52 protein-coding genes and 4 tRNA genes (2 of these 56 cut by a window edge) are annotated in these 57671 nt (G+C 60.3%); 38 read left to right on the top strand and 18 right to left on the bottom strand.

Going from position 1 to position 57671, the window contains the following annotated elements:
* Positions 1–1891 carry the 5' portion of a TonB-dependent siderophore receptor gene (locus ACJ8HB_RS12585; RefSeq protein WP_033636747.1) on the bottom strand. Its footprint begins 392 nt before the window's first position, so 1891 of the gene's 2283 nt are visible here — the first part of the coding sequence; the start codon lies at positions 1889–1891; its stop codon lies beyond the left edge, outside the window.
* A 284-nt stretch (positions 1892–2175) separates the two neighbouring features.
* On the opposite strand from ACJ8HB_RS12585, the gene fes reads away from it, so the two are divergent.
* The 11 genes from fes (at position 2176) to ACJ8HB_RS12530 (ending at position 16448) form a co-directional block, all read left to right on the top strand.
* Positions 2176–3549 (top strand): enterochelin esterase, encoded by a 1374-nt coding sequence (gene fes, locus ACJ8HB_RS12580; protein ID WP_072265060.1) that lies wholly within the window; start codon positions 2176–2178, stop codon positions 3547–3549.
* On the top strand, positions 3524–3730 hold the full coding sequence (locus ACJ8HB_RS12575) for an MbtH family protein (protein ID WP_033636748.1): 207 nt from the start codon (positions 3524–3526) through the stop codon (positions 3728–3730). Before fes ends, ACJ8HB_RS12575 begins: the two co-directional genes overlap by 26 nt.
* Before the next feature lie 32 nt (positions 3731–3762).
* Entirely contained in the window at positions 3763–7707 is a 3945-nt protein-coding gene (locus tag ACJ8HB_RS12570; RefSeq protein WP_047569707.1) for an enterobactin synthase subunit F, read from the top strand.
* Positions 7708–7883: 176 nt separating this feature from the next.
* Complete coding sequence (gene entS / locus ACJ8HB_RS12565; protein WP_047569705.1) at positions 7884–9140, top strand: enterobactin transporter EntS; 1257 nt, start codon at positions 7884–7886, stop codon at positions 9138–9140.
* Between the two features lie 212 nt (positions 9141–9352).
* Positions 9353–10558: an isochorismate synthase gene (locus ACJ8HB_RS12560; protein ID WP_047569703.1), complete on the top strand. Its 1206-nt coding sequence runs from the start codon at positions 9353–9355 to the stop codon at positions 10556–10558.
* Positions 10559–10565: 7 nt separating this feature from the next.
* Entirely contained in the window at positions 10566–12194 is a 1629-nt protein-coding gene (locus ACJ8HB_RS12555) for a (2,3-dihydroxybenzoyl)adenylate synthase (RefSeq protein WP_033649956.1), read from the top strand.
* Positions 12195–12197: 3 nt separating this feature from the next.
* A complete protein-coding gene (locus ACJ8HB_RS12550) occupies positions 12198–13058 on the top strand; it encodes an isochorismatase (RefSeq protein WP_047569701.1) in 861 nt (286 codons plus the stop codon).
* 105 nt (positions 13059–13163) lie between these two features.
* A complete protein-coding gene (yncE, locus tag ACJ8HB_RS12545; RefSeq protein ID WP_369916763.1) occupies positions 13164–14183 on the top strand; it encodes a 7-bladed beta-propeller protein YncE in 1020 nt (339 codons plus the stop codon).
* A 121-nt stretch (positions 14184–14304) separates the two neighbouring features.
* The gene (locus tag ACJ8HB_RS12540) at positions 14305–14922 is read left to right on the top strand and encodes a DUF2238 domain-containing protein (protein WP_047569699.1); all 618 of its coding nucleotides are present in this window, start codon (positions 14305–14307) and stop codon (positions 14920–14922) included.
* A gap of 262 nt (positions 14923–15184) precedes the next feature.
* Positions 15185–15973, top strand: coding sequence for a winged helix-turn-helix domain-containing protein (locus ACJ8HB_RS12535; protein WP_047569697.1), 789 nt, complete (start codon positions 15185–15187; stop codon positions 15971–15973).
* 34 nt (positions 15974–16007) lie between these two features.
* The gene (locus tag ACJ8HB_RS12530; protein WP_160208046.1) at positions 16008–16448 is read left to right on the top strand and encodes a hypothetical protein; all 441 of its coding nucleotides are present in this window, start codon (positions 16008–16010) and stop codon (positions 16446–16448) included.
* Between the two features lie 59 nt (positions 16449–16507).
* Here ACJ8HB_RS12530 and ACJ8HB_RS12525 read toward each other — a convergent pair whose 3' ends face one another.
* On the bottom strand, positions 16508–17263 hold the full coding sequence (locus ACJ8HB_RS12525) for a winged helix-turn-helix domain-containing protein (protein WP_047569693.1): 756 nt from the start codon (positions 17261–17263) through the stop codon (positions 16508–16510).
* 412 nt (positions 17264–17675) lie between these two features.
* Between ACJ8HB_RS12525 and ACJ8HB_RS12520 the strand changes: the two genes are divergently transcribed.
* From ACJ8HB_RS12520 to ACJ8HB_RS12475, 10 genes are all read left to right on the top strand, one after another.
* Positions 17676–18224: a fimbrial protein gene (locus ACJ8HB_RS12520; RefSeq protein ID WP_047569691.1), complete on the top strand. Its 549-nt coding sequence runs from the start codon at positions 17676–17678 to the stop codon at positions 18222–18224.
* Between the two features lie 91 nt (positions 18225–18315).
* Positions 18316–18858 (top strand): fimbrial protein, encoded by a 543-nt coding sequence (locus ACJ8HB_RS12515; protein ID WP_052133469.1) that lies wholly within the window; start codon positions 18316–18318, stop codon positions 18856–18858.
* A 46-nt stretch (positions 18859–18904) separates the two neighbouring features.
* A complete protein-coding gene (locus tag ACJ8HB_RS12510) occupies positions 18905–21448 on the top strand; it encodes an outer membrane usher protein (RefSeq protein ID WP_047569689.1) in 2544 nt (847 codons plus the stop codon).
* 14 nt (positions 21449–21462) lie between these two features.
* The gene (locus ACJ8HB_RS12505) at positions 21463–22218 is read left to right on the top strand and encodes a fimbria/pilus periplasmic chaperone (RefSeq protein WP_094859885.1); all 756 of its coding nucleotides are present in this window, start codon (positions 21463–21465) and stop codon (positions 22216–22218) included.
* 36 nt (positions 22219–22254) lie between these two features.
* On the top strand, positions 22255–22911 hold the full coding sequence (locus ACJ8HB_RS12500) for a fimbrial protein (RefSeq protein ID WP_080298845.1): 657 nt from the start codon (positions 22255–22257) through the stop codon (positions 22909–22911).
* Between the two features lie 15 nt (positions 22912–22926).
* Positions 22927–23442, top strand: coding sequence for a fimbrial protein (locus ACJ8HB_RS12495; RefSeq protein ID WP_060422748.1), 516 nt, complete (start codon positions 22927–22929; stop codon positions 23440–23442).
* Positions 23439–23930: a fimbrial protein gene (locus tag ACJ8HB_RS12490; RefSeq protein WP_047569686.1), complete on the top strand. Its 492-nt coding sequence runs from the start codon at positions 23439–23441 to the stop codon at positions 23928–23930. Before ACJ8HB_RS12495 ends, ACJ8HB_RS12490 begins: the two co-directional genes overlap by 4 nt.
* Positions 23931–24012: 82 nt before the next feature.
* A complete protein-coding gene (locus ACJ8HB_RS12485; RefSeq protein WP_141240914.1) occupies positions 24013–24828 on the top strand; it encodes an MrpH family fimbial adhesin in 816 nt (271 codons plus the stop codon).
* Positions 24829–24870: 42 nt separating this feature from the next.
* A complete protein-coding gene (locus ACJ8HB_RS12480) occupies positions 24871–25413 on the top strand; it encodes a fimbrial protein (protein ID WP_052133467.1) in 543 nt (180 codons plus the stop codon).
* A gap of 150 nt (positions 25414–25563) precedes the next feature.
* Positions 25564–26109, top strand: a complete 546-nt coding sequence (locus tag ACJ8HB_RS12475; RefSeq protein ID WP_047569681.1) for a helix-turn-helix transcriptional regulator — start codon at positions 25564–25566, stop codon at positions 26107–26109.
* Between the two features lie 789 nt (positions 26110–26898).
* On the opposite strand, the gene ACJ8HB_RS12470 is transcribed toward ACJ8HB_RS12475, so the two are convergent.
* The 6 genes from ACJ8HB_RS12470 to aspA all read right to left on the bottom strand — a co-directional run bounded on the left by ACJ8HB_RS12470 (position 26899) and on the right by aspA (position 32747).
* Positions 26899–26974: transfer RNA gene (locus tag ACJ8HB_RS12470), tRNA-Phe, on the bottom strand.
* A 160-nt stretch (positions 26975–27134) separates the two neighbouring features.
* Positions 27135–27710: a division control transcriptional repressor DicD gene (dicD, locus tag ACJ8HB_RS12465; RefSeq protein ID WP_033636761.1), complete on the bottom strand. Its 576-nt coding sequence runs from the start codon at positions 27708–27710 to the stop codon at positions 27135–27137.
* Positions 27711–27749: 39 nt separating this feature from the next.
* Entirely contained in the window at positions 27750–29474 is a 1725-nt protein-coding gene (locus tag ACJ8HB_RS12460) for a protein-disulfide reductase DsbD (RefSeq protein WP_047569679.1), read from the bottom strand.
* Positions 29450–29773, bottom strand: coding sequence for a divalent cation tolerance protein CutA (gene cutA, locus ACJ8HB_RS12455; protein ID WP_004929657.1), 324 nt, complete (start codon positions 29771–29773; stop codon positions 29450–29452). Before cutA ends, ACJ8HB_RS12460 begins: the two co-directional genes overlap by 25 nt.
* A 110-nt stretch (positions 29774–29883) precedes the next feature.
* Positions 29884–31185, bottom strand: coding sequence for an anaerobic C4-dicarboxylate transporter (locus ACJ8HB_RS12450; protein WP_041037552.1), 1302 nt, complete (start codon positions 31183–31185; stop codon positions 29884–29886).
* Positions 31186–31310: 125 nt separating this feature from the next.
* Positions 31311–32747, bottom strand: a complete 1437-nt coding sequence (gene aspA / locus ACJ8HB_RS12445) for an aspartate ammonia-lyase (RefSeq protein WP_047569676.1) — start codon at positions 32745–32747, stop codon at positions 31311–31313.
* Positions 32748–33116: 369 nt separating this feature from the next.
* Here aspA and ACJ8HB_RS12440 point away from each other — a divergent pair, with 369 nt between their 5' ends.
* The 5 genes from ACJ8HB_RS12440 (at position 33117) to ACJ8HB_RS12420 (ending at position 38147) form a co-directional block, all read left to right on the top strand.
* Positions 33117–33605, top strand: coding sequence for an FxsA family protein (locus tag ACJ8HB_RS12440; protein ID WP_033654883.1), 489 nt, complete (start codon positions 33117–33119; stop codon positions 33603–33605).
* 189 nt (positions 33606–33794) lie between these two features.
* Complete coding sequence (locus tag ACJ8HB_RS12435; protein ID WP_004929661.1) at positions 33795–34088, top strand: co-chaperone GroES; 294 nt, start codon at positions 33795–33797, stop codon at positions 34086–34088.
* 44 nt (positions 34089–34132) lie between these two features.
* Positions 34133–35779: a chaperonin GroEL gene (gene groL, locus ACJ8HB_RS12430; RefSeq protein WP_004929662.1), complete on the top strand. Its 1647-nt coding sequence runs from the start codon at positions 34133–34135 to the stop codon at positions 35777–35779.
* A gap of 225 nt (positions 35780–36004) precedes the next feature.
* Complete coding sequence (locus ACJ8HB_RS12425) at positions 36005–37624, top strand: methyl-accepting chemotaxis protein (RefSeq protein ID WP_047569674.1); 1620 nt, start codon at positions 36005–36007, stop codon at positions 37622–37624.
* 178 nt (positions 37625–37802) lie between these two features.
* Complete coding sequence (locus ACJ8HB_RS12420; protein ID WP_025305007.1) at positions 37803–38147, top strand: DUF4156 domain-containing protein; 345 nt, start codon at positions 37803–37805, stop codon at positions 38145–38147.
* A gap of 82 nt (positions 38148–38229) precedes the next feature.
* Here the strand turns inward: ACJ8HB_RS12420 and epmB are convergent, their stop codons facing one another.
* Positions 38230–39258, bottom strand: a complete 1029-nt coding sequence (epmB, locus tag ACJ8HB_RS12415; RefSeq protein ID WP_033636765.1) for an EF-P beta-lysylation protein EpmB — start codon at positions 39256–39258, stop codon at positions 38230–38232.
* Positions 39259–39300: 42 nt separating this feature from the next.
* Between epmB and efp the strand changes: the two genes are divergently transcribed.
* The 4 genes from efp (at position 39301) to sugE (ending at position 40832) form a co-directional block, all read left to right on the top strand.
* Positions 39301–39867 carry an elongation factor P gene (gene efp / locus ACJ8HB_RS12410; RefSeq protein ID WP_004929666.1) on the top strand — a complete coding sequence of 189 codons (567 nt, stop codon included), beginning with the start codon at positions 39301–39303 and terminating at the stop codon, positions 39865–39867.
* Positions 39868–39937: 70 nt separating this feature from the next.
* A complete protein-coding gene (locus ACJ8HB_RS12405) occupies positions 39938–40069 on the top strand; it encodes an entericidin A/B family lipoprotein (protein ID WP_019453400.1) in 132 nt (43 codons plus the stop codon).
* A gap of 121 nt (positions 40070–40190) precedes the next feature.
* Positions 40191–40322, top strand: a complete 132-nt coding sequence (locus ACJ8HB_RS12400; protein WP_033636766.1) for an entericidin A/B family lipoprotein — start codon at positions 40191–40193, stop codon at positions 40320–40322.
* Between the two features lie 192 nt (positions 40323–40514).
* On the top strand, positions 40515–40832 hold the full coding sequence (gene sugE / locus ACJ8HB_RS12395; protein WP_004929669.1) for a quaternary ammonium compound efflux SMR transporter SugE: 318 nt from the start codon (positions 40515–40517) through the stop codon (positions 40830–40832).
* Here sugE and blc read toward each other — a convergent pair.
* The 5 genes from blc to frdA all read right to left on the bottom strand — a co-directional run bounded on the left by blc (position 40826) and on the right by frdA (position 44746).
* Positions 40826–41359: an outer membrane lipoprotein Blc gene (gene blc / locus ACJ8HB_RS12390; RefSeq protein ID WP_047569671.1), complete on the bottom strand. Its 534-nt coding sequence runs from the start codon at positions 41357–41359 to the stop codon at positions 40826–40828. The two genes, sugE and blc, sit on opposite strands and share 7 nt — an antisense overlap.
* A gap of 84 nt (positions 41360–41443) precedes the next feature.
* A complete protein-coding gene (gene frdD, locus ACJ8HB_RS12385) occupies positions 41444–41803 on the bottom strand; it encodes a fumarate reductase subunit FrdD (protein ID WP_033636768.1) in 360 nt (119 codons plus the stop codon).
* 12 nt (positions 41804–41815) lie between these two features.
* Positions 41816–42208 (bottom strand): fumarate reductase subunit FrdC, encoded by a 393-nt coding sequence (frdC, locus tag ACJ8HB_RS12380; protein WP_047569669.1) that lies wholly within the window; start codon positions 42206–42208, stop codon positions 41816–41818.
* A gap of 14 nt (positions 42209–42222) precedes the next feature.
* Positions 42223–42957, bottom strand: a complete 735-nt coding sequence (locus ACJ8HB_RS12375) for a succinate dehydrogenase/fumarate reductase iron-sulfur subunit (RefSeq protein ID WP_004929676.1) — start codon at positions 42955–42957, stop codon at positions 42223–42225.
* A complete protein-coding gene (frdA, locus tag ACJ8HB_RS12370) occupies positions 42950–44746 on the bottom strand; it encodes a fumarate reductase (quinol) flavoprotein subunit (protein ID WP_047569667.1) in 1797 nt (598 codons plus the stop codon). Before frdA ends, ACJ8HB_RS12375 begins: the two co-directional genes overlap by 8 nt.
* Positions 44747–45131: 385 nt before the next feature.
* On the opposite strand from frdA, the gene epmA reads away from it, so the two are divergent.
* Positions 45132–46109: an elongation factor P--(R)-beta-lysine ligase gene (gene epmA, locus ACJ8HB_RS12365; RefSeq protein WP_047569665.1), complete on the top strand. Its 978-nt coding sequence runs from the start codon at positions 45132–45134 to the stop codon at positions 46107–46109.
* 67 nt (positions 46110–46176) lie between these two features.
* On the opposite strand, the gene mscM is transcribed toward epmA, so the two are convergent.
* The 3 genes from mscM to rsgA all read right to left on the bottom strand — a co-directional run bounded on the left by mscM (position 46177) and on the right by rsgA (position 51557).
* Positions 46177–49524 carry a miniconductance mechanosensitive channel MscM gene (mscM, locus tag ACJ8HB_RS12360; RefSeq protein ID WP_033648710.1) on the bottom strand — a complete coding sequence of 1116 codons (3348 nt, stop codon included), beginning with the start codon at positions 49522–49524 and terminating at the stop codon, positions 46177–46179.
* 13 nt (positions 49525–49537) lie between these two features.
* Positions 49538–50431 carry an archaetidylserine decarboxylase gene (gene asd, locus ACJ8HB_RS12355; protein WP_047569661.1) on the bottom strand — a complete coding sequence of 298 codons (894 nt, stop codon included), beginning with the start codon at positions 50429–50431 and terminating at the stop codon, positions 49538–49540.
* A 76-nt stretch (positions 50432–50507) separates the two neighbouring features.
* Positions 50508–51557, bottom strand: coding sequence for a small ribosomal subunit biogenesis GTPase RsgA (gene rsgA / locus ACJ8HB_RS12350; protein WP_047569659.1), 1050 nt, complete (start codon positions 51555–51557; stop codon positions 50508–50510).
* Positions 51558–51799: 242 nt separating this feature from the next.
* Between rsgA and orn the strand changes: the two genes are divergently transcribed.
* From orn to ACJ8HB_RS12330, 4 genes are all read left to right on the top strand, one after another.
* Positions 51800–52345 (top strand): oligoribonuclease, encoded by a 546-nt coding sequence (gene orn, locus ACJ8HB_RS12345; protein ID WP_047569657.1) that lies wholly within the window; start codon positions 51800–51802, stop codon positions 52343–52345.
* Between the two features lie 191 nt (positions 52346–52536).
* Positions 52537–52612, top strand: a tRNA-Gly gene (locus ACJ8HB_RS12340).
* A gap of 66 nt (positions 52613–52678) precedes the next feature.
* A tRNA-Gly gene (locus ACJ8HB_RS12335) sits at positions 52679–52754 on the top strand.
* Positions 52755–52808: 54 nt separating this feature from the next.
* Positions 52809–52884 (top strand) — tRNA-Gly (locus tag ACJ8HB_RS12330).
* 311 nt (positions 52885–53195) lie between these two features.
* Here the strand turns inward: ACJ8HB_RS12330 and queG are convergent.
* Complete coding sequence (gene queG, locus ACJ8HB_RS12325) at positions 53196–54335, bottom strand: tRNA epoxyqueuosine(34) reductase QueG (RefSeq protein WP_047569655.1); 1140 nt, start codon at positions 54333–54335, stop codon at positions 53196–53198.
* Here queG and nnr point away from each other — a divergent pair.
* The 3 genes in view from nnr to amiB are tightly spaced (at most 10 nt apart) and all read left to right on the top strand, a layout consistent with a single transcriptional unit that may run on beyond the window.
* The gene (gene nnr, locus ACJ8HB_RS12320) at positions 54334–55848 is read left to right on the top strand and encodes a bifunctional ADP-dependent NAD(P)H-hydrate dehydratase/NAD(P)H-hydrate epimerase (protein ID WP_047569653.1); all 1515 of its coding nucleotides are present in this window, start codon (positions 54334–54336) and stop codon (positions 55846–55848) included. The genes queG and nnr overlap by 2 nt on opposite strands.
* Before the next feature lie 10 nt (positions 55849–55858).
* Positions 55859–56329: a tRNA (adenosine(37)-N6)-threonylcarbamoyltransferase complex ATPase subunit type 1 TsaE gene (tsaE, locus tag ACJ8HB_RS12315; RefSeq protein WP_047569652.1), complete on the top strand. Its 471-nt coding sequence runs from the start codon at positions 55859–55861 to the stop codon at positions 56327–56329.
* Between the two features lie 7 nt (positions 56330–56336).
* A protein-coding gene (amiB, locus tag ACJ8HB_RS12310) for an N-acetylmuramoyl-L-alanine amidase AmiB (RefSeq protein WP_033648705.1) crosses the window boundary here: on the top strand, positions 56337–57671 show its 5' portion. 498 nt of this gene lie beyond the right edge of the window; 1335 of the gene's 1833 nt are visible here — the first part of the coding sequence; the start codon lies at positions 56337–56339; the stop codon falls past the right edge of the window.

Below are 57671 nucleotides of genomic sequence, written 5' to 3'. Positions count from 1 at the left end.
CGGTGGTCTTGTTCTTGTTCTCGATCATGTAGGTGGCGTTGTTGCTCCAGGTGACGGTCTCGCTCACCGGCACGTTCAGCGAGCCTTCCAGCCCTTGCACCACCGCTTTCGGCACGTTTTCCCACTGATAGACCGCCGTGCCGGTGCTGCTGGTGGCGATGCGAGAGTTACCCGCCTCAATCTTGTTGTGGTAATCGTTGCGGAAGTAGGTCACGCCGGCCAGCCAGCCTTCGTTATGGAATTCCAGCCCGATCTCTTTGTTGACGCTGGTCTCCGCCTTCAGATCGTCGTTGCCCAGCAGGTAGCAGCCGTTTTTGGTATCGCTGCCGGCACATCCCTGGCCTTTGCTGTACAGCAGATAGTTGCCGTTGGTCTGGAACAGCGTCGGCGCTTTGTAGGAACGCGCGATGCCCATCTTCAGCGTGAAGTAGTCGCCCAGTTCCTGTGACAGGTTCAGCGCCGGGCTCCAGTTGTTGCCGGATTCCGAATGCAGATCGTAGCGCAGGCCCGGCGTCAGCATGGTGGTGTCGGTCAGTTCAATGTTGTCTTCGGCAAACAGCGAGAAGATATGCGCGGAAGCGTAAGGGCTGCGCGTACCGGTAGTCATGCCGGGAATGGTGCCGCCCATCAGCGTTTGGCTAGTGGAGGTGCCGTCCTTCATCCGCTGCTGGGTCCACTCGGTACCCAGCGTGGCGGTCTGGGCGACGCCCAGTTCAAACGGCACGCTGACTTCGCTGTGCGCCAGGAAGTCGTCCAGCTTGGTGGTGCCGAAGCCGGTGTTTTTGGTGTCGAAGATGCCTTCGGTGCCGCCGGCCAGCCCTTCGTTCAGGCGGGTGTTGCGGGTGCGCTCAAACTGCACGTAGTTGTTGGTGCTCACGCCGTTGTCCCAGGCGCCGCGGTGGGTCAGGCCGAAGGTTTCACGGTAGATGCGGTTGGTCTCTTCGCCGTAGTTGCTCTGCACCAGGGCGTTGGTGTTGGTGTTCTGGGTATCGCCGGCGTACAGGTTGCCCTGGCGGCCGTAAGCGTACTCGAACTCCAGCGACTGCAGATGGGCGAAGTCCCAGTGCAGCAAGGCGTCGATATTTTTATCGACCACCCCTTCGCGCCCGGCCGGGACGCTGTTGGCGTAGGCGCCGACGCGTTCGGACTTATGCGATTCGTTAATGTCCCAGGCGTCGGCCTGCGTTTTGCTGTAGCCGCCGAACAGACGGAAGCTCAGGGAATCGCTCAGTGGGCCGGACAGGCTGAAGTCGGTGCGTTTGGTGGCGCCTTCCTGCTTGTGCTGCGGCACGTTGAAGTAGCCGTTCAGCGAGCCGTGCAGCGCATCGCCGGCCTTCTTGGTGATGATGTTGACCACGCCGCCCGCGGCGCCGTTGCCGTAGCGCGCCGCGGCAGGGCCGCGCAGCACTTCGATGCGCTCGATCATTTCCGGCGGCACCCAGGCGGTATCGCCGCGCGAGTCGCGCTCGCCGCGCCAGCCCTGACGCACCGAGTTGCGGCTGGAGGCCGGTTTGCCGTCGATCAGAATCAGGGTGTTTTCCGGGCCCATGCCGCGGATATCGATCTGGCGGTTGTTGCCGCGCTGGCCGCTGGTGGAGTTGCCGGTCAGGTTAACACCGGGCATGGTGCGGATCAGTTCGCTGATGTCGCGCGCCGGCGGGCGTTTCTTGATCTCATCGGCGGTGATGGTGGACACCCCAGGCGCCTGCAGGTTCTGCCGGGCGGCGGTCACGACGATGGTGTCTTCGCCGCGCGGCTTTTTATCCGCGGCGCCGCTGTTTTCTTCCGTGGTGGGGGTATCGGTCTGCTGCGCGGCGTTGGCGAACGCGGACGCGCCCAATCCCAAGCCGATAAGAGTGGCTAAAGAATAACGTGATAGCTTGCTTTTCATTTGAGTGTCCTACCTTGCTGCCATCCCTCGCCGAACGGGGGGAAGGGCGGTTGTAGTTTTTGTGTAGTCGGAAATAGAAAATCGGCTGCGGCAAGGGATGCCATTGATATATCCCCGATCCCTGTCCGTTGCGCGCAATACCAGCACGATCTCCAAGCCTTACACACTATTGCAAATGCAAATTATTATCAATAGTATTTGGCGTACAGTGCGTTCGGGCGGTGGCCGGCGATAGGGAAAAGTCGACGTTCCCGGTGCCGCCAACTACAAAATGGGTAGGCGTTGTGAATACAGAACTACAGTCAGAAAGCAGCAGATTATTGGCCAGCAGCAATGCGGGCAGTCCAGGATGGTGGTTGACGGTGGCACGGCGCGGTACGCCATGGGTAGAACCGGCGGGTAATGGCCGCTGGCGAACCACCTTTTTCTGGCGCGATCCTCAGGGATGCGAATTGACCTCCGCCTACCGCCGCGTGTGGATCAACATCAACTGCCTGACCGACCATCACCAGCCGAATCCGCCGCAAAGCCTGCAGCGTTTGGCCGGCACCGACGTGTGGTACTGGCAGACCGAGCTGAGCGGCGCCTGGCGCGGCAGCTACTGCTTTATTCCCTGCTTTGACGAGCGGCCGCCGGCGTTCAGCGGCGACGATGCGCACGCCAACATGCACAACCTGCGCCACTGGTGGCACCAGGTGTTCGCCAGCGCCACCCCCGATCTGCTCAACCCGTATCGCTCCTGGCAAAGCGCCAGCGGCCACAGCGTCTCCGGCCTGCACATGCCGGATGCGCCGCCGCAGCCGGTATGGCGTTCGTTCGACGAGTATGAGATCGCCAGCGGGCGCTGCACGCCGCCGCTGCCGGCGCGTTTGCAGCGCCATACCTGGCAGAGCGAGCGCCTGGGCAACAGCCGCGACGTTTGGATCTACACCACCGGCGACAGCAAGCCGGCCGAGCGTCCGTTGGCAATCCTGCTCGACGGTCAGTTCTGGGCGAAGCAGATGCCGGTCTGGGAGCCGCTGATGCAGCTGACCCGCGAGGGAGCGTTGCCGGAAGCGGTGTATGTGTTGATCGACATCATCGATCTGCCGCACCGGGCGCGAGAATTAACCTGCAAGGACGATTTCTGGCTGGCGGTGCAGGAAGAACTGATGCCGCAGCTGGCCGACTGGGCGCCGCACAGCGACAAACCGGCCGATACGGTGGTGGCGGGGCAAAGCTTTGGCGGCCTGGCCTCTCTGTACGCCGGGCTGCGCTGGCCGCAGCGCTTCGGCGCGGTAATTACCCAGTCCGGTTCCTACTGGTGGCCGCGGCGCGACATGCTGCAGCTGCCGAGCATCCCCGACGACGCCTGCTGGCTGATGCAGCAGGTGGAACGGCATGGCCTGGGCAACCACGGTGCGCTGAAGGTATTTATGGAAGCCGGTTCGCAGGAAAAGCTGGTGCATCGGGTCAGCGGCGAAATGGCGGCTCGCCTGAGCGACGCCGGCCATCGGGTGCACTACCGGGTGGTGGAAGGCGGGCACGACGCGCTGTGCTGGCGCAGCGGCCTGACCGACGGGCTGCAGGCGGTCTGGGCCTCCGCTTTCGCCACCGCTTATCCGGCATCGGCGACGGCACGAGGAACACATGATGGAAAGCCTGAATCCGTTCGATGATCAACAGCAGCGCAGCCTGGTGCTGCGCAACGTACAACAACAATACAGTTTGTGGCCGGATTTCCGCGCCATTCCGTCCGATTGGACGATCGTCTTCGGCCCGGCGGCGCGCACCGCGTGCACCGAGTGGCTGGAACAGCATTGGCAAGACATTCTGCCGGTCGCAGCAAGCAAGGCGTGACCGGCGCCAGGTAATCACGGGAGCAATAAGCAGTGTCACACACCCCTAACTCTCTCAGCGGCCCGGCGCTTGCGGGCGAATGGCCGCTGGTCGCGGCGCAACCCGGCATCTGGGTCGCCGATCAAATCTCCCCGCATCGCAATGCCTACGCGGTGGCCCACGCCATCGAACTCAACGGCCCCATTGCCGTGGAGCCTCTGCTGCAGGCCATCATCCAGGGCCTGGGCGAGGTGGACATGCTGCGCCTGCGTTTTGCGGAACGCGACGGCGTGCCGGTGCAATGGCTGGATGACGCGCTGGCGGTGCACGAGCCGGAACTTGTCGATCTGACGACGTCGCCGGATCCCGAAGCCGCCGCGCGCGCCCTGATGGACATCGATCTGGCGAGCGATCTGCGCGCCGGCAGCGGCGCGCCGCTGTATCGCCATGTGGTGATGCGCCTGGCGGATAACCGCTGGTTCTGGTATCAGCGCTATCACCATCTGCTGGTGGACGGTTTCAGCTTCACCGCCATCGCTCGCCGCGTGGCGGCGATTTACACCCATCTTTGCCGCGGCGACGCGCTGGAACCGACGCCTTTCACGGCGTTCAGCGACGTGGTGGCGGAATACCAGGCTTACCGGGAGGCGCCGGCCTGGCAACGCGACGCCGATTTCTGGCTCGAAAAAGCGCGGCAGTTGCCGCCGCCGGCCACGCTCTGCCCGCAGCCGCTGGCCGGGCAAACCCCCACGCCGCGCATCCATCGATTGGAACAGCGCTGCGATCCGCAGGCCTTCGCCGAACTGGTGCAGTGCGGCGCGCAGCAGAAGCTGAACGCCGCCGATATGGCGGTGGCGCTGGTGGCGCTGTGGGTATCGCGCCTGAGCGGCCAACCGAGTTTCAGCGCCGGTTTTATCTTCATGCGCCGTACCGGATCGGCCGCCCTGTGCGCCGCCGGGCCGGTGATCAACGTGCTGCCGATGGAGATGCATCTCGAGCCGCAGGCCACGCTGTATGAGGCCGCCGCCCGCATCAGCCGCGAGCTGAAAACGGTGCGCCGCCATCAGCGCTACGACGCCGAACAGGTGCAGCGCGATCTGGGGCGCATCGGCGACGGCGAACCGCTGTACGGCACGGTCTTCAACTTCAAAATGTTCGATTACCAGCTGGATTTCGCCGGTATCGAAGGCATCACTCACGATCTGGCCTCCGGGCCGGTGCGCGATCTGGAGATTGCGCTGTTTATCGACGAACACCATCAGTTGAAGGTTGAGCTGCTGGCCAACGCCGAGCGTTACGGTCGCCAGGAGCTGCAGGCGCACCTGCAGCGGCTGCCGCTGCTGCTGGCGCAGTTCGCCGCGCAGGCAACGTTGCCGATCGGCGAAGCCGATATGCTGACCGCCGACGATCATGCGCTGCTGGCGCGGGTCAACGACACGGCGCACCCGGTGCCGGCGACCACGCTGAGCCAGCTGCTGGCGCAGCAGGCGCAAACCACGCCGGACGCGCCGGCGCTGGCGGATGCGCATTTCAATTTCACCTACCGCGAAACGCGCGAGCAGGTCATGGCGCTGGCGCGCGAGCTGGTTGCGCAGGGCGTGCGGCCGGGCGACATCGTGGCGGTGGCGCTGCCGCGTTCGGTGTTCCTGTCGCTGGCGTTGATGGCGATCGTGGAAGCGGGCGCCGCCTATCTGCCGTTGGACACCGGTTATCCGGACGAGCGGCTGGCGATGATGCTAGAAGACGCCGCGCCCCGGCTGGTCATCACCAACCCGGCGCAGCAGGCGCGGTTCGCCGACAAGGGCGAAATTTTGCTGTATGACGCGCCGCTGCCGGCCGACCACGCCGCCGGGGTGGCGATCGCGGGCCCGACGCCGAACCATGCGGCCTATATCATCTTTACCTCCGGCTCCACCGGGCGCCCGAAAGGTGTGCTGGTCGGCCATCAGGCGATCGTCAACCGCTTGCTGTGGATGCAGCACCAGTATCCGCTGGGGGCGGACGACGCGGTGCTGCAGAAAACGCCGTGCAGTTTCGACGTCTCGGTATGGGAATTCTTCTGGCCGCTGATGGTTGGCGCCCGGCTGGTGATGGCGCCGCCGGAGGCGCACCGCGATCCGCAGCAGCTGCAACAGCTGATCGCGCAGCACCGCATTACCACGCTGCACTTCGTGCCGTCGATGCTGGCGGCTTTCGTTGCCGCCCTGGACGACGACGCGGCGGTGGCGAGCTGCGCCGCGCTGCGCCAGGTGTTCTGCAGCGGCGAAGCGCTGCCGGCGGAGCTGTGCCGCCTGTGGCAAAGCCGCACGGCGGCGCCGCTGCACAACCTCTACGGCCCGACCGAAGCGGCGGTGGACGTGACCTGGCATCCGGCCTACGGCGACGCGCTGGCGAAGGTGACCGGCGCCAACGTGCCGATCGGCCTGCCGGTATGGAACACCGGGCTGCGCATTCTTGACGCGCGCCTGCGGCCGGTGCCGCCGGGCGTGGCGGGCGATCTGTATCTGACCGGCGTGCAGCTGGCGCACGGCTACCTTGGCCGGCCGGATCTGACCGCCAGCCGCTTTGTCGCCGATCCGTTCGGCGAGGGCGGGCGCATGTACCGCACCGGTGACGTGGCGCGCTGGCTGCCGGACGGCGCGGTGGAATATTTGGGCCGCAGCGACGATCAGCTGAAGATCCGTGGGCAGCGGATCGAGCTGAGCGAAATCGACCACGCCTTGCTGTCGCTGCCGGGCGTGCGCCAGGCGGTGACGCACGCGCTGGTGTTGCAGGGCACGCCGGTGGACGCCGGCGGCGATGCGCGCCAGTTGGTGGGCTATCTGGTGATGCAGCCTGGCGCGAGCTGGGATGCGGAAGCCCTGCGCGCGGCGCTGGCCGACCGGCTGCCGCCGCACATGGTGCCGGTGGCGCTGGTGGAAATGAGCGATTTGCCGCTGAGCGCCAACGGCAAGCTGGATCGCAAGGCCTTGCCGCAGCCGCAGGGCGGCGAGCGCAAGGCTGGGCGGCCGCCGCAGGCCGGGCTGGAAAGCGAGATCGCGGCGGTATTTGCCCGTTTGCTGCAGCGTGAGCAGGTGTTCGCCGATGACGATTTCTTCGCGCTCGGCGGCCATTCGCTGCTGGCGATGCGGCTGGCGGCGGAGCTGCGCCGCGATCTGGGCAAGGCGGTGTCCGTCGGCCAGGTAATGGTGGCGTCGCGCGTCGAGCAGTTGGCTGTCTTGTTAGCGGAAGATCGCACGCAGGAAGAGGCCGATCGCAGCGGCTTCGACAGCGTATTGCCGCTGCGCGTCACCGAGGGGCCGACGCTGTTCTGTCTGCACCCGGCGTCCGGTTTCTCTTGGCAGTTCAGCGTATTGCCGCGCTATCTCGATCAGCACTGGTCGCTGGTCGGTATCCAGTCGCCGCGGCCGGACGGCCCGCTGGCACTGAGTGAAGATATGGATCAGGTGGTGGATGCCCACCTGCAGACGGTGTTGCAGGTACAGCCGCACGGGCCGTACCACTTCATCGGCTATTCGCTGGGCGGCACGCTGGCGCAGGGCATTGCCGCCCGGCTGCAGGCGCGCGGCGAGCAGGTGGCGTTCCTCGGCCTGCTGGATACCTATCCGCCGGAGACCCAAAACTGGGACGTGATGCTGGACGACAACGTGTTGAAGGAGGTGCAGCGCGAGCGCGAGCAGTTCCTGGCGGTGTCGCAGGATACGCTCGATCCGGCGCTGGGCGAGACGCGCACCGCGATGTTCGACAACATTGAAGCCAACTACGCCGACTCGGTGCGGTTGTTGTCGCACACGCGTACTGCCCGTTTCCACGGCCAGGCGACGCTGTTCGTCGCCAAACGCACGCTGCAGGAAGGGATGGACGTGCAGCAAACCTGGTCGCAGTACGTCGATGCGCTGCAGGCGCACGAGCTGGACTGTGCGCATGTCGATATCGTTTCGCCGGCGTCGTTCAAAGTGCTGGGGCCGCTGCTGAACCGGATCTTGCGCACGCTGTAATCGCGTCCGTCATCTCGCCGCCAGGCACGGGGATGACCCCGCGTGTGGCGGCGTTTCTTGCGGTTGCTCACGGTTGAATATCAATGAGTTTTATTATCATTATTGATTTCGCCATCTGTGCTAGCATAGCGCCCCGCAACTGCAGAATCCCCGTTTAACGATGTGGTGAAAAACCGATGAGTAGCAAACCCTCCATCCTGCTTGATTTTAGCCTGCTGAAAACCAACCGGGCTTTCCGCGCGGTATTCTGCGCGCGCTTTATTTCCATTGTGGCGCTGGGGCTGATGGCGATCGCCATCCCGGTGCAGATCCAGGCGTTGACCGGTTCCACCCTGCAGGTCGGGCTGGCGGTGACGCTGGCCGGCGGCGGCATGTTCGCCGGGCTGCTGATGGGGGGCGTATTGGCCGATCGCTATGAGCGGCGCCGACTGATCCTGTTCGCGCGCTCCACCTGCGGCATCGGCTTCGTCGGCCTGTGCCTCAACGCCCTGTTGCCGTCACCTTCGCTGGCGGCCATTTATCTGCTGGCGGTGTGGGACGGTTTCTTCGGCGCGGTGGGGGTGACGGCGCTGCTGGCGGCCACGCCGGCGCTGGTGGGCCGCGAAAACATCGTGCAGGCGGGCGCCATCAGCATGCTGACGGTGCGCTTCGGCTCGATCCTTTCTCCGGCGATTGGCGGCCTGGTGATTGCTCATATGGGCATTGCCTGGAACTACGGCCTGGCGGCGTTCGGCACCCTGCTGACGCTGCTGCCGCTGCTGAGCCTGCCGCAGCTGATGCCGCCGCCGCAGCCGCGTGAACACCCGCTGCGCGCGCTGGCGGGCGGCTTCGCCTTCCTGTTCCAGAACAAGGTGATCGGCATGGTGGCGCTGATCGGCGCGCTGCTGACCATGGCCAGCGCAGTGCGCGTGCTGTACCCGGCGATGGCGGCAAGCTGGCACATCGACGCTGCCCACCTCGGCTATATGTACGCCGCAGTGCCGCTCGGCGCGGCCATCGGTGCGTTCACCAGCGGGCGCGTGGCGCACGTGGCGCGCCCCGGCTGGGTGATGCTGCTGACGGCGATCGCGGCGTTCGCCGCCATTGGCCTGTTCGGCCTGATGCCGTGGTACAGCCTGGCGTTGCTGTGCCTGGTGGCGTTCGGCTACCTGAGCGCGCTGAACTCGCTGCTGCAATACGGCCTGATCCAGAGCCTGACGCCGGATAACTTCCTCGGCCGCATCAACGGCCTGTGGACGGCGCAGAACGTGGTGGGCGATGCGCTGGGCGCATTGTTGCTGGGGGCGATGGGCGCCTTCATGCTGCCGGCGATGAGCGCCAGCGGTTTCGGCTTCGGCGCGGCGCTGCTCGGCATCCTGTTGCTGTTTGCCATGACCGGTTTGCGCCAGGTGACGCTGCACAAACCGGAGCCGCAGCCCGCCACAGAAAAGTAGTCGAACGCGTTAAGACAACGCTGTGGGATCAAATAGCAATGCTTATCATCGGCATGCGTAAAACCCACAGCGTTTATGTCATGATTTCGAAATGAAAGAAGTGCTTACGTTTATTGACATAGCAAATATCGGCGAGTAATTTAGCGCGGAATTAACTCAAATGATAATCATTATTATATTGGTTATCACTTCAAATCCTTGAGGGCGAAGCGATGGATACTGCCGTGAACGACATCAATCGAAAGGAAATGCAGGAGCGCGAAGAACACCGGTTCGCCGCTGATTTTTCTCCGGCGTCGGGCTTCTTCTTTACCTCCCCTTTCCGCAGCTTGACCACCACCGGATGTTTCAGCCGCATTCGCCTGCCGGCCGCGGACGGCGCCGATCTGAACGGCGAGTTCCAGCGCAGCGTGCGGCAGGCGTTTGCCGAGGCCCGTCAGGCCGGTATCAAAAATCCGCTGCTGTGCGGCGCTATCCCGTTCGATACCCGGCAGCCTTCGGCGCTGTTTATTCCGCAGCAGAGCCGCTGGTTCGATCGCGCCGCTTTTATGGCCGGCGTTCAGCCGGCGGCAGAGGGGCCGGAGCTGGCTGGCATAACGGAGCTGCCGCCGCAGCAGCCGTTCATGAACATGGTCAGCGATGCCGTTCACGCGATGAAGGCCGGTGAGCTGGATAAAGTGGTCTTGTCGCGCCTGCTGGAGATCGAAACGCGCCGGCCGGTGGATCGCCATGCGCTGATGGCGCGCGTGATCGCCCAAAACCCGCACGGTTTCCACTTCCACGTGCCGCTGGAGCAGGGTGCGCTGTTGGGCGCCAGCCCGGAGCTGCTGCTGCGCCAGGACGGCGGCCGTTTCTACTCCAACCCGCTGGCCGGTTCCGCCCGGCGCGATGCCGACCCGCAGCGCGATCGCGAAGTGGGGGAGCGGCTGATGGCCTCGGCGAAAGATCGCCACGAGCATCGCATCGTCACCGAAAGCATGCGTGACGTGCTGGCCGGCCGCTGCCGCTACCTGAACGTGCCGCACACCCCTGAACTGTTGACCACCACCACGCTGTGGCATCTCTCCACGCCGATCGACGGCGAGGCGGCGTCTCCAGACGAAAATGCCCTGTCGCTGGCCTGCCTGCTACACCCGACGCCGGCGCTGTGCGGCATGCCGACGGCCCAGGCACACGCCCTGATCGGCAAGCTGGAGCCGTTCGATCGCGGCCTGTTCGGCGGCATCGTCGGCTGGTGCGACGACGAAGGCAACGGCGAGTGGGTAGTGACTATCCGCTGCGGCACCGTTGACGGCAACCGGGTGCGGCTGTTTGCCGGCGCCGGCATTGTGGAAGACTCTTCACCCGAATCTGAATGGCATGAAACAGGCACCAAACTCAGCACCATTCTGCGTGCCTTTGGTATGAATCAAGGATAACGACAAGATGAGCATTGCCTTTACCCCCTGGCCGGCGGAGTTCGCCAGCCGCTATCGCGAACGCGGCTACTGGACTGACAAGCCGCTGACCGAGATCCTCGACCGCCAGGCCAACAACGACGCCCCGGCGATTATCGACGCCCAGGGCAGCCTGACCTACCGCGAGCTGCAGCAGCGCTCCGATCGCCTGGCGGCCGCTCTGCTGCGCCGCGGCGTGAAATCCGGCGACACCGCGTTGGTTCAGCTGGGCAACGTGGCGGAGTTCTATATCGTGTTCTTCGCGCTGCTGAAAATTGGCGTGGCGCCGGTCAACGCGCTGTTCAGCCATCAGCGCAGCGAGCTGAACGCCTATGCCGAGCAGATCAAACCGGCGCTGCTGATCGCCGATCGCCAGCACGGGCTGTTTGCTGACGATCAATTCCTGAACGCCTTCCGCGATGCGCATCCTTCGCTGCGGGTTGTGGCGCTGCGCAGCCAGCCCGAGGGCGAGCTGGCGCTGGCCGCCTGGCTGGACGAGGCGAGCGACGGTTTTGTCGCGCAGCCTTCCGCGGCCGATCAGGTGGCGTTCTTCCAGCTTTCCGGCGGCAGCACCGGTACGCCGAAGCTGATCCCGCGCACCCACAATGATTACTACTACAGCATTCGCCGCAGCGTGGAGATCTGCCGTTTCGACGCACAGACCCGCTATCTGTGCGCGCTGCCGGTGGCGCACAACTACCCGATGAGTTCGCCGGGCGTGCTGGGCGTGTTTTATGGCGCCGGGCTGGTGGTGTTCGCCGCCGATCCGGACGCCGGGCAGTGCTTCCGTCTGATCGAACAGCACCAAATCAACGTGACGGCGCTGGTGCCGCCGGCGGTCACGCTGTGGCTGCAGGCGATCGAAGAGTGGGGCGGCAACGCCCAGCTCGCCAGCCTGAAACTGCTGCAGGTGGGCGGCGCCAAGCTGGGCGAAACGCTGGCGGCGCGCATTCAGAACGAAATCGGCTGCCAACTGCAGCAGGTGTTCGGCATGGCGGAAGGGCTGGTGAACTACACCCGGCTGGACGACGACGAACGCCACATCCTGACGACGCAAGGGCGGCCAATGTCGCCGGACGACGAAGTGTGGGTGGCGGATGACGACGGCAATCCGTTGCCGGCGGGCGAGGTCGGGCGGTTGATGACGCGCGGGCCTTATACCTTCCGCGGTTACTACCAGAGCCCGGCGCACAACGCCGACGCCTTCGATGCCGACGGTTTCTACTGCTCCGGCGATCTGATCAGCATCAGCGAAGACGGCTACATCACCGTGCAGGGGCGGCAGAAAGATCAGATCAACCGCGGCGGAGAGAAGATCGCCGCCGAGGAGATCGAGAACCTGCTGCTGCGTCATCCGGACGTGATCAACGCCGCGCTGGTGTCGATGCCGGACGCGCTGATGGGGGAGAAGAGCTGCGCCTATATCATCGCCAACGCGCCGCTGAAGCCGGTGGTGCTGCGTCGCCACCTGCGCGAGCAGGGCGTGGCGGACTTCAAACTGCCGGATCGCTTTATTCAGGTGGACAGCCTGCCGCTGACCCCGGTCGGCAAAGTGGACAAAAAACGGCTGCGCCAGCAGCTCGACGCGCAACTACAGACTCAGGCTCAGGGAGATTAATCGATGGCCATTCCAAAACTTAATGATTACGCGCTGCCGACGGCGGACGAACTGCCGCAAAATAAAGTCACCTGGCAGGTAGAACCGCAGCGCGCCGCGCTGCTGATCCACGATATGCAGCAGTATTTCCTCAATTTCTGGGGCGAAGACAGCGCGCTGATTAAACAGGTGGTGGAGAACATCGCCAGCCTGCGCCGCTACTGCAAACAGCAGGGCATTCCGGTGTTCTATACCGCGCAGCCGAACCAGCAGAGCGATGAAGATCGCGCGCTGTTGAACGACATGTGGGGGCCGGGCCTGAACAAACACCCTGAGCAGCAGGCGGTGACCGCCGCGCTGGCGCCGGACGAAGACGACACGGTGCTGGTGAAATGGCGCTACAGCGCCTTCCACCGCTCGCCGCTGCAGGAGATCCTGCAGGAGTCCGGCCGCGATCAGCTGATCATCTGCGGCGTGTATGCGCACATCGGCTGCCTGACCACCGCCATCGACGCCTTCATGCGCAATATCCAGCCGTTCATGGTGGCCGACGGCCTGGCGGATTTCTCGCGCGACGAACACCTGATGGCGCTGCGCTACACCGCCGGCCGCTGCGGCCGGGTGGTGACCACCGCGTCCCTGTTGCCGGCTGCCGGTATCGCCAGCATCGATGCGCTGCGTCAGCAGATCCTGCCGCTGTTGGACGAAGACAGCGAAGACATGGGCAACGATGAGAACCTGATCGATTACGGCCTGGATTCGGTGCGCATCATGGAGCTGGCGACCCGCTGGCGCAAGATCCGCGGCGATATCGACTTTATCGCGCTGGCACGCAACCCGACCATCGACAGCTGGTGGGCGCTGCTTTCCGAAGAGAAAGCCTGATTTTAATAACGAGAGAGGGCGGCCGCTCGGCCGCCCCGTTGGTTCTATAAGGAGATTACGATGAATGCTTTGATCACCAAGGGAAAACGTGCGGCATTTCCGCTGATGCTGCTGTCCACGCTGCTGTTCTCCAATACGCTGCTGGCGCAGACCGCGCCGGAAGTGCTGCGCAAGCCGGTTGGCAAGGGCGCCTATGAAATGGCCTACAGCCCGAGCGAGAACGCGCTCTATCTGGCGACGTCGCAGAGCCGCAAGCTGGACAAGGGCGGCATCGTTTACCGCCTGGATCCGACCACGCTGGACGTGACCCAGATTATTCATAATGACATCAAACCGTTCGGCGCCGCCGTCAACGCCAAGACCGGCACGCTGTTCTTCGGCAACACCGTCAATAACTCGGTGACCGCCATCGACGCCAAGACCGGCGACGTGAAAGGCCGCCTGGTGCTGGACGCGCGCAAGCGCTCCGAGACCGTCAAGCCGCTGGCGCCGCGTGAGCTGGTGGCGGATGCCGACAGCGATACCCTTTACATCACCGGTCTGGGTGAATCCAGCGTAGTGTGGGTGGTGGACGGCAAGGATCTGACCCTGCGCGCCACCGTGACCGACACCGGCAAATACGGCACCGGCCTGGCGCTGGACGCCGCCGCCAAACGTCTGTACGTCACCAACGCTGACGGCGAGCTGGTGACCATCGACACCCAATCCAACAAGGTGCTGTCGCGCAAGAAGCTGGATGAGTCCAAAGAGCACTTCTTCCTGAACATCAGCCTGGATACCGCTACCCATCGCGCGTTCATCACCGATTCCAAGCAGCCGCAGGTCCTGGTGGTGGATACCCGCAACGGCAACATCCTGAGCAAGATCGACGTGCCGGAATCGCTGGCGGTGCTGTTCAACCCGGCGCGCAATGAAGTTTACGTCACCCATCGCCAGGCGGGCGAAGTGAGCGTAATCGACGCCAAGAGCTACAAGGTGCTGAACACCATCAAGACGCCGACCCACCCGAACAGCCTGGCGCTTTCGCCGGACGGCCAGACGCTGTACGTCAGCGTCAAGCAGGCTTCCAGCCGCGAGAAAGAAGCCACCGCGCCGGACGATGTGATCCGCGTAGCGCTGAAATAATCCCGCTCAGGGTAAGCGCATATCGAACAGGCGAAGCGGCGACGCTCCGCCTGTTTTTTTTCGTCCAAGGATCTGCGGTATAAAGAGTGTATTGATCCGTTAACCCGAAGGAACGTTGGTTATGCCTGCCTCGCGTACCCCGCTGTTATTGTCCGTTATCACCCTACTGCTGCTGGCCGCGCTGATCCACAGCGGCATCCGCCCTTACGATCGCACCACCTGGCTGATGGAGGTGGCGCCGGTATTGGTAGTTTTGCCGCTGCTGTGGCTGACTTATCGCCGCTACCCGCTGACGCCGCTGCTCTACACGCTAATTTTCTTCCATGCGCTGATCCTGATTTTCGGCGGCATGTACAGCTACGCCCGCGTACCGCTGGGGTTTGAGGTGCAGCAGTGGCTGGATCTTGGCCGCAACCCATACGACAAACTGGGGCATTTCTTCCAGGGATTGGTGCCGGCGTTGGTGGCGCGCGAGATCCTGCTGCGCGGCGGCCATGTGCAAGGGCGCAAGATGCTGGGCTTTGTGGTGTGCTGCATCGCGCTGGCGATTAGCGCGGTGTATGAGCTGATCGAGTGGTGGGCGGCGCTGGCGCTGGGCCAGGGCGCCGACGAGTTTCTCGGCACCCAGGGTGACCCGTGGGATACCCAGTCCGACATGTTCTGCGCCTTGCTCGGCGCGCTATGCGGTTTGCTGCTGTTCGCCGGTTGGCAAGACCGGCAAATTCGCCGCCTGTGCTGACTATTTTCCGGCGTTGCTCAGACCCGCCTTATGGCGGGTTTTTTTATGGCTGTTTAGATTGTTAATCCAGTTTGCGTGCGTGCTGCACCAGTAATAGGCTGCAAAATCTTCTCTATGAGCTGTGTGAAGTATTTTTATATCATTTTGTTTTTATTGGTTTTTACTCTTTTTGTTAAGAATTTTCTTATCCATTGCGCTATGCTAATATTGCCACGATTGATAGGGGTTAATGAGCGTTAATTAGTTTATCGCGCAGGGAATTATGAGATACATAATTAATAATAATATTAAATATCATGAAGATAGATCGGAGCTGATCTCGCTGCATGACGACATTCCGCCGATTGCGCTGACGGCCACGCTGAATCGCCTGCTTTCCGCCCTGGTGCGCAACAATAATCTGGTGCTTTCCCGCGAAACGTTGCTGACGCAGGTGTGGGAGGCGCACGGTCAGGTGGCCTCCGGCAACAACCTCAACAACACCATTTCGATTCTGCGCAAAGCGTTCTCTTCGCTCGGCGAGGAAGATATTATCGTCACCCTGCCGCGGCAGGGATTTATGTTTACCGCCACCGAGCTGAAAACGACGGACAGCCTGGCAGAGATGCTGATGGTGCAGAACGCGGCACCCGTCGGCAAGGCCGTGCCTTTTGCAGAGCCTGCGGTCCGATTGATGCGCTTTAAACACATTATGCTGGGCGGGTTGCTGCTGCTGGCTGTGGGAATGAGCTTGTGGGCCTGGCAAGATGCCGATTACGAGCCGCTCAGCGCGATGAAGGTGGGTAACATCGGTAGCTGCGAGATCAAATTCGTCACCTCATACCATAAGCCCGGGCCGGGTGAGGTTGATTTAAGCCACCTGAAAAGCCTGCTGGAGCAGAAAAACATCCCATGTGATGTACCGGCGACCGTATTGTATTACGACAGTAAATTCATTTTGCCAAATGCCACCGGCCGGATCAGATCGTCTTACTTCTATTATTGCCCCCAAGTGAAGATGGCGATCGGCGACGCGCAATGTGAGAATTTCCATGAAAACCAGAAATTGTAGTCGAATTTGGCGGTATCGTTTCGCGTTGTTAAGCATGGCATCTGCACTGAGTTGCGGCATTGCCGGATACATGCTGTTTGTTAAACCGCAGATACCGGAATGCCGTGCGGTGGTACAACTCACGAACGAAATGCCCAACGAAGTATGGAAACGCTTGTTATTGGTCAGTATCGTGCCTGACGGCCCGCGACGCGCTACCGTGTTGCTCAATGGCAGCTTCTATCAAGGAGATACGCGTTACGATATCAGCCGGGCGGTGGTGTTTTCGTACCAGCGTCAGGGAAGCAACTATGCGCTAAAGGTTGATGAAAATATCCGAAAGCCGTCGGATACCGTGACGAAAGACGAGATGAACCGGCGGTTGCCCGTGTTGGGGGTTTTATATCATTTGCGCATCGAGCAGGTCGATCGGCACCACTATCTGGTGAGCAACAACCACTCTCCGTGGTTTGTCTGCGCCACGAAAGGGGAATAAATCCCCCGGCATTGCCGGGGGAGGTGGTTTGGTGACCCTGGAGCGATAATTCGTAAAATTCAAGGCTGCTTGTTATCGATATAATTGTTGATGCAAGGGCTGTTACCCGCTCGGGGACAGTACGTCACCCATTGTTCATTGTTTTCCGCCCCCTCATTACGGATATTATCGTAGTAATAAACGTCGGCGCGCATTTGGCAACTGAAACCGGCACTTTGCATCACCTGTTTGATTTTACTTAAATCACCACTGCCTAACGTCATGCTGTAGATTTGGCAATTCTCGTAACTCCCCAGCGGATAAACATTAATGCGCGTGCTATTTTGATACAGCACGACGGCGGCGAAAGGCACCAGACAGGCCGCCATGATCATAATTAATCTTTGCAACGATCGTCTTATGCCCTGGAGCTTATTTCTCGGTGGCGGAATAGTGCTTTCCTCTACTGTTTTATTGCGGTATTCATTATGATCTTCTTTATTTATATTTGTCTCGTGAATGTTAATAGCGTTGAATTTAAATCCCTGGCGGGGATAAGTCACGATGATTTCTTCTATGCCGCATTGCGCCAAAGACTTACGCAAGCCAGAGACATAATTATTAAGATTGTTATTCGAGGCCTTCAGGCCATGTTCGACCCAAACCTCATTGAGCAATCTCTCGCGCAGCAACAGCTTGTTATTATTGCGAATAAATAACGATAACAATCTGGCGCTGGGTTTAAGTAAAGCTATTTTATTACTGGCGTTATCGATATGCACCAGTGTGCCGTCCTCCTCGTTGTAAAGGACGATGTCATTTATGATGAAAATCATTTCTCTTTTCCGCCAACTTTCCTGTCGAGAGATTATTCTGATGTCTGCATGTCTTTTTTTCAATCCTCTCGACTGGTTGTAAATAGGATTTTTCTCTCTATTATTATAATAGAGGTGAGATATTTATTTGTTTACAAGTTTTTTAAAATAAATATCGATAATTAAAAGCTATTTTTAATTAAAAAAATCTATCTAATGTATATTTATTAGGTTTTAAAACTGTGTTTTTGTACTTTTTAGACATAACATTTCATTTTATGGGTAAGGGATGTAAATTTGTTCCCACTGATACGGGGCGCCAAACGCAGCGTATTAGCCACCGAGGCAACGCATAGAAAATACTGCCACATTGCCCCGGTGACTTATGGACTTAATTTACTCCACTGCTTACTAAGGAATGTAAGGGATTTATATGAAACTGAATAAAATCATGCTGGCTGCCGTTATGGCATTTGGTGTTTCTACTGTGGCAAACGCCGCTGTTAAAGACCAGGGCCACGGTAAAGTGACCTTCAGCGGTTCCATCATTGATGCACCTTGCTCGATCGCCCCTGAGTCTCTGGATCAGACCGTCGAACTGGGCGCTATTTCCAACGTGGCGCTGAAAAGCGGCGGTAAATCCACCCCGCGCAACTTCCAGATCAAACTGGAAAACTGTGAGCTGACCTCCAAGGATCCAGGCAAGAACAACACCGTAGCGTTGACCTTCAGTGGCTCCGCTTCAGACGTTGATGCCAAACTGCTGGGCATTACCGGTACTGCTAAAGGTGCAGGCATTGCCATCACCGACGGCGCCGGCGCTACCATCGAGCTGGGGAAACCATCTAAAGCGCGTGAACTGCAGAACGGCGCCAACACCCTGAGCTTCGCCGCTTACCTGCAGGGCGCAGCCGCGTCGACTGCCACAATCGTCCCGGGTGAATTCCAGTCCGTTGCCGACTTTACCCTGGCTTACCAGTAAGTCGTTACCCGACGAAATACGTGTGATTATCGGGCATGCGGGGTAACCCGCATGCCATTTACAGGGAATCGTTATTTCACGGGAAAATTAAATGAATTGTCGAATAAGAAAAACAAGGGCGCTTTGCCTATTGTTGGTGTCGTTTTGTTTTGTTTCGCAGGCTATTTCTGCTTCGCAAGGCGAAGGGCGCGTCAATATGCAAGGCGCTATTGTCGATACCGCTTGCGCCATCGCCACGGAAAGCCGGGAACAAATTATCGACATGAAAAATACGGCGTTGGTGGACATTACACGCGGCGGGCATGGCAAAAGCGTTCCATTCAGCATTGAGCTGGTTAACTGCACGCTTGAACGCGCCGATAAAAAACAGCCGGACTGGAAACAGTTTCAAATTACCTTTGACGGCCATGCTGATGGCGAGGCATTCGGTATCCACGGCGATATCTCTGGCGTGGCGTTAAGAATTACCGATGCCAATGGGAATATTGCCCGGCCGGGCAGGCCATTACCTCCAATGGAGATTATTCCCGGAAATTACCAGCTGAATTTTACCCTGATGCTAATTGAGAATAATCAGCCGCTTAAAGCAGGGAGTTATTTTTCTTCGGTGCGTTTCAAAATGGATTATTACTGAGACGACCGCTACCCACAGGGAATCTGATAAATAAAAGGTCTGGAACATGATGTTTTTGCCTGCAGGGAAGCCATTTCGTTTTCATATTCTGAGCGTCAGTGTGGCGCTGGCGTTGGGGTTCGCCGGCGGAATGCCTGCGGCGCAGGCGGAAGAGATCCAGTTCAACACCGACGTGCTGGACGTGAACGACCGCAAAAATATCGATCTCAGCCAGTTTGCGCGCGGTGGCTTCATTATGCCCGGCAGCTACAGCATGGTGGTACGCCTAAACAAGAGCGATCTGCCGGAGCAGCCGGTGCCGTTTTACGCGCCGGATGACGATCCGAACGGCAGCCGCGCCTGCCTGGCACCGGTGTTGGTGGAGCAGCTCGGCCTTAGGGATGAGATGCGCGACAAACTGCGCTGGTGGCATCAGGGCGAGTGTCTAGACGAAGCCAGCCTGCCAGGCATGGAGGCGCGTGGCGATCTGGCGACGTCGGCGTTGTACCTCAGCATCCCGCAGGCCTATCTGGACTATGTGTCGGAGGACTGGGATCCGCCGGCACGTTGGGACGAGGGAATACCGGGCGTACTGCTGGATTACAATCTCAACGCCCAAACCCAGCGCCAGCTGCAATATGGTGGGCAAAGCTACGGCCTGAGCGGCAACGGCACCGCAGGTGCCAACCTCGGTGCCTGGCGGCTGCGCGCCGACTGGCAGGCGAACGTGCACCACCAGACCGGCTCCGGGCAACCGACGGAGAAGCGGTTGGACTGGAGCCGCTACTATGCTTATCGGGCGCTGCCGGCGCTGCGCTCGAAGCTTACCGTCGGCGAGGATTATCTCGATTCCGGCCTGTTCGACAGCTTCCGCTTTGGCGGGATGAGCCTGCGCTCCGACGACACCATGCTGCCGCCCAACCTGCGCGGCTACGCGCCGGAGGTGGTGGGGGTGGCGAAGAGCAACGCCAAAGTGACCATCAGCCAGCAGGGGCGGGTGCTGTATGAGACCCAGGTACCGGCGGGGCCGTTCCGCATTCAGGATCTGAACGACGCGGTGTCCGGCGATTTGGACGTGAAGGTGGAAGAGCAGGACGGCAGCGTGCAGGCGTTCAAAATGAGCACCGCCAGCATCCCGTACCTGACGCGCCCCGGTTCGCTACGCTACAAGCTGGCGGCGGGTAAACCGTCCGATTTCGACCACCGATATCGCGGGCCGTTGTTCGGCACCGGCGAGTTTTCCTGGGGGGTGAGCAACGGCTGGTCGTTGTACGGCGGCGCATTGCTGGGCGGCGATTATAACGCGCTGGCGTTGGGTATCGGCCGCGATCTGATGCTGCTGGGGGCGCTGTCGTTCGACGTCACCCAGTCGCGCGCCACACTGCCGTACGACGGAGAAACGCTGAGCGGCGGCTCGTACCGCCTCAGCTATTCGAAGACCTTCGACGAGCTGGACAGCCAGGTGACTTTTGCCGGCTACCGCTTCTCGGAGCAGAACTTTATGAGCATGAGCGAGTTTCTCGATGCTCGCGAGTACGGCCGGCGGTTCGGCAACAGCAAGGAGATGTACACCATCACCTACAACCAGCAGCTGCGTGACCTGGGGTTGAGCGCCTATCTCAACTACAGCCACCAGACCTACTGGGACCGGCCGGCCAATGATCGTTACAGCCTGACGCTGTCGCGCTATTTCGATCTGGGCAGCATGAAAAACTTGAGCCTGTCGCTGTCGGCGTACCGCAACCGCTATAACGAGCGCAATGACGACGGCGCCTATCTGTCGCTGTCGGTGCCGTGGGGCAACGGCGCCACGTTGAGCTACAACACCACGGTCAACCGTGACGACAACAGTCACCGGGTGGGCTATTACGACCGCCTCGACGAGCGCAGCAACTATCAGTTCAGCGCCGGCGGTTCGCGCAGCGGCGCCAGCCTGAGCGGTTATTACACCCGTGACGGCGATCTGGCGCGCATGACCGCCAACGCCAGCTACCAGCAAGACCGGTACGGCGCGGTCGGCCTCTCGGCGCAGGGCGGTATGACGCTGACCGCCGAAGGCGGTGCGCTGCACCGCAGCAGTATGGCGGGGGGCACCCGCCTGTTACTGGATACCGAGGGGGTGGCCGGGGTGCCGGTGCGCGGCTACGGCAGCGCAGTGGCCACCAATCGCTGGGGCAAGGCGGTGGTGACGGATGTCAACAGCTACTACCGCAACAAGGCCAGTATCGATCTGGACAAGCTGGGGGACAACGCCGAGGCCACGAAGTCGGTGGTGCAGGCAACGCTGACCGAGGGCGCCATCGGCTACCGCAAGTTCGCGGTGATCGCCGGGGAGAAGGCGATGGCGGTGATCAAGCTGGCGGACGGCAGCGAACCGCCGTTCGGCGCCACGGTGTTGAACGCCCGCAAACAGGAGACCGGCATCGTCAACGACGGCGGCAGCGTCTACCTCAGCGGCATCAACGCCGGCGAGCGTATGACGGTGCATTGGGGAGGCGCGGCGCAGTGCGAAGTGCAGATGCCGACGCCGCTGCCGCCGGAGATGCTGATGAATACTTTACTGCTGCCGTGCCGGGCGCTGAGCGCGGGCGACGGCGACAACGAACACTGAATTTAGGAGTTTTGATGATGAACAACCGTAACGTTATCGGCCTGCTGGCCACCACAGCTCTGCTGGCCGGGGCGCTGGCCCCTGCTGCGAATGCTGCCATCGCGCTGGATCGCACCCGGGTGATCTTCGACGGCAGCGTGCAGTCGGTGAGCCTGAGCGTCAGCAACCAGAACAAGCAACTGCCGTACCTGGCGCAGGGCTGGCTGGAGGATGAGCAGGGCAACAAGATCCAGAGCCCGCTGACGGTATTGCCGCCGGTGCAGCGCATCGAGCCGGGCAAGCCGAGCCAGGTGAAGATCCAGGCTTTGCCGGCGGCGAAGATGCTGCCGCAGGACAGGGAAACGCTGTACTACTTCAACCTGCGGGAGATCCCGCCGAAGAGCAACAAGCCGAACTCGCTGCAGATTGCGCTGCAGACGCGCATCAAGCTGTTCTATCGCCCGGCGGCGATCGCCCCAGAGCGCAACGCGGCACCGTGGCAGGAGCAGCTGACGCTGACCAAACAGGGGGACAAATACATCGTCAATAACCCGACGCCGTACTACGTCACTATCGTTGATGCCGCGACGCGCAAAGGCGTGGAAGGCGCCAAAGGGTTCGAGCCGTTTATGGTGCCGCCGAAGGGGCAGATACCGTTGACGGTGAGCGCCTTCAGCGTAGGCGGTAGCCCGGTGTTGACCTACATCAACGACTACGGCGGCCGGCCGCAGTTGAGCTTTAACTGCAGCGGCAGCGCCTGCACGGTGACGCCGGAGAAGAAAGCGTCTTAATGCAATACACAGCGCTGGGTGCCTGAGGAGGAAAAAATGGCAATGAAAAACGTCAAAGCGCGTGAGTGGGCTTATGCATTGAGTGAACTGCGCTATTACGCCGCCTTGGGGGGGCTGGTGCTGATGGCGCCGCTTAGTCTGACGGCGCTGCTGTGGCTGCTGCCGGCGGCCAACGCCGTTGACAACTGGGATGTGGATGGCGCCAACGGCGTGCTGTATATCAGCGGGGCGCTGACCGAGAGCGCTTGCCGGCTAGAGATGGACAGCGCGCGGCAGGATATCAGCCTGGGCGAGGTAGCGACCGGTAAGTTGGCTGTTATGGGCGCGCGCGGCACGCCGGTGGCGTTCGAGCTGCGGCTGCACGACTGCCTGCGCGGCCCGGCGGTGAGCCGGGATGAACGCACCGGGGCGCGACTCTGGGCGCATGACCAGCCGGCGATGCGGGTGGCTTTTAATGCCCCGGCCGACGCCGATAATGCGCAGCTTGTAAAGGCTCAGGGCGTCAGCGGTATGGGGCTGCGCCTGCTGGATGCGCATGGCCGCGACGTACGGCTGGGCAGCCGCGGCGCGCCGTTGTGGCTAACGCCGGGCAGCAACGTACTGAGTTATAGCGTTATGCCTGAGCGCACCGTGGCGTCGCTGAGGGCCGGCACGTATCGGGCGGTGGTGGATTTTGCTCTGAGTTACGACTGAAGGGAGGAATAAGGCATGTGCGCAACGCGGCAATCGTTACCGAAAAGAACAGGATGTAACGGGAAATGGGCGCTGCTGGCCGTTGCCCTGGCATCCATTCCGGCGGCAGGGCTGACGGCGACCGCACCGATCGTCATCTCTGGCTCGATCAACGCCAGACCCCAGTGCGTGGTCAACGACAATCAAACGATACGCGTGGCGTTCGGCAACGATTTGATCACCACCAAAGTGAACGGTGTGAACTACCTGCGCACCATTGATTACACGCTGGAGTGTAAAAACGCCGGTCAAAGCGTGATGAAGATGAAGGTGATGGGCGCGACGGCTGCCTTCAACAACAGCGCGATCCAGACGAGTAAGGCCAATTTGGCCATTTCGCTGCGCGCCAACGGTAATCCGTTGCCGATCGGTTCCTGGCTGGCCTTCACTTATCCCAATAAGCCGGTATTGCAAGCGGTGCCGGTCAGCGGTGGCACATTGGCCACCGGCGGGTTTAGCGCGGCGGCGACGTTGATGGTGGAATATCTATGAAGCGCAAATTTGGCCTTTTGGTCTGTGTAGTGGCCCTGTGGATCCAGCAGGGCAACGCGTTGGCGGGTGAGGCGGCGATGGCGTTCAGCGGCACGTTGAATGCCCCACCACCTTGTGTGATCAACAACGGCCAGCGCATCGACGTCGATTTTGGCGAACAGCTTGGTATTAGCCAGATCGACGGGCAACGTTACCTGCAAAACGTCAACTATCGCATCGACTGCGAGCCTGGCGGCAGCGGGCAAACGCTGGGGTTAACGCTGGTGGCCGCCGCCAGCGGGTTTGACGCCGCCGCTGTGCCGACCAATGTGCCGGAGTTGGCCATCCGGCTGCTGCTGGCGGGCAATCCGTTTGTGCTGAACAAACGTGTGGCTATCGATTCCGCTAATCCCCCGAGGCTGCAGGCTGTGCCGGTCAAACGGCCGGGGGGCGCCCTTAAACCTCAGGCATTCAGCGCCCAGGCTACGTTATTAGCAGACTATCAGTAGGCAGTAGGAGAGTTGAGTCTCTATGTTGATAACTTAGTATTCATATCATTTGAAAGATATTAAGTTCCGAATAGGATTTATCATGAATTATAAATTTTGGGGTTTTTTATTTTGTTTTTTTCTAGTTGGTGGGGGGTATTCGGCTTCTACGTATGCCAAGCTAAATATGCTGATTGACTGGCAGTACGATGAAAGTAATGAATTGATGAACTTTACGATAAGGCAAGCTTATTATTTTGGTGATGATTATAGAATGACGTGCAGCATAATGTCACCTTGTACCATTGCAATGACCTACTCTGCAAATTTGGGTTATCCGTGGAAGTATAAAATCAAAGTGTATGGGGTTTCATTGCCGATGAGTGATATTGTCTATAGCCTTAATAAAGATCTTCCTGTTTCTGGGAGTATGCCGGTTGTTAATGCAAGTAATATTTGCTACATGGTCGCTATGTTAAGAGGCGATAATAGCGAGAGGGGATATTATTTGGGTTCCACTTGTGATGGTAGCATTAATCCGCCGGAACCCCCAAAACCACAGGTCTCATGTTACATGGACGGCAACATTTATTTGCGTCATGGCTCAATTACCGATAGTGAAGTGGCCGGCAATCGAGCCGAGAGCACTGCCTATGTTTACTGCACTGGGGACGCCAAAGTGAAGGTGCGAGCCCTGAGCAGCGTTGGCAGCGACAGCTATATGGTGAATCTGCGTGCCGACGGCAGCCTGAAATCTTTGCTGAGCGTGAATGGTACCGCCGGTAATGGCGGGATAACGCTGGAAGTACCGGGAACGAGGGGGGCTGCTGTAACGTTCTCTTCGCTGTTGATTCCATCGGGAACGCCGACGCCGGGGGATTTTTCCGGTTCAGCGGTGGCGGTGATCGACATTATGTAATGCCGGTCGGTAACGGCAAACGAGAACGGTAAGGAGAAAGCAATGTTAGGGATAACCAGAGCGGCACATTGGTGGTCTATCTGCATGGGGCTGCTGTTGGCGGGCGCGAGCGGTAGCGCATTGGCGGCCGACAATATGTATTTTCATGGTGCATTGGTGGCGGAACCTTGCACGCTGCGGCCGGGCGATGAGGACATCCGTCTGGACTTCGGTTCGGTGATCGATAAGTACCTGTATACCTATGGACGCACACCGGGGAAGGCGTTCAATCTGGTGCTGCAGGATTGCGATCTCAGCCTGGGGAAAACGGTGAAGGTCACCTTTACCGGTGCTGAAAGCGCCGCGTTGCCGGGGTTGTTGTTGCCGGATGGCGGCAGCCCTCTCGGCATTGCGCTGGGCATCGAGACGATGGCGGGCTCGCCGGTGGCGCTGAATAAGCCCAGCCAAGGATATGCGCTGGCCAACGGCAGCAACAGTCTGCAACTGCAGGTGTATATCCAGGGTGAGCCGGCGGCGATCGCACAGAAAAGCATCGGTCTCGGTGTTTTTTCTTCCGTTGCTACTTTCGCTTTGGAGTATGAATAGAGCGATTTATTTAGTCACGAGCAGTATCTTTTTCTTACGCAACGATATCACTAATGAAACTGCGGGCTTTAATGACGGTTCTGGTTATTCGTAATCAGATTTTTGGTTTTTTTTATTAATCAGCTTAATTTATTTCATCAGGAGGTAGTAATGAACTCCGTCAACATTATTATAGATGACGAAAACCGCTATTTCTCCGCGGGTTTGCGCCACAGCATTACGGAATATGCGCAGGTCAACAAGAAGTCGGTGTGTTTTTTAACGCCGGGGAGTTTGGTACGCCCCGATATCGTGCTGACTTCAGTACGGCGCCGGGCCCAGCGCTGGCGCCGGATGAGATACGGGGCGTCGGCGGCACCGGTTGTTACGATTAAGGAACGGCCGGTTAAACTCGTTGATGAAGTACACCGCGTGCTCTACCGCTCAGACGATCAGCGCCGTCTTTTTGAGTTGCTGACTGAAACCTTGTCCGGCGTTCAATATCCAGTGAATGAACGCCGCGCGTTGACCGCGCGTGAGCGACAGGTGATGGGCTATATGCGGCTCGGGTTTGATCAGTCGCAGGTGGCCAAAATTATGGGCGTGAGCGTTAAAACGGTGCATAGCCATAAGCGTTCTGTCATGGGAAAGTTAATGCTCTGTCGTAATCATGAGTTGCTGTATTGGCTTTTGTCGCATGAAGGAGAATTATCTTAACCTCAACGAGGGATTTTCTATTTCCTGTGTTTTGTTAAATTATGGTGGGTAAAGTCTAGCGTATCGAGGCATTAATTAATAAATACTGCTGATATTTTTTTAAAGTTTATTAGTTGAACGTAATTAATTACGCTCAGGCGCCCCCATGCCTCAGGCACGCGCCGGTAAAATAAATCGGTGAATCAAGGGAGTTTAGTTATCTCTGTTGTCTCGCCGGTTTTTGTTGTGAGAGGCGGGGAGTTTTTTGCCAATGCGTGTTACCCAACGAGCAGGGATGGCCCTGCTTTTTTTCGTCCTTTGTCGACCAGGGCTGTTAATTTAACACTATTGATAACTTAGGGAAATAATACCACGCTGATACCGATAGAGGGGCGCCACTGTTATGTCGCGCTTCTGTGCCGGGTAGCACAGGGAGGTCATGTGGATTGGTTGTTTCTGGCAGTATTTCTTTTTTTTTTGAGTCTTTATTCATTTTTTCAGCATGCAAAGCGCATGAAGAAAAGACGGCTAACTATTCAGGAACATATGACCGGCAGGAGAGTCTGGCGGTGGTGGGACTAGGTTTGCTCTGTCAGGTGATACTCAGCTCAGAATAATGAAACCCGCCTTTTGGGCGGGTTCTCTAAATAGGGCGACCGGACTCGGACAACCGGCGCTGGCGCCGCGTTGAACAGCGCTTCAGCGCTGGCCCGCAGGGTGAGGCCTTTGGCCGAATAATCGAACGCAGTTCGATGGAGAGTCCTGGCCCTGAAAAGCAAAAACCCGCCTTTTGGGCGGGTTCTTTAAATATGGTGCCCGGACTCGGAATCGAACCAAGGACACGGGGATTTTCAATCCCCTGCTCTACCGACTGAGCTATCCGGGCAACGGGCAGCATTAAACCGTATTGGCCGATGGCCGTCAACGGCTTTATGCATGAAAGGCGTTAAAACGCGTCCGGTTGCTGGCTTTTCAGGCAAAGGGCGCAAAAATTGCGCCTGTTCAGGCTATCTCCTTGGGCTGGCGGCGCCGCAAGCGCGGCTCGCCTAGCTTAGCGCCCCGTTGCGGCGGCACTGCGCCACCTGCAAGATGTCTTCCGCCAGCCGTTTGGCGACCGATACGTCCTGGAGCTGGCGTTTTACCAGCAGTTTGCTCAGGCAGCCTTCCTGAATCAATTCCATTTGCTGCGCCACCATGTCGGCGTCGTCGGCGTCCATTTCGCGCAGCAGTTCGCGGGTCAGCTCCAGCGAGGTCAGCTTTTGCTGCTCCGCCAGTTGGTGGATCGGATGATCCGTTTCCGGGAAGAAGCTGCAGGCGGCGATAAACAGGCAGCCGGGATAGCGGTCGTGCTGCACGTATTCCGCCAGCACGTCATAGCGCGCCAGCAGTTTTTGCTGCGGGCTCAGGTTTTCATCCAGCAGCAGCTGGCGGCGCCAGGTGTCGATCTGTTGGCCGTGGTAGCGCAGGCAGTCGTACAGCAGCGCTTCGCGATCCGGCCAGAACCGTTTGAGATCGCCAGGCTGAACGTCGAGTTTTTCCGCCAGCATCTCTAATGTGGCGGTCGCCAGGCCCTGTTGTTCCAACAGGCCCAGCGCGGTATCAAGGACGTGTTCACGTTGCACTTGTGCTTCCTCCCATTCGCTTCCGATCTTCAGTGTCAGTTATCGCATCACTTTCTGCAAATGCGCGTTGAAGGCTTCTGCCTTCATAAAACCGGTGACCCGCTGGGCCGTCAGCTCCTGGCCCGCCGGATCGAAGAACAGGATCGTGGGTAACCCCAGTACCTGCAAATGCTTCAGCAGCGCCGCCTGTTCCGCGCCGTTGGCGGTGACGTCCGCCTGCAGCAGCACCGCGTTGGCCAGGCTCGCCTGCACCGCCGCATCGCTGAAGGTGTATTTCTCGAACTCTTTACAGGCCACGCACCAGTCGGCGTACAGATCCAGCATCACCGGCTTGCCGTGCGCCTGTTGCAGCGCCAGATCGAGCTGCTCGACGTTGTTGATGCGGGCAAAGGCCAGGTGTTGTTGAGCAGCCTGCTGTGTCTGGCCGGCGCCGAAGGCCCAATCCTGCAGCGGCCGCGCGGCGATCACCGCCGCCGCCAACAGCAGCAGCTGCAGGGCGCGCGCCCAGCCGCGCGCGCTTCTCAGGCTCAGAGCGAAGGCCCAGCCGAAGAACGCCAGGCCGAGCAGGCTCCACAGGCGCAGGCCCCACAGATCGCCGATCACCCGCTCCAGCAGGAACACCGGCAGCGCCAGGATGACGAAGCCGAAGGCCTCTTTCACGTACTGCATCCACGGGCCGCTGCGCGGCAGCAGGCGGTTGCCGAACAGGGTGACGATCACCAGCGGAATGCCCATCCCCAGCGCGTACAGGTACAGCGTGCCGCCGCCGGCCCACAGGTTACCGCTCTGGGCGATATACAGCAGGATGGCGCTGAGCGGCGCGGTGGTGCAGGGCGAGCAAATCAACCCGGCCAGGGCGCCCATCAGGAACACGCCGGTCAGCGAGCCGCCGCGCTGGGTGTTGCTCCAGTTCGCCAGCCGGGTTTGCAGCGCCGAGGGCAGCTGCAGGGAATAGAGGCCGAACATCGACAGCGCCAGCGCGATAAACAGCACCGACAGGCCGATCAGCACGTAAGGGTGCTGCAGCGCCGCCTGGAACTGCAGGCCGGCGGCGGCCACCACCAGCCCCAGCAGGGTGTAGGTGAGCGCCATGCCCTGCACGTAAACCACCGCCAGCGCCAGAATGCGGCCGCTGCTTTGCGGCCGGTCGCGGCCGAGGATGATGCCGGAGATCAGCGGGTACATCGGCAGCACGCACGGGGTGAAGGCGATGCCGATGCCGATCAGCAATGCCCACAGCGGCGAGAACGGCAGGCTGGCCGGCGTAGTGGGCTGTTCGGTTGGCGCAGGGGCAGCCGCCGGGAGCGGGGCGACATCGCTGGCACTGACCGCGTCCAGCGGGATGATGCGGGTTTCCGGCGGATAGCAGAAGCCTGCCTCGGCGCAGCCCTGATAGGTGACGCTGAGGCTGGCGTTGGCCGCCGCCTGTTGCAGCGGCACCTGCAGATTCAGCTGCTGTTTGAAAATCGCCACTTCGCCGAAGAACTCGTCCTTGTGGCTTAACCCTTCGGGCAGGGTAAAGGCGCCGAGCGTCGCCTGCTGCGGCACCAGTTTGATCTGCTGGCGATACAGGTAGTAGCCGGGGCGGATCTGCCAGTTCAGCGTCACCTGGCTGCCTTGCTGTTTGAAATCGAAGGCGAAGGCCTGATCGACAGGCACGAACTGGCTGCCGCCCTTCGGCGCGAACAGCGAAGCCTGCGCTGCCTGCGGCAGAAAGAACAGGCTGCACAGCAGCAAAATCAGTTTAAGGAAGCGTTGATCCATAACAGGTAGTCTTTATCTCCGGCCATCACCGGCAGCACCAGCAGCTCGGGCGTCTGGTAAGGGTGATGTTGTTTCAGGGTGTCGAGCAGGGCCTGCTGACGGCGGCGATCGCTTTTGAACAGCATCTGCACTTCGTATTCCTGTTCCAGTTTCCCTTCCCAGTAATACAGCGAGGTGGCGCCGGGCAGCAGCGTGGCGCAGGCCGCCAGCTTATCGCCCAGGACCCGCGCCGCCAGTTCCTGGGCGCTGGCTTCATCGGGTGCGGTACAGAGTATGACGACAGCTTCGCAATCAGACATCTTCAGCCCTCTCATCGGTTCGAATGGGCAACTATACCCTGAAGGCGGATTGGCTAGAAGGCGAGTTTATCGCCAGAAGGAAAACCGGGGCCGCAGCCCCGGTCGAAGCGTTACAGCATGATGCTGCCGAGCAGGAAGCCGAATACCACGGCGAAAATCACGCCCATGGTGCCGGGAATGAAGAACGGGTGGTTGAACACGAAGCGGCCGATGCGCGTGGTGCCGGTATCGTCCATCTGCACCGCGGCGACCAGCGTCGGGTAGGTCGGCAGGATGAACAGGCCGGAGACGGCGGCGAAGGAGGCGACGGCGGTCAGCGGCGACACGTTCAGCGCCAGCGCCATCGGCATCAGCGCCTTGGCGGTAGCGGCCTGCGAGTACAGCAGCGCCGAGCAGAAGAAGAAGATCACCGCCAGCAGCCACGGGTGCGCCTGAATGACGCTGCCGGCCGTCTCTTTGATCCAGTCGATGTTGGCCTGCACGAAGGTATCGCCCAGCCAGGCGACGCCGAGGATACAGATACAGGCGCTCATGCCGGCCTTGAAGGTGCTGGAGTTCAGCACCATGTCGGTGTCGACGCGGCACAGCAGGGTGGTCAGCGTGGCGACGCTCAGCATGATGATCAGGATGGCGTTGGTGGTGTTCATCAGCGGCTTGGCCACCAGGCCAAGACCCGGGCTGTTGATGATGGCGTAAGCCACTACGCACAGCACGCCCAGCAGGAACAGCAGCACCGAGGCTTTGGCGCGCGGTTTGATCTCCAGCGCGTTGTTGCCGCGCAGGGTGATCAGGCCTTCTTCCAGGCGTTTCAGGTACACCGGGTCGTTAGACAGCTTGGAGTCGAACAGCCAAGTCACCAGCAGCGACATCACCAGCACGGCGCAGAAGGTGGACGGGATCACCACCATCAGCAGGTGCAGGTAGCTGACGCCGTGGCCTTCCATCACCGAAGACATATACACCACCGCGGCGGAGATCGGTGAGGCGGTGATGGCGATCTGGGCGGACACCACGGCGGTCGACAGCGGCCGGCAAGGCTTGATGCCCTGTTCTTTCGCCACTTCGGCGATCACCGGCAGCGCCGAGAGCGAGATGTTGCCGGTGCCGGCGAAGATGGTCAGGAAGTAGGTGACGATAGGGGCGAGAATGGTGATGTGCTTGGGGTTCTTGCGCAGCAGCTTTTCGGTCTGCTGCACCAGGTAATCCATCCCCCCGGCGACCTGCATGGCGGAGATCGCCGCGATCACCGCCATGATGATGGAAATCACGTCGAAGGGAATGCTGCCCGGCTTGACGCCGATCAGCGCCAGAACCAGAACGCCCAATCCCCCCGCGAACCCGATACCGATACCGCCCAACCTGGCCCCTAAAAAGATGGCCAGCAGAACGATAACCAATTCTACGGCTAGCATAGTGTTTACTCCTTAAAATGAGAGAAATTGAAAATCAAACGTTAAAATTTTGTGGGCGCCTAAAAGTAAAAAGGCACGCTATCCAGAGGATTTAGCGTGCCTTTCAGGGCTACCGGGTAGGTCTGTTATTGTTCATTTTCATCCGTATAGCGTTTGGCTTTATAGGCCGGGTGCATCAGGTTCTCCACGGAGAAGATGTCATCCAGCTCGGCTTCGGTCAGCAGGCCGCGTTCCAGCACCACTTCACGCACGCTCTTGCCGGTTTCGGCGCAGATCTTCCCGACGATGTCACCGTTATGGTGGCCGATGAACGGGTTCAGATAGGTGACGATACCGATCGAGTTGAAGACGTAGTGTTCGCAGACTTCTTTATTCGCGGTGATGCCGTTAATGCATTTTTCCAGCAGGTTGTAGCAGGCGTTGGTCAGGATGTGGATCGACTCGAACATCGCCTGGCCGATCACCGGCTCCATCACGTTCAGCTGCAGCTGGCCCGCTTCGGCCGCCATGGTAACGCAAGTGTCGTTGCCAATCACCTTGAAACACACCTGATTGACCACTTCCGGCACGACCGGGTTCACTTTGGCCGGCATGATGGACGACCCCGCCTGCAGCTCAGGCAGGTTGATTTCGTTCAGGCCGGCGCGCGGGCCGGAGGAGAGCAGGCGCAGGTCGTTGCAGATTTTGGACAGTTTCACCGCCAGGCGTTTGAGCGCGCTGTGCACCATCACGTAGGCGCCGCAGTCGGAGGTGGCCTCGATCAGGTCTTCCGCCGGCACCACCGGCAGGCCGCTGACTTCCGCCAGTTTTTGCACCGCCAGCGGCTGGTAGCCTTCCGGGGTGTTGAGCGCGGTGCCGATGGCGGTGGCGCCCAGGTTCACTTCCAGCAGCAGCTCCGCGGTGCGGTGCAGGCTGCGGGTCTCTTCGTTCAGCAGCACGCTGAAGGCGTGGAACTCCTGGCCGAGGGTCATCGGTACCGCGTCCTGCAGCTGGGTGCGGCCCATTTTCAGGATGGTTTCGAACTCTTTCGCCTTGCGGTCGAAGCCTTCGCGCAGCTGGTTGATGGCGTCGATCAGCTTCTGGTTGGAGGCGTACACCGCGATGCGGAACCCGGTCGGGTAGGCGTCGTTGGTGGACTGGCACTTATTGAGGTGATCGTTCGGGTTCAGGTACTGGTATTCGCCTTTTTGGTGGCCCATCAGCTCCAGGCCGATGTTCGCCAGCACTTCGTTGGTGTTCATGTTCAGCGAGGTGCCTGCGCCGCCCTGGAACACGTCCACCGGGAACTGATCCATGCACTTGCCTTTATCCAGTACCTCGTCGCAGGCCTGGATGATCACGTCGGCGATTTTGCGCGGGATGGTTTTGAGTTCTTTGTTGGCCATCGCCGCGGCCTTTTTCACCATCACCATGCCGCGAACGAACTCGGGGACATCGCTGATTTTGCTGTTGCTGATGTAGAAGTTTTCAATCGCACGCAGAGTGTGGACTCCGTAGTAAGCGTCTGCGGGGACTTCACGTGTTCCTAACAGGTCTTCTTCGATACGAATGTTGTTTGACATGAGAACCTTCTCTATGTGTTGCTGCCGAATTAATAATGTGTCAGGTCAAGGCTAATAAGGGCACAGCCTAAATTAATGTTGCCGAAGGCTTGGGGCGTGAAACGATTAACCAAATCGCCCGTTGCTGCCCAGATCATATGCTGGTTGGTAAGAAATGACTGAATCCAGATCACCTTATGGTGTTTAAGGATATGCCCTTTTCCGGTTCTGTGACTTCTTTCACGTTTGTGAACTTTAGCAATAAAAACCGGCTCTCGGTTGAAATGGTGGGGTGATGCCCTCATTGTAATGGTGTCGGCCGTTTACGGCCTCTTTTTTCGCGCCGTCGCTCCGTGGCGGCCGCGCTTTACCTACCGATAGGAGAACCAGGTGCGCTGGTTACCGCTACTGCTGATATTTCTGCTGGCTTACATAGAAATATCCATCTTTATCAAAGTCGCCGCCGTGCTCGGCGTGGCTGTCACCCTGCTGCTGGTGGTGTTCAGCTCCTGCGTCGGCATTTCGCTGGTGCGCAATCAGGGCATGAAAACCTTCGTGCAGATGCAGCAAAAACTGGCGGCCGGCGAAAGCCCGGCGGCGGAAATGGTGAAAAGCGTTTCGCTGGTGCTGGCGGGCTTCCTGCTGCTGATCCCGGGCTTCTTCACCGACTTCCTCGGCCTGCTGCTGCTGCTGCCGCCGGTGCAAAAATCGTTGACGCTGAAGCTGATGCCGCATCTGTCGGTTTATCGCCCCGGCGGTTGGACGGGCGGTGACGCCGCTAACGGCAACACTTTCGACGGCGAATTCCAGCGCAAGGACGACGAACGCTCGGTGCTGGAACACCGCCCGGACGAGGAGCGTAAGCCTCACGATCGTTAAGCAAACGCGGCTCAGGCCGCGTTTTTTCTCTCTGTAGCACCCGCGCGGCCAAAAATGCGAAATTTTTTTCGTTAGCCCCCTTGAAGGGGGCTGGAACGCCCCCATCTCAAATGCCACGAGGCCGGTAATAACAACCATCCGGTGTACAACCCTAAATCTGATAGAGACCTTCTTACAGGAGAGCGTTCAATGAGTATTCGTCCATTGCATGACCGCGTTATCGTCAAGCGCAAAGAAGTTGAATCAAAATCTGCTGGCGGCATCGTCCTGACTGGCTCTGCTGCGGGTAAATCCACTCGTGGTGAAGTGGTTGCAGTGGGTAAAGGGCGTGTGCTGGAAAACGGCAACATCCAACCGCTGGATGTGAAAGTTGGCGATATCGTGATTTTCAACGACGGCTACGGCGTGAAAGCAGAGAAGATCGACAATGAAGAAGTGTTGATCATGTCCGAAAGCGACATTCTGGCAATTGTTGAAGCGTAATTGCGCTTTATCTTCTGAACTGAACGAGTTGAAGGGAAATACCAATGGCAGCTAAAGACGTAAAATTCGGCAATGACGCTCGCGTGAAAATGCTCCGCGGCGTGAATGTTCTCGCTGATGCAGTAAAAGTGACCCTGGGTCCGAAAGGCCGCAACGTAGTGCTGGATAAATCTTTCGGCGCACCGACCATCACCAAAGACGGCGTTTCCGTTGCGCGTGAAATCGAACTGGAAGACAAGTTCGAGAACATGGGCGCACAGATGGTGAAAGAAGTGGCCTCCAAAGCGAACGACGCGGCGGGCGACGGCACCACCACTGCAACCGTACTGGCTCAATCCATCATCACCGAAGGCCTGAAAGCGGTTGCTGCAGGCATGAACCCGATGGATCTGAAGCGCGGCATCGACAAAGCGGTTGTCGCTGCGGTTGAAGAACTGAAGAAACTGTCCGTACCTTGCTCTGATTCCAAAGCTATCGCTCAGGTAGGCACCATCTCCGCCAACTCCGACGAAACCGTGGGTAAACTGATCGCGGAAGCGATGGAGAAAGTGGGCAAAGAAGGCGTTATCACCGTTGAAGAAGGCACCGGCCTGCAAGACGAGCTGGACGTGGTTGAAGGTATGCAGTTCGACCGCGGTTACCTGTCCCCATACTTCATCAACAAGCCGGAAACCGGTTCTGTTGAGCTGGAAAGCCCGTTCATCCTGCTGGCTGACAAAAAGATCTCCAACATCCGCGAAATGCTGCCGGTGCTGGAAGCCGTTGCCAAAGCAGGCAAACCGCTGCTGATCATCGCTGAAGACGTAGAAGGCGAAGCGCTGGCGACCCTGGTGGTCAACACCATGCGCGGCATCGTGAAAGTGGCTGCCGTTAAGGCGCCTGGCTTCGGCGACCGCCGTAAAGCCATGCTGCAGGACATCGCAACCCTGACTGCCGGTACCGTTATCTCTGAAGAGATCGGTCTGGAGCTGGAAAAAGCCACCCTGGAAGACCTGGGCCAGGCAAAACGCGTTGTGATCAACAAAGACACCACCATCATCATCGATGGCGTGGGCGACGAAGCGACCATCCAGGGCCGCGTTGCTCAGATCCGTCAGCAGATCGAAGAAGCGACCTCTGACTACGATCGTGAAAAACTGCAGGAGCGCGTAGCGAAACTGGCCGGCGGCGTTGCCGTTATCAAGGTTGGCGCAGCGACTGAAGTTGAAATGAAAGAGAAGAAAGCCCGCGTTGAAGACGCCCTGCACGCGACCCGCGCCGCAGTGGAAGAAGGCGTGGTGGCCGGCGGTGGCGTAGCGCTGATCCGCGTTGCAGGCAAAATCGCCGCGCTGAAAGGCGACAACGAAGACCAGAACGTGGGTATCAAAGTTGCGCTGCGCGCAATGGAAGCCCCTCTGCGTCAGATCGTGGTGAACGCCGGTGAAGAAGCTTCCGTTATCGCCAACCAGGTGAAAGCGGGCGAAGGCAGCTACGGCTACAACGCTTACTCCGAAGAATACGGCGACATGATCGCGATGGGTATTCTGGATCCAACCAAAGTGACCCGTTCTGCTCTGCAGTACGCGGCTTCTGTGGCTGGCCTGATGATCACCACCGAATGCATGGTCACCGACCTGCCGAAGGCTGACGCACCGGATCTGGGCGCAGCAGGCGGCATGGGCGGCATGGGCGGTATGGGCGGCATGATGTAATCATCCCCCACACGCTGGTGTGCTGAGAACCCCGGTCAAACGACCGGGGTTTTTTTTATCTTAAAAATCAATAAAAAGAATGTTTATTTAGCTTGTTATTAGTTTACTGAATGAATTATTGCATTATTTTGCTTTTGCCCTAAACCGTTGTCGTTTCGTACCGATATAGCCCCTACCGGGCGGGGAATTTTCCCTCGCCGGTGTGACTGTCAACGGAGACGACTTATGCTGAAAAATATGAAAATAGCCACCTGGCTGATGTTGATGCTGTTGCTGTTGGGCTTGATGCCCATGGGAACCGGCGCCATCGCCTTCTATTTCATGCAGCAAAACGGCAACAGCATCGGCCGGATGAGCACTTTCTCCGACGAGGAAGCGGCGCTGAACCGCAGTTGGCGTGCTTTGCTGCAAACGCAGACGCTGATCGACAACATGGCGTTCGAGCGCATGGCACAGACGGACGCCGCCGATATCCGCAAGGGCATCACTGAGGCACGTAACGAGCTGCGCAGCGCCGACGTCGCGTTCAACCTGTTCTGGGAGACGCCGGGCCTGACGGTATCGCGCCCGGATCTGGGCGAGGCGATGAAAACGGTCTACCTGGCGCAGCAGGCGGTGCTGAAGCAAGAGCTGACGCTGTTGGCCGACACGCCGCAGGCGGCGCTGATCGAGCGGCTGCACGCCATGGCCGTTGAGAAGCGCCAGGTGCGCCAGCGGCTGGATAGCCAGTTTGCTGACTACATGCGGGCCACGGTGGCCGCTCATCGTCTGGCGGTGGAGGCGGCGGTGCAGACTCAAAAAGTCTTTGCACGTCTGCTGAGTGGCACCCTGGCGGCGATCCTGCTGCTGCTGGTCGCCGTGCAACGTGATTTCCGCCGGCGCTTGATCCTGCCGCTGCGCCAGATTGCCGAACACTTGCAAAAGGTTGGGCGCGGCGATCTGCGCAGCGAGATCGCGGTACGCAACAGCAATGAGATCGGCATGCTGTTCGCCAGCCTGCGGACGATGCAGCAGGAGCTGAGCGCCACCGTGCAGCAGGTGCGTGACGGCGTGGAGTCGATCAATCACGGTACGCACGAGATCGCCGTCGGCAACGCCGATCTTTCCAGCCGCACGGAAGAACAGGCCAGCGCGCTGACGGAAACCGCCGCCAGCATGGAACAGATCACCGCTACGGTGCGGCAAAACGCCGATAACGCCAGCCAGGCCGCCGGCATGGTCAATCAGACCGCCGGCATTGCCCGCAACGGCGAAACGCTGATGGCCAACGCGGTCGACAAGATGCGGGCTATCAACGACAGCGCGCGTCAGGTGGGGGATATCACCAGCGTGATCGACGGCATCGCCTTCCAGACCAATATTCTGGCGCTGAACGCCGCCGTGGAGGCCGCGCGGGCCGGAGAACAAGGCAGGGGTTTTGCGGTGGTGGCCGGCGAGGTGCGCAATCTGGCGCAACGCTGCGCGACCTCGGCCAAAGAGATCAGCAGCCTGGTCGACGGCGTGACCGGCGATATCGCCGCCGGCGTGCGCCTGGTCGAGCAGGCGGGCGAGACGATGAATGCCATCGTTGGCTCGGTGAACCAGGTGACGTCGCTGATGGATAACATCTCCTATGCGTCGGAAGAGCAAAGCAAGGGCGTTGAGCAGGTCGGGGTGGCGGTGACCCAGATGGATCAGGTGACGCAGCAGAACGCCGCGCTGGTGGAGGAGGTGGCGACCACCGCCGTCGGCGTGGAGGAGCAGGCGGCCCTGCTGGCGCAGGCGGTGGCGGTATTCCAACTGGCGGAGGGGGAAACGCGCCAGGACGAAGCGCAGGCATCGGCGGCCGTTGCCGGTTGGGCATAACGCCGCCGCACTGTATTTGATGATATTTTTGCCGCCGGGGGCGATTTAGCTGGTAAACTGTTAAGTCATCAGCTGTCGCTCAAGACGTTGGCCCGCTCGCGTGGCAACGGATGCTTAAGAGATGGCATCGCTTTCTGATAAGCTTTTGCGTAATTCTCAACATCGAATGGGGAACAAGATGCGGATTAAAGCCTTACTGGGTCTCTCGGCAGCGATGCTGCTGGCAGGTTGCAGCACCACTCATGAACTGACCGCTGCGGGTCAGCAGATCAAGTTCACCGACAGCAAGCCGGCGGCGGAATGCCAGCTGCTGGGGGAAGTGACCGGCACCCAGAGCAACTGGCTGTCCGGCAACGGCGGTGAAGGCAGCTCCATGCGCGGGGCGGCCAACGATCTGCGCAACAAGGCGGCGGCCATGGGCGGCAACGTGATCTACGGTGCCAACAGCCCGAGCCAGAACCTGCTCTCCAGCTTCGCACCGCTGGACAGCAAAATGGTCGGCCAGGTTTACAAGTGCCCGTAAGGCGCTGAGGCCGCAGCCGCAAAGAGGTAAAAAAAGAGGAATGCCACGGCATTCCTCTTTTCGTTGGGGCATTTGGCGCACGTCACTCCTGCATCAGGCGCAGATCGATCGGCGTTTTGCTCGGTTCGCCGCCCACTTCGCGCGTCAGGCGCGGCACCAGATAACCGGACACCTTGCTCAGCAGCGCCTGCATGATGGCGCGCGCTTCATCGTCGCTAACCATGAAGTGCGCCGCGCCCTGCACCTTGTCCAGCACGTGGATGTAGTAAGGCAGGATACCGGCGTCGAACAGCGCGTTGCTGAGCGCCGCCAGTGTGTCGGCATCGTCGTTGACGTCGCGCAGCAGCACGCTCTGGTTGAGCAGCGTGACGCCGGCGAGACGCAGCTGCGCCATGGCGCTCTGCAGATCGCGGTCAATTTCGTTGGCGTGGTTGATGTGCGTGACCATCAGCACCTGCAGGCGCGAGGCCGATAGCAGGCGGCACAGCGCCGGCGTGATGCGCGCCGGGATCACCACCGGCAGACGGGTGTGAATGCGCAGGCGTTTCAGGTGCGGGATGGCCTCCAGCTCGCCGACCAGCCACTCCAGCTCGCTGTCTTTGGCCATCAGCGGATCGCCGCCGGAAAAAATGATCTCGTCCAGTTCCGGGTGTTGGCGGATATAATCCAGCGCCTGCCGCCAGTTGTTCTTGTTGCCCTGATTATCCTGATAGGGGAAGTGGCGGCGGAAGCAGTAACGGCAGTTGACCGCACAGCCGCCCTTGACCAGCAGCAGCGCGCGATTGCGGTATTTGTGCAGCAGGCCCGGCACCACGCTGCGCTGCTCATCGAGCGGATCGGTGGTGAACCCTGGGGCGTTGATGAACTCCTCTCTGGCGGTCAGCACCTGGCGCAGCAGCGGGTCGTTAGCATCGCCGGGGCGCATGCGCGCAGCGAAGGCGCGCGGCACGCGCAGGGCAAACAGCCGGCGGGCATCGCGCCCCTGCGGCAGTTCCGGGTGCGTATTCAGTGACAAAAGCTGCAGTAATTCATCTGGATCGGTAATAACATCGGCGAGTTGATGCAACCAATCTTCTCTATGTGCCGTACTTTGGGTTATAATGTGTGCCATTTTTTTGGCTAAGCTACCAGTTCAAATATTCAGAGGGCCATCATGGCGACTTATTCTAGCAACGATTTCCGTCCGGGTCTTAAAATCATGTTCGAGGGCGAACCTTACGCCGTCGAAGCCAGTGAGTTCGTTAAGCCGGGCAAAGGCCAGGCGTTTGCACGCGTGAAAATGCGTCGTCTGCTGACCGGCACCCGCGTGGAAAAAACCTTCAAGTCTACCGATTCTTGCGAAGGCGCAGACGTGATGGACACCAACATGAACTACCTGTACAGCGACGGTGAGTTCTACCACTTTATGCACCCTGAGTCTTTCGAACAGCATCAGGTTGACGGTAAAACCGTCGGCGACGCGGCCAAATGGCTGCAGGATAACGCAGAGTGCATCATCACCCTGTGGGATGGCCGTCCAATCGCCGTTCAGCCGCCGAACTTCATCGAAGCGGAAATCACCGATACCGATCCTGGCCTGAAAGGCGATACCGCAGGGACTGGCGGCAAGCCGGCTACCCTGAGCACCGGCGCCGTGGTTAAAGTGCCGTTGTTCGTCCAGATCGGCGAAGTGATCAAAGTTGACACTCGCTCTGGCGAATACGTCTCTCGCGTTAAATAAGTTTCAAAGCAGAGGAACCCCCGCGGTTCCTCTGTTTTATCCCATCCCCGTTCGTTGGCAGAAAACCCGCATGTTCAAGAAAACGTTGTTGGCCGTGCTCTCCCTGTTGTTCCTTTTCTCTCTTAGCGGTTGCAATACGTTTCGCGGTTTCGGCGAAGACGTGCAGCATCTCGGCGGCGCCATTTCGCGCACGGCCAGCTGATCCCGCCCTTTAACCCGATGTATTTGCGCCACAAAGCCGGTGGCGATTCCACCCCCTGCGCCAATTTTGACTAAGCTTAGAAAGCCGTACTTTTTCATCAACGACAAATAAGGACTTTCTTATGCTGAAGAAAAGTATTATCGCGATCTTCTCTTTGATGATTTTGACCTCGTTGACCGCCTGTAATACCACCCGCGGCGTGGGTGAGGACATTCAGGCCGGCGGCAAGGCCATTCAGCGCAGCGCGGAATAATCCGTTCTCCACCCGGCGGCGTTCCGCGTGCGGAGGGCCGCCGCATTTCCTCCTCTTGCCTGAGCGTTAACGCTGCTGCTATCCTGCCGCAGTGCGGGTGAGGTTACCCGCCGTTCATCACCCCGCTGAACGGGACGACCCGTTTACGCGTCATTATATCGGGGACGACCCCAGTGGAAGGGAGGCCGTCTCATGGCCTGGATTATTCTGCTTATCGCCGGTTTGCTTGAAGTGGTTTGGGCTATCGGTCTGAAATACACCCACGGTTTTACCCGGCTGACGCCGAGCATCATCACCATCGCCGCGATGGTGGTCAGCATGTTGTTGTTGGCCAACGCCATGAAAACGCTGCCCGCCGGCACCGCCTATGCGGTGTGGACCGGCATCGGCGCGGTGGGCGCGGCCATCATGGGCATGGTGCTGTTGGGCGAGTCGACCAATATCGCGCGTATCATCAGCCTGTGCCTGATCGTGGTCGGCATCCTCGGGCTGAAGTTCAGCAGTCACTGATCGGCGGGCTGCTCCACCCAGATCAGCGCATTGGTGGCGAAACCGTAGCCTTTGGCCGTCTGCAATAAGCTGTCGCGTACGCCGGCGTCAAGCGTCGGGGTGCGCGACAGGATCCACAGATAGTCGCGGTTAGGGCCGCAAACCAGCGCGTAGCGATACTCCGGATCCAGGGCAATCACGTTATAGCCGCCATAGAAGGGGCCGAAGAACGACACTTTCAGCGCCGCGACCTGCGGTGAACCGATAAAGTAGGCTTTGCCTTCGCTTTCTTGCCATTGCTGTTTCTGCGGATTGAAGCCGCGATTGATGACTTTCAGCCCGCCGTCGGCGCGTGGGCTGTAGTGTGCGGTCACCCGCTGCAAACCGCGTTCAAAACGATGATCCAGACGCGCGATTTCGTACCAGGTGCCGAGATAGCGCTGACTGTCGAAAGGGGTCACGACCTTGACGTCTTTGGGCGGGGAGACGCTGCAAGCGACGGAGAGCAGGGCGGAAAGCATGACGCTAAGCTTTGACCATAAACGCATCGGTGACTCCTGTTTACCGGGGGCGAGTAGACAGTGTAGCCGATGAGCAAAGGGCGGCCAACGGGCGTTGGCCGCCTGAGCGGTTTACAGGGTGACGACGCCGATAACGGTGACCACGCTGAGGATCGCCGCCAGACCGTAGAATACCCATTTGCCGGCCGGTACGTGGATCTTCAGATCGTGCATCGCATGGTGGATGCGATGCAGGCCGCACCACAGCGGCAGAATGATCATCAGCAGCAGGAACAGGCGGCCGATCAGGCTCTGGCAGAACGCCAGTACGCGCTCGTAACCCAGCGCTTCACCGGGGAACAGCCCCAGCGGCAGCAGAATGCCGACCAGCAGCACGATGGCCGGCGCGACGATCGCGCTCCACATGCCGCCGGCGCCGAACAATCCCCAGAAAACCGGCTCATCGGAGCGTTTAGGTGCTTGATTTATCATGTTTCCTCCGGATTAGATCAGGGCCACGGCCAGGATGACCACGCTGACGACGATGGTGACGGCCCACAGCCCTTTCACGATGGGGCCCGGTCCCATTTTCTCGCTGTTGACCACGATATTGGCGGCCTTCGGCGCCAAATCGAACCAGGTTTTGGTGTGCAGCGCCGCCGCCAGCAGGGCGACGACGTTGATCAACAGCACCAGCGGGTTCTGCAAGAAGCCGACGAAGCCGACCCAGCTCTCGGCGCCGCCCTTCAGCGCGAACACGCCGTAGAGCAGCACGATGCTGAACCAGACCGCCAGCACCGAGGTGCCTTCGCGCAGCATGTAGAAACGGTAGAAGCCGAGCTTTTGCCACCAGGTGGGCGTCATGGTGCGCACATAGGGCTTACGTTGAGTTGTCATGGCAATTTTCTCCCTTATTGCGGCTTCAGCATGGCGATCATGAAGTCTTTGGCGCTCTCCACCTTGCCCTGCTGGATGGCGGCGGCGGGATCGACGTGTTTCGGACAGACTTCGGAGCAATAGCCGACGAAGGTGCAGCTCCAGACGCCGTTTTGGCCGTTAAGCTGCGGCATGCGCTGTTTCTTGCCGTGGTCGCGGTTGTCCAGGTTGTAGCGGTGCGCCAGCGTGATCGCCGCCGGGCCGATAAACTCGGGGTTGAGGCCGAACTGCGGGCACGCGGCGTAGCACAGGCCGCAGTTGATGCAGCCGGAGAACTGGTGATACTTGGCCATCTGCGCCGGGGTCTGCACGTTCGGGCCGTCTTCCGGCTTGCGATCGTTGCCGATGATGTAAGGCTTGATCGCCTCCAGGCTTTCGATGAAGTGGGTCATGTCGACCACCAGATCGCGCTCGATCGGGAAGTTGCCCAGCGCTTCGACCTTCATGCCGCCGACGTAATCACGCAGGAAGGTTTTGCACGCCAGCTTCGGCACGCGGTTGACCATCATGCCGCAGGAGCCGCAGATCGCCATGCGGCAGGACCAGCGGTAGGAGAGATCCGGCGCCAGGTTATCCTTGATGTAGCCCAGCGCGTCGAGCAGCGAGGTCTGTTCGTCGTAAGGCACGGCGTAGGTGACGAAATGCGGCTCGGCGTCGCTTTCCGGGTTATAGCGCATGACGTCGATCTTCAGGGTTTGCATCTCAGCCATTTGCCTGCTCCTTATTCTTTTTCTCCTGCGCTTCGGCTTCTGCACCGTAGACGCGTTTGGCCGGCGGCAGCTTGGTGATTTTCACGTCGCTGTATTCGAGACGCGGCGCGCCCTGCGGGTTATGGAACGCCAGCGTATGCTTGAGGAAGTTGACGTCGTCGCGCTCGGTGCAGCCTTCGTCCAGGCGCTGGTGAGCGCCGCGCGACTCTTTGCGGTTAAACGCGGAGTGCGCCATACATTCGGCGACGTCCAGGCCGTAGCTCAGCTCGATGGTGTACAGCAGATCGGTGTTGAACACGCTGGAGTTGTCGGTGATGTTGACGCGCTTGAAGCGCTCTTTCAGCTCCGCCAGCTTATCGATGGTTTTTTGCATCAGCTCCGGCGTGCGGTAGATGCCGCAGCCCTCTTCCATCGACAGCCCCATTTCGTCGCGGATCTTCGCCCAGTTTTCGTTGCCTTCCTGCTTCATCAGGTTGCTCAGGCGGGTTTCGACATCGCGGGTTTGCGCATCCAGCGCGCTGCCGTTGGCCGGCGCGGTTTCCAGCGAGCGACGCGCCGCGTGCTCACCGGCGACGCGGCCGAACACCACCAGTTCTGCCAGCGAGTTGGAGCCGAGACGGTTGGCGCCGTGCAGGCCGACGGAGGAGCATTCGCCGACCGCGAACAGCCCCTTGATGCGGGTTTCGCAATTCTGGTCGGTTTCAATGCCGCCCATGGTGTAGTGCGCGGTAGGGCGCACCGGGATCGGATCTTTCACCGGATTGACGCCGACGTAGGCCTTGGCCAGTTCACAGATGAACGGCAGCCGCTCCAGCAGCTTTTTCTCGCCCAGGTGGCGCAGATCGAGGTAGACCACGTCGCCGCGCGGGGTGGCGATGGTGCGGCCGGCGCGCCATTCGTGCCAGAAGGCCTGGGACACCTTGTCGCGCGGGCCCAGCTCCATGTATTTGTTCTTCGGCTCGCCCAGCGGGGTTTCCGGGCCCATGCCGTAATCTTGCAGGTAACGGTAGCCGTCCTTGTTCACCAGGATGCCGCCTTCGCCGCGGCAGCCCTCGGTCATCAGGATGCCGGAACCGGGCAGGCCGGTCGGGTGATACTGCACGAACTCCATGTCGCGCAGCGGCACGCCGTGGTGGAACGCCATGCCCATGCCGTCGCCGGTAACGATGCCGCCGTTGGTGTTGTAGCGGTAGACGCGCCCGGCGCCGCCGGTGGCCATCACCACTGCGTTGGCGCGGATCTGCACGCGGGTGCCTTCCATCATGTTGAGCGCCACCAGGCCGCGCGCCTGGCCGTCATCCACCAGGATATCCAGCACGAAGTGCTCGTCGAAGCGTTGAATTTGCGGGTATTTCAGCGAGGTCTGGAACAGGGTGTGCAGCATGTGGAAGCCGGTCTTGTCGGCGGCGAACCAGGTGCGTTCGATCTTCATGCCGCCGAAGCGCCGCACGTTGACCGACCCATCCGGTTTGCGGCTCCACGGGCAACCCCACTGCTCGAGCTGGGTCATCTCGCGTGGGCACTGATGCACGAAGTGATCGACCACGTCCTGTTCGCACAGCCAGTCGCCGCCGGCGACGGTGTCGTGGAAGTGGTAGTCGAAGGTATCGTGATCCTGGGTGACGGCGGCGGAGCCCCCCTCGGCGGCGACCGTGTGGCTGCGCATCGGGTAGACCTTAGAGATCAGCGCGATTTTCAGTTGGGGATTGGCTTCCGCTGCGGCTATTGCTGCACGTAAACCAGCGCCCCCGGCCCCAATAATGGCAAGATCGGCGTTAAAGGTTTGCACTGCATTCCTCCAATGTTCTTGTTAAGAACGGCAAGTTAAATATCTATGCTTAAAATTTAGCGAACTCTTCGGGTGCTAACTAATTGAACCGATTAATGTTGCTTAAAGGTTAAGGATAGATATCTCCCACCAATAATGGGGAATTAACTATACCTAAAGTTAAGTAGTCGAAATTTGATGTGATCGATTGTTTTGTCGATTAACGCTCGACCAACAGGCTTGCCTGCCTTTTCGCGTGTTCGGCGTGCTTTACCCTTTTTAACGCGCTTTTGTCGCCTATTTATCGGAAATTGGCGTTATGGCCGGTTGTGCATCGTGAAGAATTTGTTTGGCTGCAAGGATGCGAGTAGACTGCATCCCCTGTTTGATTTCGGAGTTAATTACCATGAGCGAAACGGCAAGCTGGCAGCCTAGTGCACCCATCGCCAATTTGTTGAAACGCGCAGCGATTCTGGCTGAGATCCGGCGTTTCTTCGCCGATCGTGGCGTGCTGGAAGTTGAGACGCCCACCATGAGCCAGGCGACGGTCACCGACGTTCACCTGTTCCCGTTCGAGACGCGTTTCGTCGGGCCGGGGGCGGCAGAGGGCCTGACGCTATACATGATGACCAGCCCGGAATATCACATGAAGCGTCTGCTGGCGGCGGGCAGCGGCCCGATCTACCAAATGGGGCGCAGCTTCCGCAATGAAGAAGCCGGGCGGCATCACAACCCGGAATTCACCATGCTGGAGTGGTACCGTCCGCACTACGACATGTACCGCCTGATGAACGAGGTGGACGATCTGCTGCAACAGGTGCTGGACTGCGAGAACGCGGAGACCCTGTCTTATCAGCAGGCGTTCCTGCGCCATCTGGACATCGATCCGCTGTCGGCGGAGAAGGCGCAGCTGCGTGAAGCGGCGGCCAAGCTCGACTTGAGCAACATCGCCGATACTGAAGAAGACCGCGATACGCTGCTGCAGCTGCTGTTTACCGTGGGCGTGGAGCCGCATATCGGCCGTGAAAAGCCGGCGTTCGTTTACCACTTCCCGGCCAGCCAGGCGGCGTTGGCGGAGATCAGCACCGAAGACCACCGCGTGGCGGAGCGTTTCGAGGTGTACTTCAAGGGCATTGAGCTGGCGAACGGTTTCCGCGAGCTGACCGACGGCCGTGAACAGCAGCAGCGCTTCGAGCAGGACAACCGCAAGCGCGCGGAGCGAGGCCTGCCGCAGCAGCCGATCGACTACAACCTGCTGGCGGCGTTGCAGCACGGCATGCCGGAATGTTCCGGCGTGGCGCTGGGCGTGGATCGCCTGGTGATGCTGGCGCTGGGCGCCGAGAGCCTGAGCGACGTGTTGGCCTTCCCGGTTGGGATCGCCTGACGTTTCAGGCGCAGAGAAAAGCAAAAGGGTCGGCATTTGCCGGCCCTTTTTTTATCGCGAGAACCGCTTACAGCCCCCCGGCGTCGCGCTTGGTGTTCGGCGCCGGCGTGGATGGCGGCGTACGGCCGTTGTTGGTCAGCCGCGACAGCGTCTCGGTGCGCACCTGGAACGGCGGGTACGGTAGCGTGATGCCGTGCTCGCGGTAGCCCGCCAGGATCAGCTGGTGGATCTCGTGGCGCAGCGGCATGCGGTGGCCCATCTCGGCGGCGTAAATACGCATCTCGAAGATCTGAATGCCCTGTTGCAGATCGACCAGGTAGACTTCCGGCACCGGATTGTCCAGCACCAGCGAACAGCGCTCGGCGGCGTTCATCAGGATTTTGGTCACCTCTTCGCTATTGGCCTCGCCCGGAGCCGGCACGGTCAGCACCACGCGGGTGATGGCGTCCGAGAGCGACCAGTTGACGAACTGCTCGGTGATGAACGCCTTGTTCGGCACGATGATCTCTTTGCGGTCCCAATCGGCGATGGTGGTCGCGCGGGTATTGATCTTGGTTATCGTGCCGGTCAGGTTGCGGATCGTTACGGTATCGCCGATGCGGATCGGCTTCTCGAACAGGATGATCAGGCCGGAGATGAAGTTGGAGAAAATCTCCTGCATGCCAAAGCCGAGACCCACGCTGAGCGCGGTGACCACCCACTGCAGTTTCGACCATTCGATGCCGATCCAGGAAAAGCTGAGAATGGCGCCGAACAGCAACAGCAGGTATTTGGTGATGGTGGTGATGGCGTAACCGGTGCCCGGCGACAGATCCAGGTGCTGCAGCACCGCCAGTTCCAGCAGCGCCGGCAGGTTGCGCACCAACTGCATGGTGATGATCAATACCAGAATGGCGATCAGCACTGCGCCGAGGGTGATCGGGTGGGCGGTTTCCACGCCGTTGACCGTCGAGGTCACGTCCCACAGCGAGATATTTTCCAGGAAGCTGAAGGCGGAGTGGATCTCCGACCACAAAACGATCACCGACACCAGCGCGATCAGCGTCAGGATCGAACGCACCAGCCGCAGCGACTGGGCGCTGATGGTATCCAGGTCTATCTCTGAGTAGTCCATATCCACCGAACCTTCGGTGCTGTTCGGGGTATGCGAGGTTTCGTCTTCGCCGCGGGCGCGCTGGGCCAGAATGTCCGCGCGGCGCTGTTTGGCGCGGTCGAAGGCGATGCGTCGCCGTTGGATCAGCATCCAGCGGCGGATGATGTGGTAGACGACCAGCAGCAGGAACCAGATCGCCACCGAGGTTTCCAGGCGCGCCAACAGCGCCTGCGCGGTGGTGAGATAACCGACGCTCGACGCCAGCGCCGCCAGCAGCGGCGCCGACAGCAGCAGCCCCCAGAAGGCGCTGTTGAGCATGTTGTCGCCGGAGCCGTTTTTATCCAGATACAGCGGGATGCCGGCGCGCTTGAGGCTGTGGGTGACCAGCGCCAGCGCCAGACACAGCAGAATGAAGCACAGCCGCCCCAGCGTGTTGGCGAACTCGCGCTCTTTCAGGCTATCGAAGGTGATCAGCGCCATGATCAGCGGCACGATCAGCCAGATCGACATCTTGTAGTAGCGCATGGCGCGCGAAACCTGCTTCGCCGGCCAGCGGAAGTGCACGATGAACAACCCTTGCGGGTGGGCGAAGGCGGCGCAGATCATGCAGATCCACAGGATCGGCAGCGTGGCGGTCACCCCTTTGCCGATCGCTTCCGCCACCGGGTAGTTCCAGGCGCTCTGCAGGCCGTAGCCGAGCGCGGCCCACAGCACCGGCAGCGGCATCGCCACCAGAATCGACCAGAACACGGTGCGCACCGTCAGGAAGAATTCGTCCTGCGTCACCTTGCCGACGCGGCTGCTGGCGCGCTCGAGGAAGGCGTGGTAGTGCTTGCGCGAACTGATGCTGAAAATCACCAGCAGCAGGGCGCCGAAGATCGGGATCAGCGTTTCGCGGCTGGTCACCATCATCATGAAGGCGCCGCCGAGCTGCGACAGCGTGTCCAGCGACAGAACGCGCGTCAGATCGTGCGCCACGTTGAGCGGATAAGAGAAGTTGATCGGATTGACGTCCGGCACCCAGAACAGATAGCGGTGGGTGGCGTCGCGAATTTCGTTCAACGCTTCGATCAACTGGGTGTTGGCCACCTTCAGCTTGGTCAGCTCGAGGATTTGGGTGTCGCAACCGGACAACAACGAGTTCAGCAGCTCGCGCTGGGTGCGCAGCTGGGCATCGACGATGCGCTGCTCCTGGTTGGTCAGCGCGCTGCCGTCGTCGCGCTTGAATTCGCGCTGCGACAGTTTTTCCAGCTGAGTTTCAAACTGCAGGCGCTGCACGCGCAGCTGGGCCATGTCGCCGTCCAGCTGTTGCGGCTTGGGCATTTCCGGCAGCGTCGCCACCTGGGCGCGCAGGGTTTCCCCCAGCGCCGACGACGAACCGAGCCACTGGGCCTGCTCGATGATGGTGCTCAGCGCCTGGCGCACCTGCAGCGTCTGCGCCGCCGCCTGCCGCTGCTGCGATGAAATCAGATCCATGCGCTGCGCCTGGCTGTTCAGCGCGGCGGACAGTTCGCGGTTGATCTGCAGCTGTTGGCTGATGCTTTTTGGCAAATCGCCGTTCTGCTCGGCCAGCTGCTCGGTTTTTTCCAGCGCCTGTTCCGCTTCGCGTTGGCGCTGGGCGTTGAGGTTGTTGCGCAGCGCCTGCAGCTGAACATCTATTTTCTCGTGGCGCTTTTTATAGACTTCGGCGCGCATGCGCGCCAGCTCCTGCCGGTTGTTGGCCGACAGCTGCGCCAGTTCCAGCTCATCCACTTTGGCCTTGCGCGCCGCGGCTTCGGTCTGCAGCAGGGCCAGGGCGGCCTGCGCGTACGGCGTGGTCGGGTTGGCGGGCTGCGCCTGCAGGCGGCGCTGCACTTCCGTCAGCGCACGGCGGGCGTCGGTCTGCTGCTGCGGCAGCTGGCCGAGCGAATCGCTGATTTCCCGCGTGCGATCCTGCTCTTGCTGCAGCAGGCGCGCCTGTTCCAGCAGCAGACTGCTGGTTTGCAGGATCTGCTGTTCCAACTCGGCGGCCGGCAGATCGTCGCCGTTCGGCAGGATCTTGTTGCTTTCCAGCACCAGCTGGCGGCGCAGTTCCTGCGTCATCTTCGGGAAATCGTCGATCACCCTCTGATACTGCTCGGAGCGAGTCTGCGACTCTTTACGCTCCGCCAGCCAGTTGAGGGCGCTTTGCAGCGCCTCGGTGGTCTCCGCCTGATTCGGCGCGTTTTTGCTGCTTTCCGCCTGCTTCAGCTCTTGCTTGAGCTGGGTCTCGGTCGGCAGGGGAGCGGCCAGCGCCGGTTGCCACAGCAGGCAACCGAGCAAAAGCGTGATGATCAGGCGCACGGCGTCGATTCCTTTAGAGCGGGGTCTGTGGTGTTTCAGCGGCGGCCGGGATTTCGGCGAACGCCTCACCCATGCGGGTGACGGTGCCGTTTTGCAACTGCGGCGCGAGCTGCACGCTGCCTGCGGTAAACAGATTGATCACCGTGGAGCCAAGCTTGAAGCGGCCCATCTCGGCGCCTTTTTCCAGCGCGATGGCGCCCTCTTCACCGGCGGCCGGGTAGGTCCAGCGTTTGATGATGCCTTCGCGCGGCGGCGTGACGGTGCCGGCCCAAACGGTTTCGATGCTGCCGACAATGGTGGCGCCGACCAGAATTTGCACCATCGGCCCGATGTCGGTGTCGAACACGCAGATCACGCGCTCGTTGCGCGCGAACAGGTTAGGCACGTTGGCGGCGGTGAGCGGGTTGACCGAGAACAGATCGCCCGGCACATAGATCATTTCGCGCAGCACGCCGGAGCATGGCATGTGCACGCGGTGGTAATCGCGCGGCGCCAGATAGGTCGTGGCGAACAGGCCGTTGCGGAACGGTTCGGCCAGCAGGTAGTTGCCGGCCAGCAGCGCTTCCAGGCTGTAGTGATGGCCTTTGGCCTGGAAGATTTGATCGTCGCGGATCGGGCCGAGCTGGCTGATGGCGCCATCGGCGGGCAGCGCCAGCCAGTTGGCGTCGGCGATGATTGGGCGTGCGCCATCGCGCAGCGGGCGCACGAAGAAGTCGTTGAAGGTGGCGTAAGACGCCAGGTCCGGATTTTGCGCTTCCTGCATGTCCACGCGGTAGAAGCGGGCGAAGGCCTTGATCACCAGTTGGGTCAGCCAGCCGGCCCGTTTGTCGGCGCCCCAGCCCGCCAGGCGGGTCAGCGCCAGCTTCGGTAGCCAATATTGCAATTTAATCTTGATGCTATCCAGCACGTTAACCTCGTGAATCAGGGTAAAGGGCGCGCATTGTAACGAGGGCCTCGCCGTCGTCAATGCCCGCCCGTCAGTGTCAGTCTGCGGCGTCCGTGAAGTTCTTGCGAACCTTCACCTGCGCCATGCTTTCCAGAATGCGGTGATAGTTGTCGAAACGCTCTTCCGCGATATCGCCTTTCTCCATCGCCGCGCGGATGGCGCAGCCGGGATCGGTATCGTGGCGGCAGTCGCGGAATTTGCAACCGCCTAAATAATCACGGAATTCGACAAAGCCGCGGGTGATTTGTTCCGGATCCAGGTGCCACAGGCCAAACTCGCGCACCCCCGGGGAGTCGATCACGTCGCCGCCGTGCTGGAAATGGTACAGCCGCGCGGCGGTGGTGGTATGTTGCCCGAGGCCCGATACGTCGGAAACCTGATTTACCAGAATTTGCTCTTCGGACGGCGGCAGCAGCGCATTCAGCAGGCTGGATTTGCCGACGCCGGACTGGCCGGCGAAGATGCTGATGCGCCCGGCCAGCGCCTGTTCGAACTCCGCCATGCCTTCCCGCGTCTGGCTGGAGACTTCCAGCACCCGGTAGCCAATCTTGCGATAGATATCCATCATGCCGTCGACCAGCTTGCGCGCTTCGGCGTCCAGCAGGTCGATTTTGTTGAGCACGATCAGCGGCTCGACTTCGAGCGTTTCGCAGGCCACCAGATAGCGGTCGATGATGTTCAGCGACAGCTCGGGCAGGATCGCCGACACGATGACAATCTGATTGATATTGGCGGCGATCGGCTTCACGCCGTCGTAGAAGTCCGGGCGCGTCAGCACCGAGGTGCGTTCGTGCACCGCTTCCACGATGCCTTTCACCCCTTCATGGGCGCCCAGGCCGGGGCGCCACACCACGCGATCGCCGGTGACCAGCGAACGCAGCGTGCGGCGGATATTGCAGCGGTGCTGAGTGCCATCCGGCGCCTCAACGTCGGCGTGCATGCCGAAACGGCTGATGACGACGCCTTCCTGCGGCTCGCCCAGTTGGGAATCATCCGGTTCCGGTTTGTTATCAGCGCGCTTCAGACGGCGCTGATGGTTCGCCTGCACGCGGCGTTGCTGACCTTTGGACAGTTTGTTCTTACTCACTGCGCCTCACTTGACTCGATTTTATACCTTTACACGTACGGCGGCGGTTGGGGGTCTTCCCCGGCCGCAGCCTTGAACCCGTCGGGGGTATATGTCGCCCAGGGCGACCAAAAAGACTATGATACACGCTATTTTATATTAAATAACCGTTGTTAGCCGTCGGCTGCGGCGCGTCGCCACCGGCGGCGCCCGCCGTCTCGTCCGCACAGCGTTTTTCTCTCGGCTTTTAGGCAGGAAACATCATGACAGGAAACGAAAATAACCTGATTTGGATCGATTTGGAGATGACCGGGCTGGATCCCGAGCGTGACCGCATTATCGAGATCGCCACGCTGGTCACCGACGCCAACCTGAACATCCTGGCGGAAGGGCCGGTGATCGCCGTGCATCAGTCCGACGAACAGCTGGCGCTGATGGACGAGTGGAACGTGCGCACCCACACCGGCAGCGGGCTGGTGGAGAGGGTGAAAGCCAGCTGCCAGGACGATCGCGCCGCCGAGCTGGAAACGATAGCCTTCCTGCAGCAGTGGGTGCCAGCCGGCAAATCGCCGATCTGCGGCAACAGCGTGGGCCAGGATCGCCGTTTCCTGTTCCGCTATATGCCGGAGCTGGAGGCCTACTTCCATTACCGCTACCTGGACGTCAGCACGCTGAAGGAGCTGGCGCGCCGCTGGAAGCCGGAAATTCTCGCCGGCTTTAAAAAGCAGGGCACCCATCAGGCGCTGGACGACATTCGTGAATCGGTGGCCGAACTGGCGTATTACCGCGAACATTTCATCCAGCTCTAAGGTGCGAGGGCCTCTGCGGGGAAAAAACGCCGGTTTTAGCCGCTTAATTCGCCAATCTGGCGCTTTAATCGGCAATCAAACAAAAATCGCGTTTTTTTGCTTTCAGGGGCTTGCGGCAAAAAGGATTTCTCGTATAATGCGCACCCCGTACCGATGAAGAATTTCGTAACGTTCCACCATCGATACGCCGGGCGGGAATAGCTCAGTTGGTAGAGCACGACCTTGCCAAGGTCGGGGTCGCGAGTTCGAGTCTCGTTTCCCGCTCCAAATTCAACAATGTCGCGATGCGGCATGATGAATAAATAAAGCAGTATCAAGCAGTACCTATGCGACGCGGGAATAGCTCAGTTGGTAGAGCGCAACCTTGCCAAGGTTGAGGTCGCGAGTTCGAGCCTCGTTTCCCGCTCCAAAAATTCAAAGGTCACGCCAGTGTTTGGTGGCCGGATGCCAAAAGCATCTCAATGCGGGAATAGCTCAGTTGGTAGAGCACGACCTTGCCAAGGTCGGGGTCGCGAGTTCGAGTCTCGTTTCCCGCTCCAATTTTCTCTTCGTTTCAAACTCAAATCCAACGCCTTATCCGGCGCGGGTTTTTGTCCCGTTTTACACGCCTGGTAAAAATGTTGTGAACAGAGTTATCCACAGCCTCTGCACATAAACTCGCCTGCCTGAAAAATCAACGTCATACAAATTAAATATTTATCTATTTGATTTATAGGTTTATTTATTTATCCCAAAACGTTATGCCGATCACTTGCTCTTTTTGTTGCAGTTGAAAGACAACGTGTTTTTATTTTTATGCACAAATCCACAGAGTGAGTCTTCCGGCGCTACGTCCGAATGGCGCACGCCGTCAGGCATCCCTTGGCAAACCTTTTTCCACAGCCCGTATCAGCCGTTTTTTCTGCGCCGTTTGCACCTCGATGCCCTGCGCTTCGCGGCGGGCGAGCTGTTGCGCCAGCGCCCAGTGGATATGTTCGTCCAGCATGGCGTTCTGGCCCAAACGGGTGCGCAGTGCGAGCACGATGCCGTCCTCGTAGGGCGCATTGCCCAGCGCCACGGCGATATTGCGCAGCCAGCGCAGATGGCCGATGCGGCGTATCGCCGAGCCTTCGGTGATGCGCAGGAATTTTTCCTCCGTCCAGTTGAACAGATCGATCAACTGCGGCGCATGCAGCGCGGCGCGCGGGCTGAAATCGTCTTCGTCGGTAAGCTGCGAAAAGCGGTTCCACGGGCAGATCTGCTGGCAGTCGTCGCAGCCGTAGATGCGGTTGCCGAGCAGTGGGCGGAACTCCTCCGGGATCGCGCCTTCCAGCTCGATGGTCAGGTAGGAGATGCAGCGCCGGGCGTCGACGGTATAGGGGGCGACGATGGCGCCGGTCGGGCAGGTGGTGATGCAGGCGACGCAGCGGCCGCACTGCTCTTCCTGCGGCTGGTCTACCGGCAGCGGCAGATCGATCAGCAATTCGCCGAGGAAAAACCACGACCCGGCTTCACGGTTGAGAATTAGTGAGTGTTTACCAACCCAGCCAATGCCCGCCTTGGCGGCCAGCGCGCGTTCCATCACCGGCGCAGAATCGACAAAGGGGCGGAAATTCAACTCGCCGCAGTAGGCCTGGATCTGATCGCCCAACTTTTTCAGGCGCTGGCGCAACAGCTTGTGATAGTCGCGCCCCAGCGCATAGCGGCTGACGTAGCCCAGCTGCGGATTTTGCAAGGTGCTGGCAAACGCCGCCTTGGCCGGCAGGTAGTTCATGCGTACGCTGATCACTCGCAGCGTGCCCGGCAACAGTTCGTGAGGGCGTGCGCGCAGCATGCCGTGGCGCGCCATCCATTCCATTTCGCCGTGGTACTGTTTGTCGAGCCAGGCCTGCAGCTTCGGCTCTTCAAGGCTCAAATCGGTATCGCAGATGCCAACCTGCTGGAATCCTAGCGATTGCCCCCATTGCTTGATATGTTGGGCGAGTTGATGGAGATCGAGGGGGTGCGTCATGACGGGCCACAGTGAAAAAGCATACGCTGACAGTTTACCACACTCTGTCTGGCCTGCGGATTGGATCCGTCGCTCGGAACCCGCAGCGGCGGCCTCGCTCGGTATTTCTCTTTACGATTTGATGCAGCGCGCCGGTCAGGCGGCCTACGCGCTGGCGCGCAACGCGTACCCCTCCCGCGACCACTGGCTGGTGCTGTGCGGCCACGGCAACAACGGCGGCGACGGCTATGTGGTGGCGCGCCTGGCGAAGGCGGCGGGCGTGCAGGTGACGCTGATCGCCTGCGACGGCGCACGGCCTTTGCCACCGGAAGCCGCAGCGGCCCGCGAGGCCTGGCAAGCCGCAGGCGGCGACATTCTGCCGGCGAACAGCCGCTGGCCGACGTCTGTTTCTCTCATTATCGACGGCCTGTTAGGCACCGGCCTGGGCAGCGCGCCGCGTGCGCCCTACGACGCGCTGATCGAGGCCGCCAACCGCCATTCGGCACCGGTGGTGGCGCTCGATATTCCGTCCGGCCTGCTGGCGGAGAGCGGCGCGGCGCCGGGCGCGGTCGTGCGTGCCGCGCACACCGTCACGTTCATCGGCCTCAAGCCGGGGTTGCTGACCGGCCAGGCGCGCGACTGGGTCGGGCAACTTCATCAGAATGCGCTAGGCTTATCGGGTTGGTTGGCGAAGCAACCGGAGCAGATTCAGCGGCTTACCGCCGAGGTGTTGCCGCGTTGGCTGCATCCGCGCCGTCCCTGCGCCCATAAGGGCGAGCATGGCCGCCTGCTGTTGGTGGGCGGCGATCGCGGGTTCGGCGGCGCCATTCGCATGGCGGCGGAAGCGGCGCTGCGTAGTGGGGCTGGATTGGTGCGAGTGCTTACTCACATGGAGCATGTCGCGCCGCTGTTGGCGGCTCGGCCGGAGCTGATGGCGCAGGCGCTGGACGAGGCGACGCTGCGGCAGGCGATGCAATGGGCGGATGTGCTGGTGATTGGCCCGGGTCTGGGCCAGGCTGAGTGGGGCAAAAACGCCTTGAACGTGCTGCAAATCAGCGATAAACCGGCCTTGTGGGACGCCGATGCGCTGAACTTGCTGGCATTAAATCCCGAGAAACGGCAGAATCGCGTGATGACTCCGCATCCTGGAGAGGCTGCTCGGCTGTTGAGCTGCAGCACTGCCGACATCGAGAGTGATCGCTTACTTGCCGTGCGCAAGCTGACGGCGCGCTACGGTGGCGTGGCGGTGCTGAAAGGCGCAGGTACGCTGATCGCCGATGAGCAGGGGCAGATGGCGATCGCCGATGTCGGCAACGCTGGCATGGCCTCCGGCGGCATGGGCGATGTGCTGTCGGGCATCATCGGCGGTTTGCTGGCGCAAAAGTTCTCGCTGTATGATGCCGCCTGTGCGGGCTGCGTCGTACACGGCGCGGCCGGCGATCGCGTAGCGGAAAGACAAGGAACAAGAGGCATGTTGGCGACCGATTTACTGCCGGACATCCTTCATTTCGTTAACCCTGAGTGGGCAAAATAGACTTTATCGAATGAAAGAACTCGTTTTACCTCTGCCGGACGAGGCAGCGACTGTCGCTTTGGGCACCACTTTGGCCCAGGCCTGCGATCGCGCCAGCGTCATCTATCTCTACGGCGACCTGGGCGCCGGTAAAACCACCTTCAGCCGTGGTTTCCTGCAGGCGTTAGGGCATCAGGGCAACGTTAAAAGCCCGACCTACACGCTGGTGGAACCCTATGCCTTGCAGCCGCTGGCGGTGTATCACTTCGATCTGTATCGCCTGGCCGATCCGGAAGAGCTTGAATTCATGGGCATTCGCGATTACTTCGCGCAAGACGCCATCTGCCTGGTCGAATGGCCGCAGCAGGGCACCGGCGTGCTGCCGGAGCCGGATCTGGCGCTGCATCTTAGCTTTCAGGGCGAGGGGCGAGAGGCGAAGATCGAGGCGATTTCCGCATACGGCAGCCAGCTGTTAGACCGCATTCATGGATCACAGGGATGATGCTGCAATGACGCACGTGTTGAAAAAATTTGCGGTCATCATGCTGATCGCCGTGCTGGGGCCGCTCGGCGCGCTGAACGCGCTGGCGGCGTCCTCGCTGTCCGATATCAAAGTGTCCAACGCCCAACGCGAAGCGACGGTGTCGGTGAGCTTCAATGGCCCGCCGGACTATGCGTTTTTCCCGCTGCACGGCCCGGAACGCGTGGTGCTGGACGTTAACCAGAAGGGCAAGGTCGGCGGTCTTCCGCTCAATTTCAGCGGGCAAAACCTGGTGAAAAGCATTCGTTCCAGCGCGCCGAAAGACGCGCAGAGCGTGCGCCTGGTGTTTGATCTGACCCAGCGCGCCAAAACCCGCGTCGCCACCCGCCAGAACGGCGGCGTGCATACCGTGGTGTTCACCATTACGGCCGAAGGCGGCGCCAATACCGTGGTGCGTAAAGCGCCGGTGCAAACGCCTGCGCCGGTTGCGGTCAATCCACCGCCGCGTCAGGCGCCGGTCACGGTCAGCCAGCCACCGCGCCAGGCGCCGGTCGCGGTGCGTGAAGCGCCGGAGCCGCCGCTGCGCAAAGCGCCGACAGGATCGAATCCCTTTACCAATAAACAGACCGTGGTCGCAGGCACCGCCACAGAGGTCACGCCGCGCAGCAGCCGCGTTTCCGCCGGTTCCGGCGATCGGGTGGTGGTAGCGATCGACGCCGGCCACGGCGGCCAGGATCCGGGCGCCATTGGCCCGAGCGGGCTGAAAGAAAAGAATGTCACCATCGCCATCGCGCGCCGCCTGCAGGCGATGCTGGACGCCGATCCGCAGTTCAAACCGGTGCTGACCCGTACCGGCGACTATTTCATCTCGGTGATGGGGCGCTCCGATGTGGCGCGTAAACAGGGCGCCAACGTGCTGGTCTCCATCCACGCCGACGCCGCGCCAAACCGCAGCGCCAGCGGGGCCTCCGTCTGGGTGCTGTCCAATCGCCGCGCCAACAGCGAAATGGCCGGCTGGCTCGAACAGCATGAGAAACAGTCCGAGCTGCTCGGCGGCGCCGGCGATCTGCTGGCCAACAGCCAGGCTGACCCTTACCTGAGCCAGGCGGTACTGGATCTGCAGTTCGGCCACTCGCAGCGCGTGGGATACGACGTGGCGGTGAAGGTGCTGCAGCAACTGCAGAGCGTCGGATCGTTGCATAAACGCCGGCCGGAACACGCCAGCCTGGGCGTGCTGCGTTCGCCGGATATTCCCTCGCTGCTGGTGGAAACCGGATTTATCAGCAATAGCACGGAGGAGCGGCTGCTGGGCAGTAGCGCGTATCAGGAGAAGATTGCCAGGGCCATTCATAACGGCCTGCGC

Origin of the sequence: Serratia sp. CY27727 (genome assembly GCF_052169275.1) — a bacterium.
Taxonomy (GTDB): domain Bacteria; phylum Pseudomonadota; class Gammaproteobacteria; order Enterobacterales; family Enterobacteriaceae; genus Serratia; species Serratia sarumanii.
This window is presented reverse-complemented; position numbering and strand designations above follow the sequence as displayed.

Bases quoted from the DNA above. Each gene is read 5' to 3' on its own strand.
- ACJ8HB_RS12575 (WP_033636748.1), top strand. From the start codon at position 3,524: ATGGAAAGCCTGAATCCGTTCGATGATCAACAGCAGCGCAGCCTGGTG.
- entS (WP_047569705.1), top strand. From the start codon at position 7,884: ATGAGTAGCAAACCCTCCATCCTGCTTGATTTTAGCCTGCTGAAAACC.
- ACJ8HB_RS12560 (WP_047569703.1), top strand. From the start codon at position 9,353: ATGGATACTGCCGTGAACGACATCAATCGAAAGGAAATGCAGGAGCGC.
- ACJ8HB_RS12555 (WP_033649956.1), top strand. From the start codon at position 10,566: ATGAGCATTGCCTTTACCCCCTGGCCGGCGGAGTTCGCCAGCCGCTAT.
- ACJ8HB_RS12550 (WP_047569701.1), top strand. From the start codon at position 12,198: ATGGCCATTCCAAAACTTAATGATTACGCGCTGCCGACGGCGGACGAA.
- yncE (WP_369916763.1), top strand. From the start codon at position 13,164: ATGCTGCTGTCCACGCTGCTGTTCTCCAATACGCTGCTGGCGCAGACC.
- ACJ8HB_RS12540 (WP_047569699.1), top strand. From the start codon at position 14,305: ATGCCTGCCTCGCGTACCCCGCTGTTATTGTCCGTTATCACCCTACTG.
- ACJ8HB_RS12535 (WP_047569697.1), top strand. From the start codon at position 15,185: ATGAGATACATAATTAATAATAATATTAAATATCATGAAGATAGATCG.
- ACJ8HB_RS12530 (WP_160208046.1), top strand. From the start codon at position 16,008: ATGGCATCTGCACTGAGTTGCGGCATTGCCGGATACATGCTGTTTGTT.
- ACJ8HB_RS12525 (WP_047569693.1), bottom strand. From the start codon at position 17,263: ATGATTTTCATCATAAATGACATCGTCCTTTACAACGAGGAGGACGGC.
- ACJ8HB_RS12520 (WP_047569691.1), top strand. From the start codon at position 17,676: ATGAAACTGAATAAAATCATGCTGGCTGCCGTTATGGCATTTGGTGTT.
- ACJ8HB_RS12515 (WP_052133469.1), top strand. From the start codon at position 18,316: ATGAATTGTCGAATAAGAAAAACAAGGGCGCTTTGCCTATTGTTGGTG.
- ACJ8HB_RS12510 (WP_047569689.1), top strand. From the start codon at position 18,905: ATGATGTTTTTGCCTGCAGGGAAGCCATTTCGTTTTCATATTCTGAGC.
- ACJ8HB_RS12505 (WP_094859885.1), top strand. From the start codon at position 21,463: ATGATGAACAACCGTAACGTTATCGGCCTGCTGGCCACCACAGCTCTG.
- ACJ8HB_RS12500 (WP_080298845.1), top strand. From the start codon at position 22,255: ATGGCAATGAAAAACGTCAAAGCGCGTGAGTGGGCTTATGCATTGAGT.
- ACJ8HB_RS12495 (WP_060422748.1), top strand. From the start codon at position 22,927: ATGTGCGCAACGCGGCAATCGTTACCGAAAAGAACAGGATGTAACGGG.
- ACJ8HB_RS12490 (WP_047569686.1), top strand. From the start codon at position 23,439: ATGAAGCGCAAATTTGGCCTTTTGGTCTGTGTAGTGGCCCTGTGGATC.
- ACJ8HB_RS12485 (WP_141240914.1), top strand. From the start codon at position 24,013: ATGAATTATAAATTTTGGGGTTTTTTATTTTGTTTTTTTCTAGTTGGT.
- ACJ8HB_RS12480 (WP_052133467.1), top strand. From the start codon at position 24,871: ATGTTAGGGATAACCAGAGCGGCACATTGGTGGTCTATCTGCATGGGG.
- ACJ8HB_RS12475 (WP_047569681.1), top strand. From the start codon at position 25,564: ATGAACTCCGTCAACATTATTATAGATGACGAAAACCGCTATTTCTCC.
- ACJ8HB_RS12460 (WP_047569679.1), bottom strand. From the start codon at position 29,474: ATGGATCAACGCTTCCTTAAACTGATTTTGCTGCTGTGCAGCCTGTTC.
- cutA (WP_004929657.1), bottom strand. From the start codon at position 29,773: ATGTCTGATTGCGAAGCTGTCGTCATACTCTGTACCGCACCCGATGAA.
- ACJ8HB_RS12450 (WP_041037552.1), bottom strand. From the start codon at position 31,185: ATGCTAGCCGTAGAATTGGTTATCGTTCTGCTGGCCATCTTTTTAGGG.
- aspA (WP_047569676.1), bottom strand. From the start codon at position 32,747: ATGTCAAACAACATTCGTATCGAAGAAGACCTGTTAGGAACACGTGAA.
- ACJ8HB_RS12435 (WP_004929661.1), top strand. From the start codon at position 33,795: ATGAGTATTCGTCCATTGCATGACCGCGTTATCGTCAAGCGCAAAGAA.
- groL (WP_004929662.1), top strand. From the start codon at position 34,133: ATGGCAGCTAAAGACGTAAAATTCGGCAATGACGCTCGCGTGAAAATG.
- ACJ8HB_RS12425 (WP_047569674.1), top strand. From the start codon at position 36,005: ATGCTGAAAAATATGAAAATAGCCACCTGGCTGATGTTGATGCTGTTG.
- ACJ8HB_RS12420 (WP_025305007.1), top strand. From the start codon at position 37,803: ATGCGGATTAAAGCCTTACTGGGTCTCTCGGCAGCGATGCTGCTGGCA.
- epmB (WP_033636765.1), bottom strand. From the start codon at position 39,258: ATGGCACACATTATAACCCAAAGTACGGCACATAGAGAAGATTGGTTG.
- efp (WP_004929666.1), top strand. From the start codon at position 39,301: ATGGCGACTTATTCTAGCAACGATTTCCGTCCGGGTCTTAAAATCATG.
- ACJ8HB_RS12405 (WP_019453400.1), top strand. From the start codon at position 39,938: ATGTTCAAGAAAACGTTGTTGGCCGTGCTCTCCCTGTTGTTCCTTTTC.
- ACJ8HB_RS12400 (WP_033636766.1), top strand. From the start codon at position 40,191: ATGCTGAAGAAAAGTATTATCGCGATCTTCTCTTTGATGATTTTGACC.
- sugE (WP_004929669.1), top strand. From the start codon at position 40,515: ATGGCCTGGATTATTCTGCTTATCGCCGGTTTGCTTGAAGTGGTTTGG.
- blc (WP_047569671.1), bottom strand. From the start codon at position 41,359: ATGCGTTTATGGTCAAAGCTTAGCGTCATGCTTTCCGCCCTGCTCTCC.
- frdD (WP_033636768.1), bottom strand. From the start codon at position 41,803: ATGATAAATCAAGCACCTAAACGCTCCGATGAGCCGGTTTTCTGGGGA.
- frdC (WP_047569669.1), bottom strand. From the start codon at position 42,208: ATGACAACTCAACGTAAGCCCTATGTGCGCACCATGACGCCCACCTGG.
- ACJ8HB_RS12375 (WP_004929676.1), bottom strand. From the start codon at position 42,957: ATGGCTGAGATGCAAACCCTGAAGATCGACGTCATGCGCTATAACCCG.
- epmA (WP_047569665.1), top strand. From the start codon at position 45,132: ATGAGCGAAACGGCAAGCTGGCAGCCTAGTGCACCCATCGCCAATTTG.
- orn (WP_047569657.1), top strand. From the start codon at position 51,800: ATGACAGGAAACGAAAATAACCTGATTTGGATCGATTTGGAGATGACC.
- nnr (WP_047569653.1), top strand. From the start codon at position 54,334: ATGACGGGCCACAGTGAAAAAGCATACGCTGACAGTTTACCACACTCT.
- queG (WP_047569655.1), bottom strand. From the start codon at position 54,335: ATGACGCACCCCCTCGATCTCCATCAACTCGCCCAACATATCAAGCAA.
- tsaE (WP_047569652.1), top strand. From the start codon at position 55,859: ATGAAAGAACTCGTTTTACCTCTGCCGGACGAGGCAGCGACTGTCGCT.